This window comes from Thiorhodococcus mannitoliphagus (assembly GCF_010915725.1).
In the GTDB taxonomy this organism is placed as follows: Bacteria; Pseudomonadota; Gammaproteobacteria; order Chromatiales; family Chromatiaceae; genus Thiorhodococcus; species Thiorhodococcus mannitoliphagus.
In genome coordinates, this window is the sequence record NZ_JAAIJR010000012.1 from 1 (window position 1) to 57671 (window position 57671).

52 protein-coding genes, 1 tRNA gene, 1 pseudogene and 1 riboswitch are annotated in these 57671 nt (G+C 63.6%); of the genes and pseudogenes, 31 read left to right on the plus strand and 23 right to left on the minus strand.

The features are described from left to right. Both G3480_RS04480 and G3480_RS29210 read left to right on the plus strand, forming a co-directional pair. Positions 1–245: pseudogene (locus G3480_RS04480) on the plus strand (IS256 family transposase); the annotation flags it as partial. Positions 246–416: 171 nt separating this feature from the next. Then, positions 417–1316 carry a tyrosine-type recombinase/integrase gene (locus G3480_RS29210; protein ID WP_206171492.1) on the plus strand — a complete coding sequence of 300 codons (900 nt, stop codon included), beginning with the start codon at positions 417–419 and terminating at the stop codon, positions 1314–1316. Positions 1317–1442: 126 nt separating this feature from the next. Here the strand turns inward: G3480_RS29210 and G3480_RS04490 are convergent. The 8 genes from G3480_RS04490 to ybgC all read right to left on the minus strand — a co-directional run bounded on the left by G3480_RS04490 (position 1443) and on the right by ybgC (position 7286). Continuing rightward, a tRNA-Lys gene (locus G3480_RS04490) sits at positions 1443–1518 on the minus strand. 89 nt (positions 1519–1607) lie between these two features. Next, entirely contained in the window at positions 1608–2510 is a 903-nt protein-coding gene (ybgF, locus tag G3480_RS04495; RefSeq protein WP_164652477.1) for a tol-pal system protein YbgF, read from the minus strand. A gap of 13 nt (positions 2511–2523) precedes the next feature. Beyond that, entirely contained in the window at positions 2524–3057 is a 534-nt protein-coding gene (gene pal / locus G3480_RS04500) for a peptidoglycan-associated lipoprotein Pal (protein ID WP_164652478.1), read from the minus strand. 13 nt (positions 3058–3070) lie between these two features. Further along, a complete protein-coding gene (gene tolB, locus G3480_RS04505; protein ID WP_164652479.1) occupies positions 3071–4381 on the minus strand; it encodes a Tol-Pal system beta propeller repeat protein TolB in 1311 nt (436 codons plus the stop codon). Between the two features lie 15 nt (positions 4382–4396). After that, positions 4397–5677, minus strand: coding sequence for a cell envelope integrity protein TolA (gene tolA, locus G3480_RS04510; RefSeq protein WP_164652480.1), 1281 nt, complete (start codon positions 5675–5677; stop codon positions 4397–4399). 2 nt (positions 5678–5679) lie between these two features. Continuing rightward, positions 5680–6123: a protein TolR gene (gene tolR, locus G3480_RS04515; protein ID WP_164652481.1), complete on the minus strand. Its 444-nt coding sequence runs from the start codon at positions 6121–6123 to the stop codon at positions 5680–5682. A 20-nt stretch (positions 6124–6143) separates the two neighbouring features. Beyond that, the gene (gene tolQ, locus G3480_RS04520; RefSeq protein WP_164652482.1) at positions 6144–6818 is read right to left on the minus strand and encodes a protein TolQ; all 675 of its coding nucleotides are present in this window, start codon (positions 6816–6818) and stop codon (positions 6144–6146) included. 6 nt (positions 6819–6824) lie between these two features. Then, positions 6825–7286 (minus strand): tol-pal system-associated acyl-CoA thioesterase, encoded by a 462-nt coding sequence (ybgC, locus tag G3480_RS04525; RefSeq protein ID WP_164652483.1) that lies wholly within the window; start codon positions 7284–7286, stop codon positions 6825–6827. A gap of 350 nt (positions 7287–7636) precedes the next feature. Here ybgC and G3480_RS04530 point away from each other — a divergent pair, with 350 nt between their 5' ends. The 3 genes from G3480_RS04530 (at position 7637) to G3480_RS04540 (ending at position 10276) form a co-directional block, all read left to right on the plus strand. Then, on the plus strand, positions 7637–8128 hold the full coding sequence (locus G3480_RS04530) for a methyltransferase family protein (protein WP_164652484.1): 492 nt from the start codon (positions 7637–7639) through the stop codon (positions 8126–8128). Positions 8129–8309: 181 nt separating this feature from the next. Next, positions 8310–9506, plus strand: coding sequence for a class I SAM-dependent rRNA methyltransferase (locus G3480_RS04535; RefSeq protein WP_164652485.1), 1197 nt, complete (start codon positions 8310–8312; stop codon positions 9504–9506). A 170-nt stretch (positions 9507–9676) separates the two neighbouring features. Then, positions 9677–10276, plus strand: a complete 600-nt coding sequence (locus G3480_RS04540) for a L,D-transpeptidase family protein (RefSeq protein ID WP_240905582.1) — start codon at positions 9677–9679, stop codon at positions 10274–10276. A gap of 166 nt (positions 10277–10442) precedes the next feature. Here the strand turns inward: G3480_RS04540 and G3480_RS04545 are convergent, their stop codons facing one another. Beyond that, positions 10443–11396: an acetyltransferase gene (locus G3480_RS04545; protein WP_164652486.1), complete on the minus strand. Its 954-nt coding sequence runs from the start codon at positions 11394–11396 to the stop codon at positions 10443–10445. Between the two features lie 212 nt (positions 11397–11608). Here G3480_RS04545 and G3480_RS04550 point away from each other — a divergent pair, with 212 nt between their 5' ends. The 11 genes from G3480_RS04550 (at position 11609) to G3480_RS04600 (ending at position 22087) form a co-directional block, all read left to right on the plus strand. Continuing rightward, positions 11609–12103, plus strand: coding sequence for a TlpA family protein disulfide reductase (locus G3480_RS04550; protein ID WP_164652487.1), 495 nt, complete (start codon positions 11609–11611; stop codon positions 12101–12103). A 469-nt stretch (positions 12104–12572) separates the two neighbouring features. Then, positions 12573–13001: a nucleoside-diphosphate kinase gene (ndk, locus tag G3480_RS04555; RefSeq protein ID WP_164652488.1), complete on the plus strand. Its 429-nt coding sequence runs from the start codon at positions 12573–12575 to the stop codon at positions 12999–13001. Between the two features lie 16 nt (positions 13002–13017). Further along, complete coding sequence (gene rlmN, locus G3480_RS04560; RefSeq protein ID WP_164652489.1) at positions 13018–14112, plus strand: dual-specificity RNA methyltransferase RlmN; 1095 nt, start codon at positions 13018–13020, stop codon at positions 14110–14112. Then, the gene (pilW, locus tag G3480_RS04565; protein WP_164652490.1) at positions 14109–14912 is read left to right on the plus strand and encodes a type IV pilus biogenesis/stability protein PilW; all 804 of its coding nucleotides are present in this window, start codon (positions 14109–14111) and stop codon (positions 14910–14912) included. The genes rlmN and pilW overlap by 4 nt, the downstream gene beginning before the upstream one ends. A gap of 6 nt (positions 14913–14918) precedes the next feature. Continuing rightward, positions 14919–15923, plus strand: a complete 1005-nt coding sequence (locus tag G3480_RS04570) for a RodZ domain-containing protein (RefSeq protein WP_164652491.1) — start codon at positions 14919–14921, stop codon at positions 15921–15923. Positions 15924–15969: 46 nt separating this feature from the next. Next, positions 15970–17235: a histidine--tRNA ligase gene (hisS, locus tag G3480_RS04575; protein WP_164652492.1), complete on the plus strand. Its 1266-nt coding sequence runs from the start codon at positions 15970–15972 to the stop codon at positions 17233–17235. Positions 17236–17398: 163 nt separating this feature from the next. Then, entirely contained in the window at positions 17399–18031 is a 633-nt protein-coding gene (locus G3480_RS04580) for a tetratricopeptide repeat protein (protein WP_164652493.1), read from the plus strand. Between the two features lie 21 nt (positions 18032–18052). Then, complete coding sequence (gene bamB, locus G3480_RS04585; RefSeq protein WP_164652494.1) at positions 18053–19324, plus strand: outer membrane protein assembly factor BamB; 1272 nt, start codon at positions 18053–18055, stop codon at positions 19322–19324. A 5-nt stretch (positions 19325–19329) separates the two neighbouring features. After that, complete coding sequence (gene der / locus G3480_RS04590) at positions 19330–20724, plus strand: ribosome biogenesis GTPase Der (RefSeq protein WP_164652495.1); 1395 nt, start codon at positions 19330–19332, stop codon at positions 20722–20724. Between the two features lie 430 nt (positions 20725–21154). Then, positions 21155–21619: an SRPBCC family protein gene (locus G3480_RS04595; protein WP_164652496.1), complete on the plus strand. Its 465-nt coding sequence runs from the start codon at positions 21155–21157 to the stop codon at positions 21617–21619. An 18-nt stretch (positions 21620–21637) separates the two neighbouring features. Beyond that, on the plus strand, positions 21638–22087 hold the full coding sequence (locus tag G3480_RS04600; RefSeq protein WP_164652497.1) for a PAS domain-containing protein: 450 nt from the start codon (positions 21638–21640) through the stop codon (positions 22085–22087). A gap of 26 nt (positions 22088–22113) precedes the next feature. Here the strand turns inward: G3480_RS04600 and G3480_RS04605 are convergent, their stop codons facing one another. After that, positions 22114–23607: a DUF2867 domain-containing protein gene (locus tag G3480_RS04605; RefSeq protein ID WP_164652498.1), complete on the minus strand. Its 1494-nt coding sequence runs from the start codon at positions 23605–23607 to the stop codon at positions 22114–22116. A 508-nt stretch (positions 23608–24115) separates the two neighbouring features. Between G3480_RS04605 and G3480_RS04610 the strand changes: the two genes are divergently transcribed. Further along, positions 24116–24709, plus strand: a complete 594-nt coding sequence (locus G3480_RS04610; protein WP_164652499.1) for an SOUL family heme-binding protein — start codon at positions 24116–24118, stop codon at positions 24707–24709. A gap of 102 nt (positions 24710–24811) precedes the next feature. Here G3480_RS04610 and yjgA read toward each other — a convergent pair whose 3' ends face one another. Both yjgA and recJ read right to left on the minus strand, forming a co-directional pair. After that, on the minus strand, positions 24812–25339 hold the full coding sequence (yjgA, locus tag G3480_RS04615; RefSeq protein ID WP_164652500.1) for a ribosome biogenesis factor YjgA: 528 nt from the start codon (positions 25337–25339) through the stop codon (positions 24812–24814). Between the two features lie 19 nt (positions 25340–25358). Then, complete coding sequence (gene recJ / locus G3480_RS04620; RefSeq protein WP_164652501.1) at positions 25359–27080, minus strand: single-stranded-DNA-specific exonuclease RecJ; 1722 nt, start codon at positions 27078–27080, stop codon at positions 25359–25361. 358 nt (positions 27081–27438) lie between these two features. Continuing rightward, positions 27439–27662: riboswitch (cobalamin riboswitch) on the plus strand. A 211-nt stretch (positions 27663–27873) separates the two neighbouring features. On the opposite strand from recJ, the gene btuB reads away from it, so the two are divergent. The 4 genes from btuB (at position 27874) to G3480_RS04640 (ending at position 32508) form a co-directional block, all read left to right on the plus strand. Further along, positions 27874–29751, plus strand: a complete 1878-nt coding sequence (gene btuB / locus G3480_RS04625; protein WP_164652502.1) for a TonB-dependent vitamin B12 receptor — start codon at positions 27874–27876, stop codon at positions 29749–29751. Between the two features lie 361 nt (positions 29752–30112). Then, positions 30113–31168 carry a nicotinate-nucleotide--dimethylbenzimidazole phosphoribosyltransferase gene (cobT, locus tag G3480_RS04630; RefSeq protein WP_164652503.1) on the plus strand — a complete coding sequence of 352 codons (1056 nt, stop codon included), beginning with the start codon at positions 30113–30115 and terminating at the stop codon, positions 31166–31168. After that, on the plus strand, positions 31152–31754 hold the full coding sequence (locus G3480_RS04635; RefSeq protein WP_338114060.1) for a histidine phosphatase family protein: 603 nt from the start codon (positions 31152–31154) through the stop codon (positions 31752–31754). Before cobT ends, G3480_RS04635 begins: the two co-directional genes overlap by 17 nt. 13 nt (positions 31755–31767) lie before the next feature. After that, entirely contained in the window at positions 31768–32508 is a 741-nt protein-coding gene (locus G3480_RS04640) for an adenosylcobinamide-GDP ribazoletransferase (RefSeq protein ID WP_338114061.1), read from the plus strand. Here G3480_RS04640 and G3480_RS04645 read toward each other — a convergent pair. Then, positions 32476–34827: a DNA internalization-related competence protein ComEC/Rec2 gene (locus G3480_RS04645; protein ID WP_164652505.1), complete on the minus strand. Its 2352-nt coding sequence runs from the start codon at positions 34825–34827 to the stop codon at positions 32476–32478. The genes G3480_RS04640 and G3480_RS04645 overlap by 33 nt on opposite strands. A 376-nt stretch (positions 34828–35203) precedes the next feature. Between G3480_RS04645 and G3480_RS04650 the strand changes: the two genes are divergently transcribed. Beyond that, positions 35204–35758 (plus strand): DUF2062 domain-containing protein, encoded by a 555-nt coding sequence (locus G3480_RS04650; protein ID WP_164652506.1) that lies wholly within the window; start codon positions 35204–35206, stop codon positions 35756–35758. Here the strand turns inward: G3480_RS04650 and lolD are convergent. Further along, positions 35701–36402 (minus strand): lipoprotein-releasing ABC transporter ATP-binding protein LolD, encoded by a 702-nt coding sequence (lolD, locus tag G3480_RS04655; RefSeq protein ID WP_164652507.1) that lies wholly within the window; start codon positions 36400–36402, stop codon positions 35701–35703. The genes G3480_RS04650 and lolD overlap by 58 nt on opposite strands. Further along, on the minus strand, positions 36395–37642 hold the full coding sequence (locus G3480_RS04660) for a lipoprotein-releasing ABC transporter permease subunit (protein WP_164652508.1): 1248 nt from the start codon (positions 37640–37642) through the stop codon (positions 36395–36397). The genes lolD and G3480_RS04660 overlap by 8 nt, the downstream gene beginning before the upstream one ends. 192 nt (positions 37643–37834) lie before the next feature. Here G3480_RS04660 and G3480_RS04665 point away from each other — a divergent pair, with 192 nt between their 5' ends. From G3480_RS04665 to G3480_RS04685, 5 genes are all read left to right on the plus strand, one after another. Next, positions 37835–38878, plus strand: a complete 1044-nt coding sequence (locus G3480_RS04665) for an agmatine deiminase family protein (protein WP_164652509.1) — start codon at positions 37835–37837, stop codon at positions 38876–38878. A gap of 34 nt (positions 38879–38912) precedes the next feature. Continuing rightward, complete coding sequence (gene budA, locus G3480_RS04670; protein ID WP_164652510.1) at positions 38913–39704, plus strand: acetolactate decarboxylase; 792 nt, start codon at positions 38913–38915, stop codon at positions 39702–39704. Positions 39705–40323: 619 nt separating this feature from the next. Then, the gene (locus tag G3480_RS04675; protein WP_164652511.1) at positions 40324–41685 is read left to right on the plus strand and encodes a TrpB-like pyridoxal phosphate-dependent enzyme; all 1362 of its coding nucleotides are present in this window, start codon (positions 40324–40326) and stop codon (positions 41683–41685) included. Between the two features lie 40 nt (positions 41686–41725). Next, positions 41726–42550 (plus strand): LysM peptidoglycan-binding domain-containing protein, encoded by an 825-nt coding sequence (locus G3480_RS04680; protein WP_164652512.1) that lies wholly within the window; start codon positions 41726–41728, stop codon positions 42548–42550. 215 nt (positions 42551–42765) lie between these two features. Then, positions 42766–43224: a DUF29 domain-containing protein gene (locus G3480_RS04685; RefSeq protein WP_164652513.1), complete on the plus strand. Its 459-nt coding sequence runs from the start codon at positions 42766–42768 to the stop codon at positions 43222–43224. Between the two features lie 228 nt (positions 43225–43452). Here G3480_RS04685 and G3480_RS04690 read toward each other — a convergent pair whose 3' ends face one another. The 7 genes from G3480_RS04690 to G3480_RS04715 all read right to left on the minus strand — a co-directional run bounded on the left by G3480_RS04690 (position 43453) and on the right by G3480_RS04715 (position 49639). Next, the gene (locus G3480_RS04690; RefSeq protein ID WP_164652514.1) at positions 43453–43644 is read right to left on the minus strand and encodes an AAA family ATPase; all 192 of its coding nucleotides are present in this window, start codon (positions 43642–43644) and stop codon (positions 43453–43455) included. A gap of 171 nt (positions 43645–43815) precedes the next feature. Next, positions 43816–46191 (minus strand): nitric oxide reductase activation protein NorD, encoded by a 2376-nt coding sequence (locus G3480_RS04695; protein WP_164652515.1) that lies wholly within the window; start codon positions 46189–46191, stop codon positions 43816–43818. Positions 46192–46231: 40 nt separating this feature from the next. Beyond that, positions 46232–46390 carry a GxxExxY protein gene (locus tag G3480_RS29215; RefSeq protein ID WP_338114063.1) on the minus strand — a complete coding sequence of 53 codons (159 nt, stop codon included), beginning with the start codon at positions 46388–46390 and terminating at the stop codon, positions 46232–46234. Between the two features lie 49 nt (positions 46391–46439). Beyond that, positions 46440–46631 carry a GxxExxY protein gene (locus G3480_RS29220; RefSeq protein WP_338114064.1) on the minus strand — a complete coding sequence of 64 codons (192 nt, stop codon included), beginning with the start codon at positions 46629–46631 and terminating at the stop codon, positions 46440–46442. 40 nt (positions 46632–46671) lie between these two features. Continuing rightward, positions 46672–47478, minus strand: a complete 807-nt coding sequence (locus G3480_RS04705) for a CbbQ/NirQ/NorQ/GpvN family protein (protein WP_164652516.1) — start codon at positions 47476–47478, stop codon at positions 46672–46674. Between the two features lie 252 nt (positions 47479–47730). Further along, complete coding sequence (locus G3480_RS04710) at positions 47731–48087, minus strand: ribulose bisphosphate carboxylase small subunit (RefSeq protein ID WP_164652517.1); 357 nt, start codon at positions 48085–48087, stop codon at positions 47731–47733. A gap of 133 nt (positions 48088–48220) precedes the next feature. Then, complete coding sequence (locus G3480_RS04715; protein ID WP_164652518.1) at positions 48221–49639, minus strand: form I ribulose bisphosphate carboxylase large subunit; 1419 nt, start codon at positions 49637–49639, stop codon at positions 48221–48223. 260 nt (positions 49640–49899) lie between these two features. Here G3480_RS04715 and G3480_RS04720 point away from each other — a divergent pair, with 260 nt between their 5' ends. The 4 genes from G3480_RS04720 to G3480_RS28900 all read left to right on the plus strand — a co-directional run bounded on the left by G3480_RS04720 (position 49900) and on the right by G3480_RS28900 (position 54501). Continuing rightward, positions 49900–50814 carry a LysR family transcriptional regulator gene (locus tag G3480_RS04720; protein ID WP_164652519.1) on the plus strand — a complete coding sequence of 305 codons (915 nt, stop codon included), beginning with the start codon at positions 49900–49902 and terminating at the stop codon, positions 50812–50814. Between the two features lie 147 nt (positions 50815–50961). After that, positions 50962–52911 (plus strand): 1-deoxy-D-xylulose-5-phosphate synthase, encoded by a 1950-nt coding sequence (dxs, locus tag G3480_RS04725; RefSeq protein ID WP_164652520.1) that lies wholly within the window; start codon positions 50962–50964, stop codon positions 52909–52911. An 89-nt stretch (positions 52912–53000) separates the two neighbouring features. Continuing rightward, positions 53001–53777 carry a hydroxyacylglutathione hydrolase gene (gloB, locus tag G3480_RS04730; RefSeq protein ID WP_164652538.1) on the plus strand — a complete coding sequence of 259 codons (777 nt, stop codon included), beginning with the start codon at positions 53001–53003 and terminating at the stop codon, positions 53775–53777. A 169-nt stretch (positions 53778–53946) separates the two neighbouring features. Continuing rightward, complete coding sequence (locus tag G3480_RS28900) at positions 53947–54501, plus strand: methylated-DNA--[protein]-cysteine S-methyltransferase (RefSeq protein WP_164652521.1); 555 nt, start codon at positions 53947–53949, stop codon at positions 54499–54501. Positions 54502–55410: 909 nt separating this feature from the next. Here G3480_RS28900 and G3480_RS04740 read toward each other — a convergent pair. Then, a complete protein-coding gene (locus tag G3480_RS04740) occupies positions 55411–57321 on the minus strand; it encodes a methyl-accepting chemotaxis protein (RefSeq protein WP_164652522.1) in 1911 nt (636 codons plus the stop codon). Positions 57322–57671: the final 350 nt, after the last annotated feature.

The following is a 57671-nucleotide window of genomic DNA, read 5'->3' on the forward strand; positions in this document are numbered from 1 at the left end:
TGCGCACCACCAACCCGATCGAATCCAGTTTTGCGACCGTGCGCCATCGCACGCACCAGACCAAGAATTGCGTCACCCGCAAGACCTTCCTGGGACTCGCCTTCAAGCTCGCCGAGGAGGCCGCCAAGTCCTGGCGACGCATCCGTGCCCCGGAGAAGCTCAAGGATCTGCTGGCGGGAACACGCTACGAAGATGGAATGCCGGTAACGGACGACCCACCGGAGGAGCAACGGGACGCCGCCTGATCCAAGGCACCCTCAGCTGGCATACACCAGATTTGACAATAGCTCCTGTACGCCAGTCTACTGGCACACGAAGACAAGAAGGCCGCCGAAGAGTACGAAGCAAAGCGGAAGCAGGAGCGATGGCGAGAAGAGCGTCTCGGACAGCGGCCACATCACACATGGCAAGAGGCCGTGGTCCGCTGGATTGAGGAGACAGCACATAAGGCGAGCCATGAGGACGATCTCTGTCACCTGCGATGGCTGGACACGCATCTGGCCGGCCTGTCGCTGGATGACATTGACCGTGATCGGCTGGATCAGGTGGCGAAATCAAAGCGTCAGAAGGGCGCTAGCAATGCGACGACCAACCGGATGCTGGCTCTCGTGCGCGCCATCCTGCGCCGCGCGGAGCGCGAATGGGGATGGCTCGAGCGCGCCCCTTCCGTCCGACTCCTACCCGAGTCAAAGCAACGGATTCGATGGCTAACTCATGCGGAAGCAGACCGGCTCATCGGGCAGCTTCCTGAGCATCTCGCCGACATGGTCCGATTCAGCCTGTCCACCGGACTACGGGAGGCGAATGTGACCGGACTCGAATGGAGTCAAGTCGATCTGGAGCGACGTGTCGCCTGGATCCATCCAGACCAAGCCAAGGCACGCCGCGCGATCGGCGTGCCTCTCAATACCGACGCCGTGCTAGTCCTCAGGCGTTGGGAGGGACGTCATCCACAACGGGTCTTCGTCTATCAACGAAACAATACCCAGGGCGAAACGGAGTGGACGCCGATCACGAAAGCGGGGACAGCCGCCTGGAAAAAGGCCCTGAAAAGGGCTGCCATCGAGGACTTCCGCTGGCATGACCTACGTCATACGTGGGCTTCATGGCACGTGCAGTCGGGCACACCCCTCCACGTGCTCCAAGAGTTGGGCGGCTGGACCAGTTTCGAGATGGTTCGCAAGTACGCCCATCTCGCACCAGAGCACTTGGCGGAGCACGCCGCACGTATCGAGACGGGCATGCGAACTCTGGACTCCGGCACATCACGCGCAAGCGAGACCTGTCAGGAGCGCTTCCAGCACTCAGCTTGCTGATCTCAAGGACAGTGGCGAAGAGAGAGGGCGAGGGGAGACCGCACATTTTCCGGCACACCCAAGCCCCATAACAACAAAAAGGGGACGCTCAAAATGAGACATCCCCTTGATGTTACAGCTTTTATTTGGTGCGCCCTGTGCGACTCGAACGCACGACCACCTGATTAAAAGTCAGATGCTCTACCAGCTGAGCTAAGGGCGCGAAGGACTGTCAATTATAGTCGAACGCCGTGGTTTTTCAAGTATGAGTCGCGCGGCGTCACGCCGCCCAGGTCGGCAGACGGCATTCGCTCAGGGGCGTTGAGCTGCGGCGGCCCCCGCGTTGCCGATGCGCTCCAAGCGGCTGCGGGCGAGTCGGGCCTCGGTGCTGTTGGGGTAGTTGCGAACGACCTGCTCGAGGGTGCTTTTGGCCTGATCGTAGTCCTTTTGCTCGTATTGGATGAAGCCGACTTTGAGCATGGCCCCAGGCACTTTGGGGCTGCTCGGGTTGAGCTGGACCAGGCGATCGTACTCCGCCAGTGCCGCGGGATAGTCGCGCATCACATAGTAGGTCTCGCCCAGCCAATAGCGGGCATTGTCCGTGAACTCGCCCTGGGGATAGCGGCGCAGCAGTTCGTTGAAGGCCACCTTGGATTCTTCATACTTGCGGTCCTTGAGCAGCTCGAATCCGTGGCTGTAGAGGTCTCGCTCGCTCCCGCCGATGGTCTCCGGCGAGGGCAGCGCGGGGATCCCCGTGGGATTTGGACTCAGCGGTGACTGAGGCGCTTCAGGTGCCTGCGGTTGACTCACGGTGCCCGCCGCGCCGAAGCCCCCAGCGCTGGCATCGACCATGCCCGGCGGGAGGGTCGGTTTGGCCTCGCCGATGGCGGCGGAACCGCCCAGCCGCGCGGGTTGCCCGCCGGTCGCGGAGCCGCTCAGTCGCGAGTCGAGATCGATGAACTGATCGCGCTGCTGACGCTGAAGCTTCTCGACGTCGAAGCGCTGCTGCTCGACCATGCCACGCAGCTCTTGCATCTCGGTTTGCAGGCGTTGGACCTGCAGCAAGAGTTCAGATCCGGTTTGATTCTCCAGGATTCGCTCGAGCCGCCCGATGCGCCCTTCCAGCGCTGGGTCTGCCGCCGAAGCGACCTCGAGCCACAACGCGGTCGTCAATCCAGTGACGATCAGTGCAACCTGCGGCGCGAAAAACTTCATAAGACAGCTTCCTTCAATACTGAATGATCACGCGGCGATTGCGCCGCCAGGATTGCTCATTGTGCCCAAGCTCGACGGGGCGCTCCTCGCCATAGCTCAGGGTCGCCATTTGATCCGGCAGCACGCCCTCTGCAAGCATGAAGCGCCGCACGGACTCGCCGCGCTGATCCGCCAACGCCAGATTGTACTCGCGTGTGCCGCGCTCGTCGGTGTGCCCCTCGAGGGTGACGCGGGTGTCGGTATGGCTGCCCAGATAGCGGGCATGAGTGCGCATCAGCGTGACATACTCGGGCTTGATCTCCGCGCTGTCATAGTCGAAGTAGATGGTCCGTTCGTACAGCGGATTCGAGGGATCTTCCCAAGGTCCGGCGTAGGTCGGTCGAGTGGTTTCGACCGGCGCCGTGCTGACTTCGGGAACCGTCCGAGTCGGGAGAGGCGCAGTATTCTCGGCCATCGGCTCGGGCAGAGGCGGCGGCGGTGCAGTGGCGCATCCGCCGAGGCCGATCAAGGCCAGGCAAAGTAAAAGGAATCGGGAAGAACCATGCATGACGCTGGGCTCCTTAGCGCATGAAGTGGGACCAGGCGGGTTCGCGAACCTGGCCCGAGTCCTGTGAAAGCCGTTGGCCGCCACCGCCTTCGACCGAGGCTGCGGCCAGGACGCCGCGACTCCCGCTCGTGGTGGCGTAAATTACCATGCTGCCGTTGGGCGCGAAACTTGGTGACTCGTCCAGATCGCCTTTACTCAGCAGCCGCGTGATCCCGCGCTGGGTATCGAGCACCGCGATGCGGAAGGAGCCATTGACACGAGTGACCATGACGATGGAGCGCCCATCCGGCGAGTAGGAGGCACGCGCGTTGTAGTCACCGTCGATGCTGACACGCTCCGTCGGCCCGCCCGAGGCTGGCATGCGGTAGATTTGCGGACTGCCGCCGCGGTCCGAGGTGAAGATGATGGAGCGGCCGTCCGGGGACCAGGCCGGCTCGGTGTCGATCGCGTAGTGATCGGTCAAGCGCACCAGCTCACGGCTCAACATATTCAGGGTGTAGATGTCCGGGTTGCCGTCCTTTGACAGCGTCATGGCGAGACGCGTGCCATCTGGCGAGAACGCCGGTGAGCCGTTGATGCCTGGATAGCTGGCGACCAGCTCGCGGCGGCCGGAATTCAGCTCTTGCACATAGATCGCGGGGCGTTTGTTCTCGAAGGAGACATAGGCGAGCCGCCTGCCGTCCGGCGACCAGGCCGGCGACATGATGGGCTCGCTAGAGGAGACGATCGTTTGCGGATTGTAGCCGTCGGCGTCCGCGACGCGCAGCGTGACCTTCAGGCTGTCGCCGCTTCCGGTGGAGGTGATGTAGGCGATGCGCGTCGAGGCGACGCCCTTCTGGCCGGTGAGCTTCTCGTAGATGAGGTCGGCGATGCGGTGCGCCGTGGCGCGCATGCCGTTCTTGGTGCTGACGAGCGTCTCGCTGGTGATTTCGTTGCCGCGAAAGACGTCATAGAGGGCGACGCTAACGCGAAAGCCAGCGCTGTCCGCCTCGACGCGGCCAATCACCAGATTGTTCACCCCCAGCAGGCTCCAATCCCGCAGATCGACCTCCTCATGGCGCGAGGGCATATCCAGCATGTCGCGCGTCGGCATGGGCCTGAATTTACCGGTCCGCGCAAGATCGGCGCTCACGATGGAGGCAATGTCGACCGGCGGAATCAGTCCCTCGGAGACCCCGAAGGGCACGACGGCGATCGGCTGGGCGGCCTCGACCCCGCCGGTGATCTGGATGTTGAGTCGCGGCGCGGCCACCGCGAGACCGATCCCGGAAAGGCTCAAGACGGCGACAAGCAGGAGGCGCAGCAACTGCGGCGTTCGACTCATGATGCGTGGTCCTAGCTAAGGCGTGAAGGTGAAGGAGAACTCGCGGAAGCGCTCGAAGGGCGGTCCCGAGGGGACAGGCAAGGGTGAGGCATTGTACACGGCGGCAATGGCCGATTGGTCGAAGGCCGTGTTGCCACTGCCGCGCTCGATGCGGACACTGTTGGGAATGACATCGCCACCCGGAATCAGGCGCACCGAGACCACGGCGCTGAGACTGGCATCAGCCGCCGGCGGCCGCACCCAATATTGCCGCACACGGTCCTTGATGACCGGGATGTAGCGCTCGGCCTCGCGGGAGACTTGCTCGGCCATGAGTTGAGAGAGCAGGTCCTGCTCACGCGCACGCCGAGCCTCTTCGGCCGCCAGTTGACGTTGCTCCTCGTCTGCACGTTCGCGCGCCTGCTGCTCGCGGCGTTGCCGCTCGACCTCCTCGGCAAGCCGGCGTTCCTCTTCCGCAGCCAGTCGCTCCGCCTCTTCCGCGAGCTGGCGTTGGCGCTCGGCCTCGCGCCTGGCCTGCTCCTCGGCAGCGCGCTGCTCGGCCTCCTGGCGCAGCCGCTCGCGCTCCGAGGCCATCTGGCGCGCGGCCTCCTCGGCTTGGCGACGCTCGGCCTCGGCACGGGCGCGTGCCTCTTCGGCTTGGCGTTGCTCCTCCGCCTGACGACGTGCCAGGGCTTCGGCCTGTCGACGAGCCTCTTCCTCGGCGCGGAGCCGCTCGGCCTCGGCGCGCTGCCGTGCCGCTCGCGCCTGCCGTTCTTGCTCCGCTTGGCGACGCGCTTGCTCTGCCGCTTGGCGCTTCGCCTCGGCCTCCGCCTCCGCCTTGACCCGGGCTGCTTCAGCTGCCTCGCGACGTGCCGCTTCCTCGCGGCGGCGCGCGGCCTCGTCGGCCTGACGCTGCGCCTCAAGTTCAGCCTGCCGTCTGGCTTCCTCCTCGGCCTGACGCTGCGCGGCTAGCGCCGCCTCACGCTTGGCGGCCTCCGCCTCGCGCTGGGCCGCAAGCTCGGCCTGACGCTTGGCCTCCTCGGCCGCCTGTCGCTGTGCTTCAAGTTCGGCCGCGTCAGGTTCTGGCGTCAGCTCCTGATCGGCCGGACGCGGCGCGGTCTCTGAGCGAATCTCCTCGATCAGGGCATCGAGCGCGCGATCCGAGACGATACTGGCTTTCACCACACGGGCCTTCGCGCCCGCGTCCACCGGAGGTGGGGTCAGATCCACACCGACGAAGAACAGCAGGGCGAAGAGGACATGTAGCCCAAGCGACCAAAAAAAGGCCCGCCGATTGCGGCGCAGGATCTCCCACATGGTTAGGGCTCGGCGCGCTCCGGCGGCACGGTGATGAGCCCAACCTCAGGCGCGCCCGCAGCCTGAGCGATCACCATGGCGCGCACGACCCGACCATAGTCGACCCGATTGTCCGCCCGAACCAGGATGGGCGTCTCCGGTCGATACTCGAGCACCGTGCGCACGCGCTCGAAAAGGATCTGCTCGCTCGCCGGCTGATTCTTCTCCTTGCCGACATCGATGTAGTAATCGCCGAACTGATCGACGGTGATGACGACCGACTCCGTGGTCGGGCTAGCGATGCCGCCGGCCTTCTCCTGCGGCAGATTCACCTTGATGCCCGTGGTGATGAGCGGCGCCGTGACCATGAAGATGACGAGCAGCACCAGCATCACGTCGATGTAAGGCACCACATTGATCTCCGCCATCAAGCGACGGCGGTTGCGGCTGCGCATATGCTTGACCATGGGGGAAGGCTCCGGATCGCTCAGCTACGGCCTTGGCGCTGGAGCAGGGTCGAGAACTCTTCGACGAACTCCTCGTACCTGTTGTTCAGGCGCTCGACCTGGTTCGAATAGCGGTTGTAGGCGATCACCGCCGGGATGGCGGCGAAAAGGCCGATGGCGGTGGCGATCAACGCCTCCGAGATACCGGGCGCCACCAGCGCGAGCGTCGCCTGCTCGACGTTTCCGAGCGCCTGAAAGGCCTGCATGATGCCCCAAACGGTCCCAAAGAGCCCGACGTAAGGACTGGTCGAGCCAACGGTCGCGAGGAAGGCCAGGTTGGTCTCCAGCCGATCCACCTCGCGACTCATGGCAACCCGCATGGAACGCTCGGAGCCTTGCAGGACCGCCATCATGTCGTTCCCCTCCGTCTTGCGCAGCCGCACGAATTCCTTGAAGCCCGCCCGGAAGATCGACGCGAGGCCGCGCGTCCCCTTGCCCTCTTCGCCCAGCTCCTTGTAAAGGGCGCTCAGGTCACCGCCAGACCAGAAACGCTCCTCGAACCTGTTGGCCGTCTTGCGGGCCTGACCCAGGACGCGCCCGCGGTCGAGTATCATGGTCCATGAGATGACGGATGCCAGTAGCAGGACAACCAACACCAGCTGGACGACGACGCTGGCGTTGAGCACCAGACTCAGCAACGACAGATCGGTACTCATTGCACGTTACTCCGTGGGCGCGTGTGCTTGACGCGCGAGACCTGAGAGAATTCCGGAAAGCAGATGAGGCGGCATGCGCCGCGGGCGCATGGTGGCAGCATCCAGACTCGCCACTTTCACACGCCCGCGGCAGCAGCAGGTCTGGTCCGCGTCGCGGATGATGCTCTGCTCGAACTCCAGACTGGCGCCGCCATGATGCGGAACCGCAGACTTCACGGTCAGCAGATCATTGAACCGGGCCGAGGCCAAGTAGTCGAGGCTGACACTGCGCACCACAAAGAGGATACCCTCGCGCTCGCGCAGCACGTCTTGCTCGTAGCCAAGGGCACGCAGCCATTCGGTGCGACCACGCTCCATGAAGCGCAGATAATTGGCGTAGTAGACGACGCCAGCGGCATCCGTGTCCTCGTAATAGACACGCACGGGCCAGTCGAAGGTTGTATTGGGCGAATCCGCTGAAGATGACATGCTTGCAAACTGACTGGGGGGCAGCTGCCCAAAAAGGCAGGAGTGTATCGAAAATGCCTCTCGCCGACACCTTGCGGAATTCAAAGACATCCCCGAGGTCTGACCCATGCCGACGCCATTGAGGAGCCCAGTCCCGCGCACCTTCGCAAGCCGGCCGCCCGAGATCGACGCGCCCGATGCGGATCCCGAGCGCTTTCTATGGGTCGCGCAAGCGATGACAGGCATCCGCAGAATGGCCGCTGGGCGTCAATCAAACCCTTGTTTTCCTTCGTGTCCTTCACGCCTTTGCGGTTCAAAGTCACGAACCTGTGATCAAGATAATCCAAACGACCTCGCTCAAGGAGCAACCCATGCCATCCCTTCATTTCCTTCGCGGCCATCGCGGCGAATACCTCGTCGTACTGCAATTCGTCCTCTTCTTCGCCTTCATCCTTGCCCCGCGCTGGAATCCCCTGGCGACCCAGGGCCTGCTGGACGCCCTCGAGCCGGCGCGCTGGGGGGCCCTAGCCCTGTTCGGCACCGTTTCGCTGATCATGGGCGGTCTCGGGTCCGTCCACATCCGCGAGTATCTGACCCCACTGCCCTACCCGGTCGATCACAACCAGCTGGTGCAGCATGGCGTCTACGCCTGGGTGAGGCACCCGCTGTACAGCAGCCAACTATTCATCGCGCTCGGCTGGACAGCCTTCACCCTGAGCTTGACGCACCTCGCGATCCTGATCCTTGGCTTTCTCTTCTTCGATTATAAATCCGGCAAGGAAGAGGCTTGGCTGACCGAGCGACATCCGGAGTACGCGGACTACGCTCAGCGGGTCAAGAAGTTCGTCCCCTGGATCTACTAGGAGCCTGTCCGGCTTGGGGGGGCGAAGCGAGGATCGCACCAGAACCATCAGACCCGCTCTCCTTTCTACAGCGCACTCAAGCGGTGCGCCATCTGATAGTCTTGGTGCTTACTCTTTCCAGTGAACAAGTGGATCCACTCGCCGCCTGTCGCGAGACAACAGCCCGAACGCAAAGGTCATCATGACGACTCAGCCACTCATCCTGCGCAAAGACCAGGAGCGCCGCCTGCTCGCCGGCCATTGCTGGATCTACAGCAACGAGGTCGATACGCAAGCGACCCCACTGAAAACCCTGGAACCAGGCCAGCCGGTCGAGATACTGAGTCGCCAGGAGCGCTGGATCGGGCATGGTTACGCCAACCCGCGCGCCCTGCTCTGCGCGCGCATCGTCAGCCGCGATCCGGATCAGCCGCTCAGCCCGGCCCTCTGGCTCAAGCGCATCCACGATGCGCTCAGCCTGCGCGAACGGCTCTATGACAAACCCTTCTACAGACTGGTGTTCGGCGAGAGCGACGGTCTGCCGGGGCTCATCGTCGATCGCTATGGTGACCTGCTCGCCGTTCAGATCACGACCGCCGGGATGGAGCGCGAGCGCGGCGAGATTTTGGCCGCCTTGGAGCAGATCATCCGGCCCAAGACGATGGTGCTGCGCAACGACACCGCCGTGCGCGAACTCGAAGGCTTGGCTCAGGGCGTCGAAAGCATCCTCGGCGAGCCCGAGGATGCGGTGCCGATCGTCGAGCACGGACTCGAACTGGTCGTCTCGCCGCTGACGGGGCAGAAGACAGGCTGGTTCTTCGACCAAGCCGAAAATCGCGGTCGGCTCGCGCGCTACGGCGTCGGCGAGCGTGTGCTCGATGTCTGCAGCTACATCGGCGCCTGGGGGCTGCGGGCCGCTGCCCTGGGGGCGAAAGCAGTGACCTGCGTCGACGTCTCGCAGAGCGCCCTCGAACGCGTCGCGGACAATGCGGCGCTCAACAAGCTGGACGGTCGAGTGCAGGGCCTTCATGGCGATGCCTTCGAGGTCCTGCGCGCCCTGCGTGACGAAGGCCGCCGCTTCGACACGGTCATTCTCGACCCGCCCGCCTTCATCAAGCGCCGCAAGGACGAAAAGGACGGCACACAGGCCTACCAACGACTCAACCGACTCGGCATGGAAGTCCTCGAGCCAGGCGGACTGCTGATCACCTCGTCCTGCTCCTTCCACATGGGGCGCGACACATTCCTCCGCACCGTCCAGCAGGCCGCGCGCCGCGCCGGCCGCAGCCTGCAGCTGTTGGAGGCCGGTCAGCAAGGCCCCGACCACCCCGTGCATCCCGCCATCCCAGAGACCGCCTATCTCAAGACCTTCTTCCTGAGAGTGATCCCGGGGTTCTGAGTATCAGGGGAAACGGCGCCCCCTGGCGGCCCGAGCAAGGTCACGGGGCCGTCGGCGAGCAGGCATGCTTGCCCAAATAAGATGGATTTTCTTCAGAGGCTTACATACACTTCCTAGTGTCAATCTCGAAACGTTTTGAGCGTATGAGACCCTGATTCAGGATGAGACCCATGAGACCGCAGAAGACAGGCATCCTAGCCTTCAAAAACAGCCTCCTCGATCCTTGCTCCGCGCCATCTACCGGGCGCAACGCCCTGCTCGCACTCGTTGCGATCGCGCTTGCCGGCATCATGGGGATGACCGGCTGCGCCACGGCGCCAGAGCCGCCACAGTACACCGGCCCCGTCGAGCGCGTGGTGGTCCAGAAATCGCAGCGCAAGCTGCAATTGATCGGCGGTGGACAGGTGATGCGGGAATATCGCGTGGCGCTCGGTGGCTCGCCGGTGGGGCATAAGTATCGCGAGGGCGATCAGCGCACGCCCGAGGGGAGCTATGTACTGAACTGGCGAAATCCGCGCAGCAACTTTTACAAGGCGATCCACATCTCCTATCCCAACGAGCGCGACCGTCACGTGAGCCGGCAGCTCGGCTACCGCCCGGGGGGCATGATCATGATCCATGGCTTGCCCAACTACATCCAATCTGAAAGCATGCGCCGCCAGTACCTCGGCCGCGATTGGACGCAGGGCTGCATCGCCGTGCAGAATCACGAGATCGACGAGATCTGGCGCATGGTGCAGGACGGCACCCCGATTGAGATCACCCCCTAGCCTTCGCTGGCTGAACTCGGCGGGCGACCCCATGGCAACCCGCCGCTATCACCCTACTCTACCCGTCATTCTGGACTTGAAGGCCACGCAGCCGCCGGAGCGCACTGCGTCACTGAAACCGAGGTCGCCTCAGGCCCGACCGGCAAGCTGACTGCGGGCGACAGGCTCAGAAAGCGGCCCGAAAGGCCGCGGCGAAGGCATCGTAGCCGTCCTCCGGCAGATCATTGATACCGGCAGCGGCCTTGCGACCGCCTCCGGTCGCGAACTGACGACACAAGGCATCGGCACCTTCCGGTCGGGCGATGGGTGCACGCACGCTGACCACGAATCCGCCGGCCGCAAGGCGCGTCAGGATGGCATGCGCCTTGTCCGGCTCCGCCTGCGCCAGCTCGTTTGCGAGCACCCCGCTCGCGCGGCGCGCCCAGGGCTCGGCCGGCAGGACAAAGAGCCGGTGACCCGCATCATCCGCCTCAGGGGCGATGGCGCGTGATCGCTCCATGTCCTCGGCATATCCATCGCGGAGGGCCGCAAAGGCTGGATCCTCGGCAATGAAGGCGAGCGGGTCGGCGTAGGGATGCAGGCGCTGGTAGAGGTCCTGAGGCGCGAAGTGAAGATCCTCGACCGCAGGCCCGTAGCCGTTGTAGTTGATATAGATGCCCAGCTCGCGCAGCTGGGCGATGTCGGACTCCGGCAGCCCCAGTGACTCGGCGGCACGGCGCGCGGACTGGTCGAAATTATCGCCAAAGGTGCCGACCACGGCCCAGGCCCGTTGGCTTCCCCGCAGATAGTCGTCGACGAGCAGACTGGTGCCCTTGTCCGGGAGTGTTTCGATGTGGGCATCGAACGTCGGACTGCTCGGGATGTCTCCCGCGTAGTGATGATCGAAGTAGCGAACGCGCGCGCCCGCCGCGAGCAGCCGCTCTAAGTCCTTGCGGTTCTTGTCCAGCGAGATGTCGAGCACGGTGATCGAGGCGTCAGCCTCGTCCGGCACGCGACGCAGCAGGTCGATCTCGCGCTTCACCCCGGTGACCAAGACAGCATCGAGCGGCTCGGCGAGCCGCAGTTGCTGGAGCGCACAGATCCCGTCCGCGTCACCGTTGAACACGTCGTAATGGCTCATCGAATCTCCTGATTTGGCGGTTGAGCTTGCGGCACCGCGAGACCCTTGGCTGCAGGAGTCTCGCAACGTTGTGATTCTTCGATAGAGTTGTGATTCTTAGATAGAATGGCGACTCGAGTGCATCGGCCGCCATGCGCTCATTGAAGACGCCTGGGTAACGGCCGGCTGCCGACGCATCCGTCCAGCCTCATTAGCAAGCTGAGGGACATCCCATGAGACTCAAGCACTGGCTCCCACTTCTGATCGCGCTTATCTGGAGTAACGTCCAGGCGGCAGGCGTTGGCTCGCCAGCGCCTGGCTGCGCGATCCCCATGCTCGAAGGCAATCGCCAGGTCGACCCCGCAGCACTGCCCGGCAAGGTCGTCTACCTCGATTTCTGGGCGTCCTGGTGCGGCCCTTGCGTCGAATCCTTCCCCTTCATCGAGCAAATGCATCGCGACCTGAAGGGACAGGGCCTTGAGGTCGTCGCCATCAATCTGGACGAGGAGCGCCAGGACGCCGAGGACTTCCTGTCCAAGCACCCCGTCAGCTTCACCATCGGCTCCGACCCCATGGGCAAGTGCCCACGGCTCTACAAGGTCAATGGTATGCCGACATCTTACCTGATCGACCGCAAGGGCCGGATACAGGACATTCACGAAGGTTTCGAATCGGGCGATGCGCCAAAGATCCGCGCTCAAATCGAGTCCTTGCTCTCACAGCCCTAGGAGCCTGTCCGACTTAGGATGAATCGGCTGCGGAATCGGGAGAACGGTCCCTTTCGCCCCGCTTTTTCGTTACATAGAACCACTATGCGCCTCAAAACCGGAACGAAATGGCCTCGCTCTCCCACTTCCTCGCTTCGATCCCCCCAAGTCGGACAGGCTCCTAGTGGGACTCGGCCTATCACCCCTGGATCAACGCGAACGACAGGCGTGGCGGCCAAGGCAGCTTGGCTGGACTGCTGAGCACCACACCCCAAGCCTCCCCGAATGCGAACCACAGCGATGCTTGAGCGACTGCAAGAATGGCACGGATATCATTGCTCCTCCGACACACTCCCTTTACACTTGAGGGTTAGCCTATTAGGCAGTCGACGATCCCCGCCGGCACGCGCCATCAGCGCCAGCGGATCTCCTCCCGACGCCCGTTTCCCGAACCCCTTGTCTATTCTCACCGCCCTATTTAGGAGCCCGCATGGCTATTGAGCGCACCCTTTCCATCATCAAGCCCAACGCCGTCGCCAAAGACGCAATCGGCGCCATCTTGAGCCGCTTCGAGGCCGCCGGCCTTCGCATCGTCGCCGCTCGCATGCTGCACATGAGCAAGGAGCAGGCGTCCGCCTTCTATGCCGTGCACCAAGGCAGGCCCTTCTTCGATGAACTGGTCGACTTCATGAGTTCCGGCCCCGTCATGGTCCAGGCCCTAGAGGGCGAAGACGCCGTCGCCAAGAACCGCGAAATCATGGGCGCGACCAATCCGGCCGAAGCGGCGCCAGGCACCATCCGGGCGGACTTCGCCGACTCCTTCACCGAGAATGCGGCACACGGCTCCGACTCGCCCGAGAACGCGGCGGTGGAAATCCACTTCTTCTTCCCTGAAGGCGTTTGCGAGCGTACGCGCTAACCTTGAAGAGGCGTCCATGAGCACGATCGATCCCAAGCCCAACCTGCTCGACTTGGACCTCGCCGGCTGCGAGGCACTGGTCGCCGAGCTTGGCTTCAAGACCTTTCATGGACGCAATCTCTTCAAATGGATGCACAAGCATGGCGTCGTCGACTTCGACGCCATGACCGACGTCCCCAAGACACTCAGGGCGGCACTGAGCGAACGTACGCGAATCCGCCTACCCCGAATCATCCAAGATCATCCCTCGGCGGACGGAACGACGAAATGGGTGATGGAACTCGAGGACGGTCAGCGGATCGAGACCGTCTACATCCCCGAAGGCAAGCGCAGCACCATCTGTGTCTCCTCTCAGGTGGGCTGTGCGCTCAATTGCGCCTTCTGCGCGACCGCACAGCAGGGGTTCAATCGCAACCTGAGTGTGGCGGAGATCATCGGTCAGGTCTGGCACGCCGCCCGCCAACTGGGCACACCGCCGACCAATGTCGTCATGATGGGCATGGGCGAGCCGCTCGCGAACTTCGATGCCGCAGTGATGGCCATGGATGTCATGCAAGACGACCTTGCCTATATGCTGGCCAAGCAGCGCGTCACCCTGAGCACCTCCGGAATCGTGCCCAACATCTATCGGCTGCGCGAGGTCAGCGATGTGTCTCTCGCGGTCTCGCTGCACGCACCCACGGATGACCTGCGCGATGAGCTGGTGCCCATCAACCGCAAGTATCCGCTCGCCGAGCTGATGCCGGCCTGCAAGGCCTATGTCGCCGGCGATAAGCGCCGCAAGATCACCTGGGAGTACATCATGCTGGACGGCGTCAATGACAGCCTCAAGCATGCCAAACAGTTGATCCGATTGCTCGAGGGCGTGCCATCCAAGGTCAACTTGATCCCCTTCAATCCCTTTACCGGGAGCGACTTCGGCACCTCGCCCCCCGAGCGCATCGAAGCATTCCGCCAGCGCCTGACGCGCTCTGGTATCTTCTCCATGACCCGCAAGACCCGCGGCGACGAGATCTCCGCCGCTTGCGGGCAATTGGTTGGCCGCGTCCAAGACCGCACGTGCAGGCTCGGACGGGTCGTGGTCGAGGACGGTAGAATGGTGGCCTCATGACCAGCACAGTCGCGCATCGACTCATCGGCGTCTTGGGCCTCTGCCTGATGCTCGCTGGCTGTGCGAGCGACAAAGCCTATGACAAGGCCGACCAGGAACTCGGACTCGAGCCCGAGGACAGCCCCGCCGAACTCTATGTCAAGATCGCCGAGGAGTACTACAAACGCGGCCAGATTGACGTCGCCTTCAGGCGTGCCCAACAAGCGGTCGAGGCCGATAGCAAATACCCACGCGCCCAAATCTGGATCGCCTTTTTGCTCGACGAGCTGCGACAGCCCGAAGAGGCCGCGAAGCATTACCAGCGCGCGATCAAGCTGGCGCCGAACAATTCAGACATTCTCAACGCCTATGCCTCCTTCCTCTGCAACCGGGGCAGCTATGACGAGGCCGACACCTACTTCAAGAAGGCGATCGAAAATCCGGTCTACAATACGCCCTGGGTCGCCATGTGGAATGCGGGCACCTGCGCCGCCAAAGGCGGCAATACCAGCAAGGCGGAGACCTACTACCGATCCGCCATTCAGGAGAGTCCCGCCTTTGGCGCGCCCCTGGTCGGCATGGCCGAGCTGGCCATGAAGCGAGGCGATGCGAAGGCCGCAAAGGGCTACATCGACCGTTACTTCCAGCCAGAAACCTGGCGTACCGCGCCCGCTGTTTCTTATCAGGCTTTTCAGATTGGCGCCCAAGCCGAGAGCAGACTCGGCAACCGCAAGCGCGCTGCCTTCTACGAAGCCAAGCTGAAAGCCAATTTCCGACAAGCCCCACAAGCCCCACAAGCCCCGACATCTAGGGATTCTTAATTCGTCATGACTCAGCCCACAAGCACGCAATCCGACGATCAGAGCCAGATTGACCAAACCGGAAGCCCCGGTCGGCAACTGCGGGCGCTCCGCGAAGGGCGCAAGATGGAGGTCGAGCGCATCGCGGCGCAGCTGCATTTGAGTCGGAGCGTGATCGAGGCCCTAGAGCGAGATCAATTCGAGGACCTGCCGAGCCCGGTCTTCATCACCGGCTATCTGCGCAACTACGCCCGGCTGCTCGGCGCGGACCCCAAGCCCATTGTCGATGCCTACAACGCGCTGCGTCCCGACAGCGACCCCCATCTCCGGAGCGCAACACGCGTCCAGCGTCAGCCGCAAGGAAACAGCGGCGGCGCCTGGGGCTGGATCATCGGGCTGCTGCTCGTCGTGGTCGCTGCGGGGCTCGCCGGCTTCTGGTGGCAGAGCCGCGGCGCCCCAGAAAGCGAGATGGCCGCCTTATCGCCGGAGTCAGGCAGCTCGGAGACGGACAGCCAAGGCCTCCTACCAAACGAGGATGGAGACGACGCCGCGCCGAGCGCGCAGGAGCAGTCAGCGCCCGTCGATTCCTTTGGTTCAAGCGTCTCAGTCCCCCCCGACGCCATCCCACTGCGTCGTGAGGCGACGTCCCTGCGCCAGCCCCCTTCCGCGCCGACCGAGACGGAGGCGGAGACCACGGCAGAAACCACCGAGACCATCCCGGCCGCCAGCCTGCCCACTGAACCGTCGCCCGAGCCCGAGCCCGTCGCCGAAGAAGCGCCAAATCGCGAGGTGGTGCTGGAATTCAGCGGCACGTCCTGGGTCGACGTGCGCGATGCCGCCGGAGAAGTGGTGCTCAACGGCGAGATGCGCGAGGGAGATCGTCGCGTCATAACCGGCGAGCCTCCTTACAAGCTGGTGATCGGCAACGCTGCCGCCACACGACTCAGCGTCGGCGACAAGCCCTTCGACCTGGACCGTCGCGCCCAAGGCAATGTCGCCCGCTTCTCTCTCGACCCCGACGCAACCGAATGATCACTTGGGTCCTGGCGTCTTCCGCCGCCACCCCAGAGCCCCACGCATGAGCAAGAACATCCAAGCCATCCGGGGGATGCACGACATCCTCCCCGATCGAATCGCCATTTGGCACCGTATCGAGGACACGGCCAGACAGGTGCTCGCAAGCTACGGCTATGCCGAGATCCGCACCCCCCTGGTCGAGGTGACCGAACTCTTCAAGCGCTCCATCGGCGAGGTCACAGACATCGTCGAAAAGGAGATGTACAGCTTCGAGGATCGCAACGGAGACAGCCTCAGCCTGCGCCCCGAGGGCACGGCAAGCTGCGTCCGCGCGGCCATCGAGCACGGCCTGCTGATGCAGCCGCAGCGTCTCTGGTACCGCGGCCCCATGTTCCGCTACGAGCGCCCGCAGCGCGGCCGCTATCGCCAGTTCCACCAGATCGGCGTCGAGGCATTCGGACTCACCGGCCCGGACATCGACCTGGAGATCATCCTGCTGACGGCACGCCTCTGGCGCGAACTCGGCTTCAAGCGTTTCCGCCTGGAACTCAATACCCTCGGTGATCAGGCCGAGCGCCAGGTCTATCGCGAGCAACTCGTGGGCTATCTCTCGGGCCACCTGGACCAGCTCGACGCCGACAGCCAGCGGCGGCTGGAGACCAATCCGCTGCGCATCCTGGATTCCAAGAATCCGCAGACACAGCAGATCGTCGCGGACGCGCCAACGCTGATGGACTGCCTCGGCGCCGAGACGCGCACGCATTTCGAGCAGATCTGCAAGCGTCTCGACGAAGCCGGCATCGGCTATCAGATCAACCCGCGGCTGGTGCGCGGTCTCGACTACTACAACCGCACCGTCTTCGAATGGATTACCGAGGAACTCGGCGCCCAGGGGACGGTTTGCGCCGGCGGTCGTTACGACAGCCTGGTCGAGCAGCTCGGCGGGCGCCCGACACCTGCAGTGGGCTTCGCCATGGGTCTGGAGCGACTCGTCGAGCTGATGCAACTCGAGGGACAGCTTGCCGAAAGCCCGATCGATGCCTATTTTGTTGCCGTCGGCGACAAGGCGCAGGCGGCTGCGCCGAGGCTGACCGAGCAGCTGCGCGACGCCCTACCCGGCCTGCGTCTGCTCACCCATTGCGGCGGCGGCAGCTTCAAGAGCCAGTTCAAGAAGGCCGACAAGAGCGGCGCTCGCTTCGCGCTCATCCTTGGGGAGGACGAGCTGGCACGCCAGGTCATCGGGGTCAAGCACCTGCGCGAAGACCAGGAGCAGCGCGAACTCGCGATTGATGATCTCGCCGCCTATCTGAGTTCGGCCCGCCTTTGATCGCCCGCCCGGCCGAGTCGGCCAACAGCGCGATGCGGCCCACCAAGCGCTGCATCACGCCCAGTAGGGCTAAATTGAACATTCGGAGCTTGCGCCAGGCTTCCCGTACCTTCGGGCCGGACGCCATCAAGCAGCTCCCGCAACCTTTTCGATGGAGACCGCAGTGACCTACGAGACCGACGAGGAAAAAGTCGAGGCCCTCAAGAAGTGGTGGAAGGAGAACGGACTGTCCGTGGTTGGCGGCGTGGTGCTTGGCCTCGGCGCGATCTACGGCTGGCGTCTCTGGACCGGGCATCAGGAATCGGTCGCCGCACAGGCCTCGAGCGCATTCGAGCAGCTCGCAACCAATGCCTCCGCCGGCAGCCCTCAACCGGATGCCATCGCGAAGCAGCTGCAACTGCTCGAGAGCGAGTTCGGATCCACCCCCTATCCGGGACTTGGCGCCCTCATGGCGGCCAAGGCGATGTACCAGGCAGGCAAGACCAGCGAGGCGACCGCCGCGCTCCAGAAGGCGATCAGCGACGCCCCTGACCCTGCCTTGGCACGCATTGCCGCGCTGCGCCTCGCACGCATTCAGCTTGCCGAGGGGGAGCTGGACGCCGCCGAGAAGACTGTACGCGAACATGACATCAGTGCCGCCTTCGCCGGGGAATTCGCCGCCGTGCGGGGAGACATCGCCGCCAAGCGCGGTGACCTATCCGCCGCCCGCGCAGCCTACGAAGAGGCGATCGAGAAGGGCAGCGCCCTCTCCCAGCTTCTGCGCCTCAAGATCGACAACCTGCCCGCCGCCGGCTAGGCAGCTGACGGAGCCAGTCTTATGGGACCGCATTTCAGAGCGCTGTCCAACTCTCTCGGCATCATCCTGCTGACCATGCTGCTGGCAGGCTGCGACTCCATCCCTTGGTTTGGCGGCGAGAAAGACCCGACGCCGCCCACGGAACTCACTGAGATCACGCAGCAGGTTGGCCTCTCCGAACTCTGGTCCGAGCGGGCGACTCGCGGGACCGATGGGCGGCGTCTCTATCTGGTCCCGGCGCTGGCTGCCGGCAAGCTCTATCTCGCCGACACCCGCGGGCGCGTCATGGCCATGGCGGCCGACTCCGGCCGCGAGATCTGGCAGCGCGACACCAAGTACCCCTTCAGTGGCGGACCGGACGTTGCGGGGAATGAGCTGGTCCTGGGCACCACCCAAGGCGACCTGATCGCGCTCTCCACCAAGGATGGCAGCGAGCTGTGGCGCGCCAACCTAGGAAGCGAGGTGCTTTCCGTTCCCCGGCTGACCAGCGACGGCAAGGTCATCGTGCATACCTTGAACGACTCCATCTACGCCTTCGAGTCCCGCACCGGGAAGGAGCTGTGGCGCATCAACTACCCGGCCCCTGTCCTGACGCTGCGCGGCAGCAGCACACCCCTCATCATGCCCAATGCGACCATCGTCGGACTCTCGGGTGGAAAATTGGTCAAGATCGATACCAACGAAGGCATTCCGCTGTGGGAAACCATCATCACCCGACCGCGCGGGCGCTCGGAGCTTGCACGCATCTCGGATCTCGACGCCGATCCTATCCTGATGGGCAACACGCTCTACGTCGGCACCTACAACGGTGATCTCGCGGCCGTGGATGCCACCACGGGCGACGTGCTCTGGCGCCGCGAACTCTCGGCCCACGCCGGGCTGGCGGCCGACGCGACTGGCCTCTACGTGACCGACTCCAAGGACCAGGTCTGGAGCGCCGACATCACGGACGGTTCCGGGCGCTGGAAGCAAGAGAGCCTGCGCTATCGTCGGGTCACGGCGCCGGCACTCATCGGCAATGACATCGCGGTCGGCGATTTCGATGGCTACCTACACTTGCTGAACAAGACTGACGGTCGCTTGGTCGGCCGCACCCGGATCGCCAAAAAGGCCGGCATCACCGCAAGACCACTGGTGCAAGGCAATCGCATCTATGTCTACGCGGAAGACGGCACCATCAGCGCACTGACGCTCGGGGCGCAGGCAGCCGCCAAATCCACACTCGGCTTCGGCAGCAAACAGCAGCCAGCCCCCAAATCGCCCCAAGGGACGGCGACGGAGTCAGTCCGCTGAGCGCCATGCTGCCCGTCATCACCCTGATCGGTCGCCCCAACGTCGGGAAATCGACCCTCTTCAACCGCCTGACCCGGACACGAGACGCCTTGGTCGCGGACTTTCCCGGCCTGACCCGAGACCGTCAGTACGGCGTCGGGCGCATTGGCCCCGGCCCCTACGTCGTCGTGGACACAGGCGGAATCGGCACCGCAGCGGAAGGCGTCGAGGCCCTGATGGAGCGCCAGGTGCAGCTCGCCATCGATGAGGCCGACCATCTACTGTTCTTGGTCGACACCAAGGACGGCTGTACGCCAGAGGACATGGAGATCGCGCAACGCCTGCGGCGGCTCGGCAAGCCGATCAGCCTGGTGGTGAACAAGAGCGACACCATGGATCCCCTGCTCGCGGTGGCGGACTTCCATCAACTGGGGCTCGACGAGCCCAATGCCGTGTCGGCGACGCAAGGCTTGGGCGTCCGCGACCTGATCGAGCATGTTTTCTCACGGCTACCCGACTCAGCCAGCCCAGACACAGAGCAGGAGCTTTCGGGCATCAAGGTTGCCGTGGTCGGCCGTCCCAACGCAGGGAAGTCCACCCTCATCAATCGCCTGCTCGGGGAAGAGCGGCTGGTGACCTTCGACAGCCCAGGGACGACGCGCGACAGCATCTTCATCCCCTTCGAGCGACTCGAAAGCCGCTACACCCTGATCGACACCGCCGGTCTGCGACGGCGCGCCCGAGTCCAGGACGTGATCGAGAAGTTCAGCGTCATCAAGACCCTTCAGGCGATCGAGGCAGCGAACGTCGTCATCCTGGTAATCGACGCACACGCAGGTATCGGCGAGCAGGACGCCACCCTTGCCGGCCACATCATCGAGAGTGGCCGCGCCCTGGTCGTCGCCATCAACAAGTGGGATGGAATGGATCCCGAGCAGCGCAATCAGGTGCGCGCGCAATTCTCGCGCAAGCTCGCCTTCCTGGACTTCGCCAAGCTGCACCTGGTCTCGGCCCTGCATGGCAGCGGAGTCGGCCTGCTGCTCGACGAAGTCGACGGCGCCTATGCAAACGCCACCCGGAATCTCGCCACCCCTGAGCTGACTAGGCTCTTGGAGGCCGCGGTCATGGAGCACCAGCCACCTTTGGTCAAAGGCCGCCGCATCAAGCTCCGCTACGCCCACCAGGGCGGGCGCAACCCGCCAGTCATTGTCATCCACGGCAACCAAACCGATGCCGTCCCCGAGACCTACCGCCGCTACCTCATCAACCGCTTCCGCAAGGAGCTGAATCTCTCCGGAACCCCACTGCGCCTCGAATTCAAGAGCGGCGCCAACCCCTTCGAAGGCAAGCGCAACCAGCTCTCCGCCCGCCAGATCGCGAAGAAGCAGCGACTGAAGCGCTTTACCCAACGCAAACACTGAGTCCGGCCGCGGTCGAGCGCGGCTCCAGCGCCGCAGCAAGCCGCCGCCAAACCACCCCGAACCGCGCCAAACGACGGCGTGAGCCTGCTGCCCAACATCCGCGCGGCCGTTGCAAAACAGGGCTGACCCACCATAAGACTAGGCATGGCCGCTCGGCATCAATTGCCGGATTGCGGTTGAGACCAATCGTGCTCGTAGCGATGAGAGGGTATCCAGAATCCTTGAGGGCGCAAAATGCTTGCAGATGAGTCAAATTTCGATGCAGCGTCCGACCATCCAAGGCCTTCGGTATCGGTATCGGTATCGGTATCGGTATCGAACCGACAATAGCGATCCCGATTCCGATAGCGATCCCGATGGCATGACTCGTCGGTCTGAGGCGAAGCCTCGCTAGAATATTGCAGACTCAGAGGAACGGAGGTGAATCAGCGTGGTTCGCGGGGAAGCTAGCATCCTGATCGACACCGAGGCTTCAAGGGTGTTCGACTTCGTGGCGACAGACTTCGTCAACAACTACAAGCGCTGGTCCCCGGAGGTCCAGCGCCTGGATCTACTCACACCTGGCCCGCTGCGCGTTGGCAGCAGGGCGCGGCAAATCCGTGTCGACCAGGGCCGCAAGAGCGACACGACCTTTAAGATCATCGCCTTGGAGACTCCGAGTAGGGTCGGCTTCGTCGAGCAAAACGGACAGTATCGAACGGAGTACCATGTCGAGCCGGCGGGCGAAGGCTCCCGGCTGCGCTTTTACTTTGAACTCAAGCGACTCGATCTCTACATGCGCCCCTTCGAGAAACTCATTCGCGTGGCGATCCAGGATGGCGCGGAGCGGGTCGTACGCAACATCAAGGGCCTGATCGAGACTGAGACGCCTCGATCATCCACAGGTCCGAGCTGAAACCATTTCGGAGACCCCATGGATTTCATCGTCGAGAAAGACATCGGCACCATCCCTTTCGTGCTGTCGCAGATCCTAGATACCTGTGTGAACGGCGTCACGCTCTCGGACCCGGATCAAGACGACAACCCCATCATCTACGCCAACGAGGCCTTCGAACTCATCACCGGCTACGATCGTGAAGAGATCTTGGGCCGCAACTGCCGCTTCTTGCAGGGTGACGATCACAATCAGCCCGAGCTGGAGCGCATTCGAGAATCGCTCAAGACGCTCACGCCCGTGACGGTGACGCTGCGGAACTACCGCAAGGACGGCACCCTGTTCTACAACCAGTTCACCATCCGCCCCCTGTACGATCCTCAGGGCAAGCTCATCTACTTCCTCGGCATTCAATACGACGTGACCGAGCAAATCAGGGCCGAGAAAGAGCTGAAGCGACTGAACGCGCTCTTGGCGGCGCAAGCCTGACGGCAAGCAGGCCGCTCGACCGCGCCCTATGCCTGGCGCGGGCTCGCAGCGGCCTCGGCGCGCCGGCAGATCTCGCGCGGCAGACCCTTGAGCAGCAGGATGTGGGCGGGCTCGAGTGAGAACCAATAGAGCAGACCCCAAACCCCGGCGGGATGCCAGTAGACGGTGGAGGTCAGACGCGTGCCTCCGCTTGCAAGCGGCTCCAGCTGGAATTCCAGCACACCGGCCCCCGGGGCACGCATACCGAATGCCAGTGTCAGGCGACGCTCCGCCTCCACCCCGATGACCTTCCAATAATCGATCTGATCCCCGACCCTGACCTCTTGCGGATGTCGGCGCCCGCGTCTCAAGCCGGGGCCGCCCACGGCCCAGTCCATCCACTCTCGAAGCGACCAGAGCGGATTGAGATAGTAATAACCGTTATTGCCTCCGATTGCGGAAACAACGCGCCAAACAGCCGCCGGACTCGCTGATGTCTCGGCATGACCTGCCGCCTTCTTGGCGTAGTAGGAATAGTCAATCTGACGCTCGCGCACCGCAAAGGCCCCTTCAGTCCAACGCGTCACCATGCCCCCGCTGCGCTCAATCGCAAAGGACGCCTCGACGGACTCGCGAAATCCGAGCAGCCGCTGCGGCACCAGACGCCGTAGCTCCGCATCCTCGGCGTAGAAGTCGTGCCGCAGTCCTTCGATCAAGGCCCGCGCGATATTGGTCGGCACGGAGGTAACCAATCGCAGCCAATAAGAAGACAGCCGGGGTGTCAAAATCGGCACCGGGATGATCCAAGGCGGACGGTGTCCGGCAGCCTCGGCCAGAATGCGCATCATCTCGCCGTAAGTCAGGGTCTCTGGGCCGGCAGCATCATAGCAGCGCGCGGCCGTCTCCCCGATCCAGGGGACCTGAGCGAGATAAGTCAGCAGGTTGTCGAGCGCAATGGGTGGTGATCTTGCCTGGACCCAGCGCGGTGTCACCATAACGGGCAGATGCAAGACCAGGTCGCGCATCACCTCGAAGGCCGCAGATCCGGGCCCGACGATGATCCCGGCGCGCAGCTCGGTCACGGGAACCTTGCCGCGCCGCAGCTCCTCACCCGTATCCCGCCGCGAGACGATGTGCTCGCTCACCGCGTCATCCGGGATCAGGCCGCCGAGATAGACGATGCGCCGCACGCCGGCATCAGCGGCAGCGGCGGCGAAGTTGCGCGCGGCCTCGAGGTCCAATTTCCCGAAATCGCGTCCAGCGGCCATGGAGTGGACGAGATAGTAGGCGACCTCGACACCCGCGAGCGCGGGCTTGAGCGTCTCAGGCACAAGGACATCCGCAGCGACAATCTCGGCACCCTGCCACCCCCGCGCCTCCAGAAACTCAGCATGACGCGAGGAGGCACGCACCGCGCGGCCTTCGGCGAGCAAATGCGCGACCAGATGACTGCCGATGTAGCCGCTTGCGCCAAAGACCAGGCATAAGCCGCTGCCGCCGGTTTCGTCGCAGGCCTGATCGTCGTCTGTGGTCGCAGTCATCTCGATACCCTACCTCTGGCTTTCCTGCACCCCAGCATCTCACCCGCGAGCGAACGAATCGCCAAGTACGAGCCCCAGCCCAGATGCACATCGGACGACAGAGAAACCGCCGTCCCTGAACTCAGTCCAATGCTGGGTCCAGCCTCTCCGGATTCCAATGTATCAATGTATCAATGCGTCAATGTGCTCTGGCCGCCAAGATCGAACGCAGGGACTCAAGGGCATCGCGCCAGGAGACGGCGCGTTTCTTTTGTCGCCATGGCCCCCAGATCATTGCCTTAGAAAGTGTCCATCAATCATTTCCCGATGCGAGCGATGCCGCCCGAAATCCCCCTAGCCCCCCTTTGCGAAAGGGGGGAAGTTGCTGATGGACGCTCTCTAAGACACTAGCCCATGCCCATGAATCGACTCAAGCGTTAGGCAGCACATCCAATGGCAAGAGGATTTCAACTCGAAAAGTTCAGCCGACGCTTGATGCTCGGCATCCTGATACTTCTGGCGGGAGGCAATGCGATGGCCATCGAAAGAACCCAGCTTTGAGGTCGTTCATACCTATCCGATGTTCGAGCTGCGGCGCTATGAGGCCTATCTCGTCGCCACAACGGAGGTGACGGGCGACTTCGACAAAGTGGGCAATGAGGCCTTTCGTGTTCTCGCCGACTACATCTTCGGCAACAACCAGTCAAAGACGAAGATGGCCATGACAGCACCGGTGAATCAGCAGCCAGCCGAGGGCGAAAAGATCGAGATGACGGCACCCGTGACGCAAAGACCGAGCGGACCTCATGAGGACCGCTACCTCCTGAGCTTCGTCATGCCATCCGGCTATCGTCTCGACACCCTGCCGACCCCGAATAATCCGCGCGTCACACTGCACGAAGAGCCCGCCAGGCTCATGGCTGTGAGGCGCTACTCGGGACGCTGGACCTACAGCAACTACGAGGACAATCGCCGCATCCTGCTGATGGCCGTCGAAGAGGCGAAGCTAAAGGCCATTGGCGACCCAGTCTACGCGCGCTACAACCCGCCATTCACACCCTGGTTCCTCAGACGAAACGAGGTCATGGTCGAAATCGCGCCAGCAGGCGATGCGGCGGACTAGATCCAAAGGCTGCCGCCTAGGGCGATTTCTCGAATTCAGCCCAACCCGCGCATCCTTCCTTCAGAGTCTCGGAGCGTGGAAGCGCGATCGGATCATGCTGATCTAGGCGCCGTCGTCCATCGCCTCGCGCAGGAAGCGGAAGAGCTTGCGCGGGGCATCCGGCTTGCCGCGCTCGGTATCCTTCTTGGCCTGACGGACCAAGGTGCGGAGCTGCTGGCGGTCAACCTTAGGGCATGCGTCGACGAATTCGGTCACGGCGGCATCGCCCTCGGCGATCAGACGCTCGCGCCAACGCTCCAGGGCGTGATGGCGGGCGGCGTCCTCGCGCTCGCGTGCATCGGCTTGGTCGACCAAGACATGCACCGCGTGCATGTCCTCGCGCTCGAGCAGGTTGGCGATCCGTTTCCAGTGGCGCTTGCGCGCGCGCAGGTCCTTGATGCGCGGCGTCTCGTCGATGGCGACCCAGGTCGCCTCGCTGAGATTCAGACGCTCCAGCTCATGCCTGGGCATGCCGACCATACGCTCGGCGAGTGCCTGTAGGGCGTGCCGATCGCGCTTGATCTGGCTCTTACTTGGCCCCTCCGGCAGGTCTTCCATCGTATCGTCGAGGTCGTCGTCATCTTCTGTCATGGCATGGGTCCGATAGCGATCAAGTGAGCACCTGAAGGTGATCCAGCAGGAGCTGCGGCGCGCGGACGCCGCGATACTCGTTGACGTCCAGCCGATAGGCGAGACGGACCCTGCCGCGCGCATTCGCCAGGTGCTCACCCAGGTTGAAGCCGATGGCGTCGATCTGCATCCCTGGCTCGGGGGCGACGCGCAACTTGAGGTGACGCTCGCCGACCAAGCGGGCGCTGAGCACCTCGAAACTGCCATCGAAGCGCGGCTCGGGGAAGCCCTTGCCCCAGGGGCCGGCCAGACGCAAAAGCTCGGCGGTCTCCAGGCTCATGAGACCGGGTGACAGCGCGCCGTCAGAGAGGATTTCGGGCTGCGGCGGGACGTCACCCAGCTGCGCGCGCACCGCCTCGACGAAGGCCTCGCGAAAGGGATCCAGGCACTCGGACCTCAAGGTCAGGCCCGCGGCCATGGCGTGTCCGCCGAAGCGCTCGACGAGGCCCGGGCAGGTCCGGTTGACTCGGTCGATGGCATCGCGCATATGCAGGCCCTCGATCGAGCGGGCCGAGCCCCGCAGTCGACCGTCTCCACCATCGGCAAAGGCGATCACCGGACGGTGATAGCGTTCGCGAATGCGTGCGGCCACGATCCCCGAGACGCCTTGGTGCCAGTCTTCGCCGAACAAACAGAGGGCCGGAGGCAAGGTCGCACCATCCAGCGAGAGAGTCTCCAGCAGAAGCTCGGCCTCGTCCTTCATGTCGTCCTCGATCTCACGGCGTCGCTTGTTGAGTTCATGGAGATGCTGTGCAATCTCCGCGGCGCGGGCCGGATCGTCGGTGAGCAGACAATCGACGCCCAGGGACATCTCCTCCAGCCGTCCCGCCGCATTCAGACGTGGCGCGACAAAGAAGCCAAGATCCGTCGCCGTGACCCGGCTCGGATCGCGCCCCGCCACCTCGAGCAGCGCAGTCACGCCAGCACAGCAACGGCCCGCGCGGATCCGCCGCAGCCCCTGCTCGACCAGGATGCGGTTGTTGCGATCCAGGGTGACGACATCGGCGACCGTCCCTAGCGCGACGAGATCCAACAGCTCAGCCAGATTGGGCTCGCGGCGGCCGCCACCCAGCCAGCCCGTCTCGCGGAGGTGGATGCGCAGGGCGACCAGCAGGTAGAAGACCACCCCGACCCCGGCCAGATGCTTGCTCGGAAACCCGCAGCCGTCCTGATTCGGATTGACGATGGCGGCCGCCGCCGGGATGCGCTCTCCGGGGAGGTGATGATCCGTGACCAGCACCGGAATGCCGAGCGCTCCAGCCCGCTCAACTGCGGACAGGCTGGAGATGCCGTTGTCGACCGTCATAATGAGGTCCGGTACCAGCGCGGCAGCCGCATCCACAACTGCTGGACTCAGACCGTAACCATTGTGGAAACGGCTCGGCACCAAAAAAGACACCTTGGCCGCACCCAAGGCCTTCAAGCCGCGCACGGCCACGGCGCTCCCGGTCGCACCGTCCGCATCATAATCGCCGACGACGAGAATATGCCCGCCGCTGCGAATCGACTCAGCGAGCAGTGCAACCGCGGCGTTCAGCCCTCGCAGCTGGGAGACGGGCTCCAGCTCGGCGAGACCAGGCGCGGGCTGATCGGAATCCGTGAGTCCGCGATTGGCATAGATAGCCTTCAGCAGCTCCGAGGGAGAAGCGGCATGGCGGCAAGCATCGTCTGAGGCGCGTCGGCGGATGTGGATAGGGGTCACTGCGTGGCTTCGAGGTTGCGGGGCTGAGGGGATGCGCTTTGCTCGCGGGTTTACAACAGCGGATGCGAGATCGGCGGAAGTCTATCCCGCATCGGCAGCCGGGACCAGTTCGAGCAGCGAATGACAATGCCGACAAGCCGCAAGGACGCAATCAAGAGATCCAGTGGGAGCGGCGCCCTCGCCGCGACGGGCGCCTGATCGCGGCGGGGCCCCGCTCCCAGGCCGCACGGCCTGCCGATGGCGTCGATTCGGAGTTCGTTCCTCGCCCCAACCGAGCGGTATTGGCTGTGACGCATTGCTCTTGATCGCACCCGGTTGGCGAATCCGATTTGACCCACCGGCAATAAGCACACTCTAATAGTGGGCTTGGTCTTCCGGTGCCCAGTCGAGCGATTTGCGCGATTGGGTTAAACGGGAAGTCCGGTGCCCGACCGCTTGGGTCGGAAGGCCGGCGCTGCCCCCGCAACGGTAGGCGAGTTAAGACGCGACAAGATGCCACTGTGATCCGTCATGGGAAGGCGTCGCGCTGGGGTACTGACCCCGCTCGTGAGCCCGGATACCGGCCGTGAGACCCGAGGCCCTTCGTCGAGCACGGCAGGGCAGGCTAACGCCCAGACGGTGCGCAGCCTGCAGGTGCGCGAGGAAGCGGCCTCTTAGCCGGGGTCGCGAGGGGCGATCTACCGCGACGCCAGCGGAGCCTCTTGCTTCGATCCTTGTGCTCGCCTGTCTCCCTCGCCGCCCCTCGTGATGCAGAACCGTGCGGGTGCGCGCGGATCACAGTTGGAGCACCTCAATGAACTATCCCCTGATGCTGGCGGCCTGCTCGCTGCCGCTGGCAGGCGCGGCCTTTGCCGAAGCGCCCGTGACGTCGCTCGAGCCCGTAGTGGTCACGGCCACGCGAACACCGCAAGCCGATTCATTGGCGTCCGTCACCGTCATCGATCGCGCCGAGATCGACCGCAGCCAGGCGCGCTCCCTGCCTGGTCTACTGCAAGGACTGCCCGGAATCACCGTTTCCCGCAACGGCGGCGCCGGTCAGAGCGCATCCATCTTTCTGCGCGGGACCAACTCGGACCACGTCTTGGTCCTGGTCGACGGCATCAAGATCGGGTCCTCGACGGCCGGGCAAACGCCCTTCGAGGATCTGCCGCTCGAAGAGATCGAGCGCATCGAGATCGTTCGCGGACCGCGCTCCAGTCTCTACGGCTCGGAGGCGATCGGCGGTGTCATCCAGATCTTCACGCGGCGCGGCGGCGGCGCCCTCAGGCCGCGGCTGCGCGTCGGCGCGGGCAGTCACGGGAGCGCGGAAGTCGCGGCAGGCATGAGCGGGGGCGGCGAACAAGCCTGGTGGAGCGCGGGCGCCAGCCTCTCCCACACGGACGGCATCAATGCCTGCGATGGACGCGCCTCACCTTTCGCCGGGTGCGGCGTCGTGCAGCCCGACCGCGATGCCTACCGCAACGTCGGAATCAGCCTGCGCGGCGGTTATGCCTTCAGCGATGCGGCCAAGCTGGATGTCCACCTGCTACGCTCGGAGAACCGGACCGATTTCGACGGCTCGGAGTACGCCGGCAACCTCTCCCGCGCCGAGCAGCAGGTGCTCGGCACCACGGCCGTCTTGCAGCCGCTGGCGCCCTGGACCCTGACGTTGACGGCCGGTCGCAGCTGGGACAAGTATCGCTCCTACTTCGAAGATCCCGACACCGGGATGGAGGCGCGCTTCGTCGACAGCTTCAACACCGAGCGCGATACCCTATCGCTGCAGAACGATCTGACCATCGGCGTGCCGCACCTGCTCACGCTCGGGCTCGACTATCAGGAAGACCGCGTCGGCGGCACCCTGGAATATACTGAGGATTCGCGCGACAACCTGGGCGTCTTCGGTCAGTATCAGGGCTACCTCGGCGCAACGGACCTCGAACTCAGCCTGCGCCAAGACGACAATCAGCAGTTCGGCGGCCACACCACGGGAAGCGCCGCCATCGGCTATCTTATCGGTCAAGAGACACGCGTCTCGCTGTCCTACGGCACGGCCTTCAAGGCACCGACCTTCAACGACCTCTATTACCCAAACTATGGCAGCCTGGACCTGGATCCTGAGCAATCCGAGAGTCTGGAACTCGGCCTCACCGGCATCCTGCCGCTAGGACAGCACGCCAGCGGCGACTGGGACGTCCACCTCTATGAAACCCGGATCAACGACCTCATCGCCTATGACGCAGCGGCAAGCGCAGTCGCCAATGTCCAAAAGGCGCTGATTCGAGGGCTGGAGGCTTCGAGCACGATCCGTTACGCCGCCTGGGTTATCCAAGCCAATGCGACCCTCTTGGATCCGGAGAACCGCTCCAAGGGTCCCAACGAAGGCAATCTCTTGCCACGCCGTCCGCAGCAGAGCGTGCGGCTGGATGTCGACCGGCAGCTCGCGCGCTGGGCCGCTGGGGCAACCCTCTACGTCGCCGGGCGCAGCTTTGACGATCTTGCCAATCGCGACCGGCTCGACGGCTATGCCTTGGTCGATTTACGTGCCGAGTACGAACTCACCGATGCCCTCAAGCTCCAAGCGCGTGTCGAAAACCTGCTCGACCAAGACTACGAGACCGCCTACCTCTACAACAGACCGGGCAGGTCTTTCTATCTGACCCTGAGCTATCAGCCAGGGAGCGGCTATTGATGGCATCATATAGGGCTCGATTATCGTTTTGTCCAAGGCTTAAGTTGAGCCTTGGTCGTCAGTTAGACCGGGTGGACGAGCGAGAGCGAAGTCCACCGAATCCCGCGCCCTTGTTGGTGGACTGCGCTGCGCCCCTCGACTCCGCTCGGGGCAAGCTTGTCCACCCGACAGAAGACGACAGGCCGTAACGATGATCGACGCCCATCATGTGTAGCGCTTCGGCAGACATCTAAGCCAGCCACCGCCGAGGTGGCCACAGACAGAGATCACCACAGAGCATGATCAGACAACGAAGAGAGCCCCCTGCCCTAGCGGCCCCAATCATGGCTGCGCTGGCCTGCCCGGACGACAGAGGCGCATCATGAGTAAAGACGTCAGCTGGGTCCACGCACCCTGCCGCGCAATCGACACCCAGGCCGCAAAAGCGGCCCGCCAACGCCAGGATCAACTGACCAAGCCACAGGGGTCGCTCGGCCGGCTGGAGGAGATGGCCATTCGCCTCGCAGGGATGCAGGGCACGGCATCCCCATCGGTCGACCCCGTGCAGATTCTGCAGTTCGTCTCCGATCACGGGGTCGCCGCCGAGGGCGTCTCCTGCTTCCCGCAGGAAGTCACCATCCAGATGCTCCACAACATCGCGCGTGGCGGCGCGGCTGTCTCGGTCATGGCAGAGGCCATCGGGGCGCGCATGGAGATCTTCGACGTCGGGATCGCCACCGATCCGGGCCCGGTCGAAGGCGTCATCTCCGCACGGCTCGGCGCGGGCAGCGGCAACATCGCACATGAAGCGGCGATGACAGAAGACCAGCTCGCCACCGCCCTCGACCTCGGACGCACGGCGGTGGAGCGGGCGCTCGACAAGGGCGCGCGCCTCATCGTCTGCGGCGAGATGGGCATCGGCAACACGACGCCCGCGACCGCCCTGTCCTGCGCCCTGCTCGGACTCAAACCGCAGGAACTGACCGGCCCCGGCACTGGGCTGAATCCAGAAGGCGTTGCGCACAAGACCCAGGTCGTCGCCAGGGCGCTGGCGCTGCACGCTGCCGCGGAGCAGTCACCCTTGGAACTGCTGCGCCGACTCGGCGGCTTCGACACCGCCGCTTCCACCGGCGCCTTCATCGCAGCGGCACAGCACGGACTGCCCATCCTGGTCGACGGCTTCATCATCAGCTCCGCAGCCCTGGCCGCGGTGCTCATCAGCCCGGACGTGCGTCACTGGATGCTCTTCTCGCACAGGTCCGCCGAGCCCGGCCATCGACGCATGATGGAGGCGCTTGACGGCGACCCTTACCTTGACCTGGGATTACGTCTCGGCGAGGCCACAGGAGCGGCTGCCGTCGTCCCCCTGCTCCGTCTCGCCTGCACCATCCATCAGAAAATGGCCACCTTCGGAGAAGCAGGTGTCAGCGAAGCTTGAACAGGTGACAGACCGCTATCTGGATCTCTTGCGCCATGGCGAGGTGGCAGGCGGCGCCTGCTTTCGCGGTCGCTCGGACGATCCCCTGAGCAACCTCGGCTGGGCACAGATGTCACAGGCCGTGGCGGATGCCCCGACCTGGACGGGCATCGTCAGCTCGCCATTGACGCGCTGCGCCGCCTTCGGCCAGTGCTTTGCAGACACCCATGGCATGCCGCTGGAGCAGATGGATGCGCTGCGCGAGCGCGACTTCGGGGCCTGGGAAGGCGTCCCCGCCCATGAGATCGCGACCGAGGATCTGACCCGCTTCTGGGAAGACCCGGCCGGTTTCACGCCGCCAGAGGCAGAGCCCTTCGACGCCTTCCGCGCGCGCGTGCTCGACGGCTGGCGGCAAATCCTCGAACGAACGGACCCGCACAGCCTCGTCATTACACACGGCGGCGTCATTCGCGTGATCCTCGCGGAGCTGCTACAGATGCCGACGTCGTCGCTGCTGCTGATCGAGGTGCCGCATGCCTGTCGCACCCGCATCCGCATCCCCGCGCCATCCGGACGTCCGAGTCTCGTCTTTCATCGCCGCAACTGAGCGACGCCGACCCGTGAGCCTTCGCCCCCTCTGGATCGCCGGACGCTTCCTCAGCCGGCTGCCATTCCCGAATCCCGGCGCGACGACCGCGCAGGACATCGGCCGCTCCGTCCCCTGGTATCCCTTCGTCGGACTTATCATGGGTGCCCTGGCGGCCCTGACCGCCATGGGCACGGGTGCGGTCGCCCCGGAGCTTGCGGCCACGCTGACGCTCATCATCTGGGTCTGGTCCACCGGGGCACTGCATCTGGATGGCCTGGCCGACAGCGCCGACGCCTGGATCGGCGGACTGGGCAGTCGCGAGCGCACGCTGGAGATCATGAAGGATCCACGCAGCGGCCCTGCAGCCGTCACCCTGATCGGGCTGGTGCTGATCGCCAAGTGGTCTGGTCTCGAGGTGCTGATCACGGCGGGCTCACCTTGGCTGCTGCTCTGGCTCCCCATGCTGGCGCGGGTGCAGCTCCTGCTGGTGCTGCTCTTCATCCCCTACGCGCGCGAGCAGGGCATGGCGGCCGCCCAAGCGCGCCAGCTGCCCCGGCAAGCGACCTGGATCGCCCTTCTGCTTGCCTTTGGCGCCTGCGTCCTCGCCACCGGATGGACCGGGCTGCTGCTGCTCACCGCAACCCTCGCCTGCTTCGCGCTCGCGCGGCGCAGCATGATGGCGCGGCTCGGCGGCTTCACGGGAGACACCGCTGGCGCCCTGGTCGAGCTGACAGAGGCCCTATTGCTCCTCATCTGTGCCGCCCTGCTTTAGCTGCCAGCTCGGCGCGGGGCGATGCGTCCAGAGCCGTCTGTGCTCCTCGCGGTCGCCGATCGGCGGCGTCATGAGACCAGACGGCCCCATCGCGAATCGAATGGCACCCATGGATGCCGTATCCAGCACACGCGCGCCCGAGGCCCGCAAGCGGCGCACGACCTCCTGCGTGGGAAAGCCGAAGGCGTTGGCATAGCCCGAGGAGACGAGCGCCCACTGCGGCGATACGGCCTGCACCAGCTCGGCCGAGGTCGATGTGCGGCTGCCGTGATGTCCGACGATGAGGACATCTGCGTCAAGCGCGTTATCCAGGCGTGCCACGAGTTCCAGCTCGACCGACCGCTCCACATCCCCCATCACCAGCAAGGCCGTGCCGGCCGTGCGAATCATCAGCACGCAGGAGGCATCGTTCCCGGTTTCTCCGTGCCCCGGCGGATGCAGGTAGCGGAAGGAAACGCCGGACCACTCCCAAGACTCACCCGCACGACAGGCCTCGGCACCAGGGATATCGAGTTCAGTCGGCTCGCCGCTTTGCGTCCGCCCAACCTCGACCGCATCCATGAGGCCCGCAGCGCCACCGGCATGATCACGGTCCGCATGGCTGAGGACTAGCCGGTCCAGGTGATGGATCCCCTGCGCACGCAGGAAGGGCGCGACGACGGTCGATCCCGTCTCGAAGCCACTCGGATAGGCCGGACCCGTGTCGTACACCAGCGTACCCGCAGCGGTCTGCACCACCAGAGACAGCCCCTGACCGACGTCGAGCAGGGTCACCCAGGCCTCGCCGGGGAGCGGATGCGCCGGGCGGACCCACAGCAGGGGGAGCAGCAAAATCCCTCCCAGCCACCGGCCGGGCAAGCCCCGTGGCGCCAGCAGAAGGATCACACCCGCACCGGCCAAGCCCCAGACCCACAGGTGGCGACTCGAAAGCGGCACCGCAGCCCAGGGTTGATGCGCCAGCCAGCCCAGACCGCGCACCGCCAGATCCAGCAGGTCGGCGGTCAGTCGGAGTGGCCATTCGAGCCCGGGGATCAGGCTCAAGAGGGTGCTGAGCAAGACCAAGGGCAGAAGCAGCAGACTGAAGAGCGGCACCGCCACCAGATTCGCCAGCGGCGCGATGACCGATGCCTTGGCGAAGAAGAGCAAGAGCAATGGCATCAAACCGAGACCAATCGCCCACTGCGCACGGCCCCAGCGGGTCCAGAGGTCCCGGCTCGGCAGGCGCTGACCGAGATTGAAGATGAGCAAGGCCACGGCACCGAAGGAAAGCCAGAAACCGTAAGACAGCACCGCTTGCGGATCCCAGAGCAAGACGCCGGCGAGCGCAACGACCAGCGCATGATAGGGCCTGAGGGTCCGGCGCCACAGGACCGCGCCCAAGACCACTGCCAGCATGATGAGCGCACGCTGTGTCGAGATGGCGAAGCCGGCCAGTCCGGCATAGAAGAGCGCGGCCAGTCCCGCCGCGATCGCAGCCGCCCGAGGCGCGGCAAGCAAGGACAGCGCCCCCGCGGAAAGCCCCCAGCCCAGGCGCGCCATAAAGAAGACGGCGGCCGCGATCAGGCCGACATGGAGCCCGGAGATCGCCATCAAGTGATTGGTGCCGGTGCGGGTGAACACCTCCCAAGTCGTGCTGTCGACACCCGAGCGCTCACCGACCGTCAAGGCTTGCACCAAACCAAGCTGTGACGACTCACCGAGGACAGCGGCAAGATGCTCGGCCAACGCCTGGCGCCAGCGCGTCAGCCAGAAACGTCCAGGTCCGGCATCCAATCGCTGCTGCTCTGGACCGCTTCTGGTGTAGCCGGTTGCGAGAATCCCAGCCTCGAAGAGCCAGCGCTCGTAGTCGAAGCCCCCCGGATTCGCAAAGCCGTGCCTCGGCTTGAGGCGCACGGGTAATCGCCACCGCGCACCGGCCTTGAGTTCGGGGCAATCTCGGTAGCAGGAGAGGCGCACCAGACCGCGAAACGGCAGCACCTCGCCGTCCAGCGTCGTCTGCTCGATCTCGAACCGGAAGCGCGTGCTGTGCGACCTTTGGACGGGAAGCGAGGCGATGCGGCCCTCGACAACGAGCGGCGCGCGCGCCAAGACATCAGGGAAGGGCTCGCAAAGTGTGAGGCAGGCATGCCACTGGGCCCAGCAGCCGCCCAACAGGATGAGAACAAGCGGACGCAGCCAGACGGCGCGCCAGGCCAGCAGCCCAAAGACGACGACCAAGCCACCACCCAACCAGGGCGGCGGCATCTCCGGCATGAGGTGGAAGCCAGCCGCACCCAGGGCAAAGGCGAGGCCCAACGTGAGAGGCTGTCTGGAAATCATCGTAGAGGCCCCTAGGATCCTTGAGGGCGCAAAATGCTCGCAGATGAGTCAAATTTCGATGAAGCGTCCGACCATCCAAGGCCGTCGGGATCGCTATCGGGATCGGAATCGCTATCGTCGGTTCGATCCCGATCCCGATCCCGATCCCGATGGCATGACTCGTCGGTCTGAGGCGAAGCCTCCCTAGGAGTTTCCAGACAGCTTCTGAGCAGAGTCACCCGATCTCTGTCAGGATCGCGTTCAGGCTGTCCCGCTCGCCAGGAGCGCCCTTTACGTCCTTTCTGAATGTCGTCCATGACAAAAATCCACGGTCAGGCCCTCGTCTGCCCTATACTCGCGCCTTCTAATTGAGCCTTAGAGCGAGCGAGCTTGTCGCGTGAAGAATTGGCTTAAAAGGGTCATACCATCCCCTAAAGCAATCCACGAGAGCCGTTACCTCGGCATCTTCGGCAAGCTTCTGCACGACCCTAACCTTTGGCACCTCAATCGGCACTCGGTTGCCGGTGCCTTCGCGGTCGGGCTCTTCGTCATGTATCTCCCACCGGTTGGGCATGTCTTCATCGCCAGCGCTCTGGCGATCTACCTGCGCGTCAACCTGCCGATTGCGGTCGCGCTGATATGGATCTCCAATCCGGTGACCATCCCGCCGATGTTCTATTTCGCCTATCTGGTGGGCAGCTGGGTGCTCGGCATCCCGTCGGTCGGGTTCAAGGTCCATTTCTGGCTAGACTGGCACAACTGGTTCGCGGTCCTGGGACCCCTGCTCCTCGGCTGCATCATCTGCGGCGCGGTCTGCTCCCTGCTCGGCTACGTGACTATCCAGATCCTCTGGCGCTGGAAGCTGATGCGCCGGATCCAAAAGCGCAAGGAGCGCTATCGGGAGCTGTCGGAATCCCGGCTGAGGACACCGTCCTCCAATCGCCAGACGTGACGCATGCGAGCGGCCAAGTCGCGATCATGGGTCACGATCACCAGACCAGTGCCGATCTCGCGATTGAGTTCCAACATCAGCTCATAGACGTCGGCGGCCGTACCGCTGTCCAGATTGCCCGTGGGCTCGTCGGCCAAGAGACAGGCTGGCCGCGTCACCAGGGCCCGAGCGACTGCCGCGCGCTGGCGCTCCCCGCCGGAGAGTTCTCCCGGCTTGTGCGTGCTGCGGTGCTCAAGTCCAACGCGCTCCAGAAGCGCCGCCGCCTCGGCCTTGGCCTTGGCCGGCGAGGTGCCGCCGATCAAGAGCGGCATGGCGACATTCTCGAGCGCGGTGAATTCCGGTAACAAATGATGGAATTGATAGACGAAGCCTAGATGGCGGTTGCGCAGCAACCCCAGCTTCGCCTCGGACAGACGGCCGATCTCCTGCCCCATCCAGCTGACCTGCCCCGCCGAAGGCCGATCGAGACCGCCGACGCAATGCAATAGCGTGCTCTTGCCCGAGCCAGAGGCCCCGACGATGGCGATGCGCGAGCCGGGGCTAACGCTAAAGCTGACCTCCTTCAGCACCTCGACGACTTGAGGCCCCTGCCGAAAGGTCTTAGCCAGACCTTGGACCTCGATGACAGGCTCCGGCTTACTCATAGCGCAAGGCCTCCGCCGGCTGCGTCTTAGCGGCGCGCCATGCTGGATAGAGGGTGGCCAGCACCGACATCACAAAGGCCCCGCCGCCGATCGCGAGGACATCCGAGAGGTGCACGTCAGAGGGCAGCGCACTGATGTAATAGATGTTCGGATCGAGGAAATGAATGCCGAAGACCTGCTCAATGGCCCCGACCACGGGTTCGACATTAAATGCCAGTAACACGCCCACGATCATGCCGAGGAGGGTTCCGATCAGGCCGATCGCGGTCCCTTGAACCATGAAGATGCCCATGACGCGCGCCGGCGAGACGCCCAGGGTGCGCATCACCGCGATATCCGATTGCTTGTCCGTGACGACCATCACCAGGGTCGAGACGATATTGAAGGCCGCAACGGCGACGATGAGGAAGAGGATGATGCCCATCATCCGCTTCTCCATGGCCAGGGCGCTGAAGAAATTGGCGTGAACCTGGGTCCAGTCCACCAGCCGGTAGACACCGCCGAGGTCATAGGCAATCTCGCGCGCGAGTCGCGGCGCCTCCCACATGTCGTCCAGCTTGAGCCGCACCCCGGAGACCGCGTCGCCCAGGCTCAGCAGCTTGGCGGCATCATGCATCTCGATGAAGGCGGCGTTGCGGTCGTAATCCGCCATGCCGACCGCAAAGATGCCGCTCACCGTGAAGCGCTTGAGCCGCGGCATGATACCCACGGGCGTCGCACTCACCCGAGGCGTCACCACCGTAACCTTGTCGCCCTGCCCCACCCCAAGGAAAGCAGCCAGATCACGGCCCAGGATGATATTGAAGGCACCCTCGACCAGGTCGTCGACCGAGCCGCGAACCATCTCCTGGCGCAGCTCGGCCACATCGTCCTCCTCCTTGGGGACGATGCCCCGAATCAGCGCGCCGCTGACCTGGGAGCCATTGACCAGCATCCCCTGCACCTCAACGAAAGGCGCGGCACCCACGACGTCCTCGTGCGCACGGACCTGCTCCAAGACCTCGGGCCAGTTCGCCATTCCGCCATAGGGGTCGGTCAGCGTAGCGTGTGAGGCCATGCTGAGGATGCGTTGCTGGATCTCCTTGTGAAAGCCGTTCATGACCGAGAGCACCACGATCAGGGCGACGATGCCCAGGGTGATCCCGACCATGGAGGTTCCGGAAATGAAGGAGATGAAGTGGTTTCGGCGCTTCGCTCGCGTGTAGCGCAGGCCGATATAGAGAGGGAGGGGATGATACATAGGCGCGGCATTTAATCACAAAGTAAGAGGACTTGCGCAACCGGCGCGTGAACGTCCGAATGAGATCGCGCAAGGCCATGCGCGACGGCTGTTCGGGCTGAGACAACGGCATCGCCGAAAAGGCTCCTGCCACCGCAGATCACAGAGCGGCTAGAATCCAGGCATTCGCCCGCAGCCATCGAGAACCGACCTATGCACCGCCTTCCCGCCGAGTGGGAGCCCCAGAGCGGGGTCATGCTGACCTGGCCACACGCAGAGACGGATTGGGCCGATCAGCTCGATCGCGTCGAGGCGCTCTATGCCGATCTCGCCGCCATGATCATGGGCTACGAAACCCTGCTCATCGTCTGTCGCGACAGCGCACAGGCCGAACAGGTGCGAGCATGCGTGCTCGCGCAGCGCACGGAGCCAGCCAGATTGCGCATCGCCATCGCGGCCAATAATGACACCTGGGCCCGCGACCATGGCCCCATCACGGTGCTCGGCCGGGACGGCGCACCGACGCTGCTCGACTTCCATTTCAATGGCTGGGGTGGCAAGTTCGCCGCCGAACTCGACACCCAGATCACAGCACAGCTCCATCAGTCGGGCCTCTTCGGCCAGATCGCCCGCGAGGCGATCGACCTGGTGCTGGAAGGCGGAGCCATTGAGACCGACGGCCAAGGCACCCTGCTGGCAGTGAAGCGCACCCTGGTCGATCCGCTGCGCAACCCTGGCCTATCGCGCCTTGAGATCGAGCAGAAGCTGGCGGCGCGACTGGGCATCCGCCACTTCCTATGGCTCGAGCACGGAGCCATCAGCGGCGACGACACGGATGGCCACATCGATACCCTGGCGCGTTTCTGCGACGCCAACACCATCTGCCACGCCCGATGCGAGGATCCAAGCGACGCGGACTATGCCGAACTCAAGGCCATGGAGGAAGAGCTTCAGGCGCTGCGTGACATCCAAGGTCGACCCTATCGACTGGTCGCGCTGCCAACGCCGAAACCGCTCTTGGGTGCGGACGGCGAGCGCCTGCCCGCCGGCTACGCCAACTTTCTCATCATCAACGGGGCTGTCATCCTGCCCATCTATGGCGATCCGGCAGACGCGCAGGCCAAAGCCATCCTCGCCGACCTCTTTGCCGACCGTGAGATCCTGACCCTCGACTGCACACCCCTGGTTCGCCAGGGCGGAAGCCTACACTGCATCACCATGCAACTTCCCCAGGGCACGCTGAGCGCCCCGCACTGAAGCGGCGCGTGCCAACCATCCGGAGAAACGGCCCATGACCAAGCACTGCCGAAGCCTCTTGCTGCTCCTCACCCTGCCCCTCTCAATCTGCGCGCAAGCGGATGAGGATGCCGACACCCTCTATCAAGTCTCCACCATCGATGCCTTGCTCGCCGGGGTCTACCAAGGCGTCGCCGAGATCGCGGATGTCCTGCCCCACGGAGACTTCGGGCTCGGCACCTTCGAGGCGCTCGACGGCGAGCTGATCCTGCTCGACGGCATCATCTACCAAGCGGCGGCCAGCGGTGAGGTCAAGGAGATGCCACCCGCGACCCGCACGCCCTTCATCAGCGTCACCCACTTCGCGGCCGACCAGCGCCTGAGTCCACCGCCGGATCAGAACTACGAGACCTTCAAGACCTGGCTCGAGACACGGCTCCCCAGCCGCAATATCGCCTACGCCATTCGCGTAGACGGCGACTTCAAGAGCGTGACCTACCGCAGCGTGCCGCGGCAAGAACAACCCTACCCGCCCCTGCTCGAGGCATCGAAGCAACAACGCGTCTTCCAGCAAGCGCAGATCACGGGGACCTTGATCGGCTTCTGGTGTCCTGCTTTCACCAAGGGCGTGAATGTGCCCGGGTTCCACCTGCACTTTCTCTCCGACGACCGCAGGCACGCCGGCCATGTGCTAGATTTCGATCTGACCAAGGGCGAGCTTGAGATCGACCTGACCAACGGCTGGGAGATCATGCTGCCCATGAGCCCGCCCTTCCTCGAGACCGACCTAGGCGAGGACCGCAGCGCCGCCCTCCACAGTGTCGAGCAGCATAAGTCAACCCCTTAGAAAGCGTCCATCAACAACTTCCCTCCTTTCGCAAAGGGGGGCTGGGGGGGGGGGATTTGGGGCGGCATCGCTCGCATCGGGAAACAATTGATGGACACTTTCTTAGGTCAGCGATGCCCACAACGGATGCCTGGCGATGCTCGCACCCGTTTGGGCCACGCGGCCCAGCTGATCCCGACCTCGGTCAACTCTGAATCACAATGGGATACAAGCTACCCTGCAAACCTGGCAAACTTGGCGCGCAAGCCGGAACGGGGAAGCGCTGATGCTTCGCATTTCCCGTCCGGGCCATGGAGGGTGCAGCATTTTCGAGCATCAAGAACTCTTGAAAATGGAGCGACTCGGAAACCGCGTTTCCGAGTCGCGTGCTGAGTTGAATGCCAGGAAGGCATCCAGTCAGCGTCTCGACAGACCAGCGGTGACCTCATGGAGAACTGCGACGGCCCTGGGCTCGGCGCCGTCGCAGGGGACCCAGTGCTGCGGCACTCGGCATCCCTAAGCCTCGGCAGCCTGATGGCATCGAGGCCTAAACACATGCATGTGTCGTGAGAAGCGCCGCGCTTAAGCCAGCGCTCCGTCCGCCGCCGGCCGCTCCACCACTACTGAGGCCAATGTCCGCATGAGCGACCCAGTCAAGTACTTGCTCGACGAGCAGCAACTCCCCCGTTTCTGGTACAACATCAACGCCGACCTGCCGAAGCCGCTGGACCCCTTCCTGCACCCCGGCACGCAGCAGCCCATCACCCCGGACGAGCTTAGCGTCATCTTTCCCCGCGCTGTCATCGAGCAAGAGGTCAGCACCGAGCGCGAGATCGAGATCCCACAGCCGGTGCGCGAGGTGCTGCGTCAATGGCGCCCCTCGCCGCTTTACCGCGCCCGACGGCTCGAACAAGCGCTCAAGACCCCGGCCAAGATCTTTTACAAATACGAAGGCGTCAGCCCAGCCGGCAGCCACAAGGCCAATACCGCCATCGCCCAGGCCTTCTACAACAAGGCGGAAGGCGTCAAACGCATCACCACCGAGACCGGCGCGGGCCAGTGGGGATCCTCTCTCGCCATGGCCGGCTCCATGTTCGGGCTCGAGATCCTGGTCTACATGGTCAAGGTCAGCTACAACCAGAAGCCCTACCGCCGGGCCTTCATGGAGACCTTCGGCGCCCAATGCATCGCGAGCCCAAGCGACACCACCGAGTCGGGCCGCGCCATCCTTGCCGAGCACCCCGACAGCAGCGGCAGCCTGGGCATCGCCATCAGTGAAGCAGTCGAGCTGGCCGCCCAGCGCGATGACACCAAGTACGCCCTCGGCAGCGTGCTCAATCACGTCCTGCTCCACCAGACGGTGATTGGTCTGGAGGCGCAGAAGCAATTGGAGATGGCGGATGCCTATCCAGACATGGTGATCGGCTGCACCGGCGGCGGCAGCAATTTCGGAGGCATTGCCTTTCCCTTCCTCGGCGAGCAGCTACGCGGCGGACGCGAGGTGGAATGCATCGCCGTCGAGCCCACCGCCTGTCCGACGCTGACCAAGGGGCTCTTTGCCTACGACTTCGGCGATACCGCGCATCTCACGCCCCTGTGCAAGATGCACACGCTGGGCTCGACCTTCGTCCCGCCGGGCTTCCATGCCGGCGGTCTGCGCTATCACGGCATGGCGCCGCAGGTTAGTCACCTGGCCAAGCTCGGCTTCATCAAGCCGCGCTCCTACAACCAGCTCGAGTGCTTCGCGGCCGGCGTTCAGTTTGCCAAAGCCGAGGGCATCATCCCCGCACCCGAGGCCAACCACGCGGTGCGCGCGGTGATCCACGAGGCCGAGAAGTGCCGCGAGTCGGGTCAGAGCAAGAGCATCCTCTTCAACCTCAGCGGTCACGGGAACTTCGACATGCAGGCCTACACCGACTATTTCGGCGACAAGCTCAAGGATCTCGAATACGCCGAGAACGAGGTCGCCATGGCGCTCTCCGGTCTGCCGTCCATCGGCTAAGCCGATTCCCGTCAACAAGCGCGCGGCAAGGAGGTTTCGGATGCGACACACCAGGCTCGCAAGAACGCAGGGACGCGTTGCGCTTGTCGTCGTCCCTTGGTTGGCCGCCTTCTGGCTCCCGCTGGCGGCACTCTCAGAGGACAGCCCGCGGGAGCGCGAAGAAGCCGTCGACGCCGAGCCAGCGCCACCGCCGCAAACCCCAGATCAGCTCCACGAGAAGATCGAGATGCTCCAGTCCCGCGTCCAGGGAATGGAAGGCAAGCTCAGGGATTCCGCCCTGGCGCGCAAGACCGCCGACCAGGCCCGCATGGAGGCCGAGCGACGCCTAGCCGAAGGCAGCCAGGCGCTCGAGCAGATGCGCGACGAACTCACGGCCACGCATGACCGTCAAGCCGAACTCGAGCAAGCGCTATCCGACCAGCGGGGATTGGTAGAGCGACTTGCGGCGGAACTCGAGCACGAGCGTAAGCAGAATGCCGCCCTCACGGCGCGGGTCGAGACCTTGGCCGCTCAACTTCCACACACGGACGGCGGCAACTTGACCGAAGAAGCGGCAAAGGAAGCCTCAGCCGAGGCCTTCCTCGCGCTGAAACGGCAGATCGACCGTCCTGGCGCCGACGCCGAGCCCACCGGGGTCAAGAGCCGCGCCGAAGCCGAAGACCTGCTGCGCAAACGCCAGCTCAAGCTCGCCCGCGTGACCGACGCACTCAGCGTCTACCGGGTCAGAGAGCGCGACAACCTCGGCCTCATCAGCAACCGCTTCTACGGCAACAGCAATCAATGGCGCCGGCTGTTCCAAGCCAACCGCCATCTACTCGACAACCCGGACCAGCTCACGCCTGGGATGACGATCGTCATTCCCTAGAAAGCGTCCATCAACAACTCCCCCCTTTCGTAAAGGGGGGCGGGGAGATTGCGGGCGGCATGGCTCGCATCGGGCAACAATTGATGGGCACTTTCTTAGTGGGCTTGACGATGGGCAAGAGGGCCAAGAAGAGGACAGCTGCACTGACCGGCCGATGAAATCCACACCACCTTGTCCGCTGCGAAAACACTCAATACGACGAGCGAGGCGCCGACATGAGTACCGCCTACGACCAGGACTTCTTTACCTGGACCCAGGAGCAAGCCGCCTATCTCAAGCAAGGCCGCCTTGATTTGCTGGACCTGGAACATCTGGCCGAGGAGGTCGCCGACATGGGGAAATCCGAACAGCGCCACCTGGCCCAGCGGCTCGCCGTCCTCATCGGGCATCTGCTCAAGCTCCAGATTCAGGTCGATCGCACCCGCACCAATGAAAAAAGCTGGCGCAACACCATCACGACCCAGCGCAGATCGCTAGCGCGTCATTTGGCGCAAAACCCTGGACTCAAAAACCCGGCTCAGATGGCGAAAGCCTTGGAAAGCGGATGGGATGACGGTCGCGATCTAGCCATCCGCGAGACCGGCCTCGATCCCGATCTGTTTCCCGAGGACAACCCCTATCACCTGGAACAACTGCTCGACCCCGAATGCTGGCCACTGGCAGCCCCTGAATAAGAAAGGGGACATAAGAAACTCGATTTTGGCCATTTTTCCTGGCCGGTAACGAATTTAAGATCAGTGGCTTACAAGGTGTTGAAAAATTAGGGAGGGGTCAAGTTCCGGCGTTCGGGCTTCCCGACCCTCTCTAATTTTCCGGTCCCATGATATTTCAGGCAGGTAGCGCCACTGAATCCAGGTGCCGGCAAAGAGTTCATCGAAGCGCTCCGCCCAGTGCGCGTCGTATTAGCACTCCATCACCGACTGCAATAGACTCTTGCCGAAGCGGCGCGGGCGAATCAGAAATAAGAAGCGTCCGGCCTGCTCCAGTAACGGCAGATAACGGGTTTTGTCGACATAGTATTCATGCCCCTCGCGCAGCTTGATGAAATCCGCCACACCATAGGGGATGCGCCAGGGTTGGTCGATTGCGCTCATGCTCGCCGTGCTCCGTATCGCCCCATCGGTTCAAGACAGGATATCAATGCGCGTGGCTCGACGGCGGCTTTTCGGCCCTGATCATGGATTGGTCCAACCGCGCGATCGCGGCGGGGCGCCGCTCCCGCGTCGAAGCGCATTAGCTCGGGACGGCTCGCGGTGCTGGCTGCTTTATCCCGTCAAGGCGGCGAAGACCGCCGGCAAGCGCTCGGGTAGCCGCTCGACCTGATCGACGATGGAATAGCCGTTCTCGCCGAAGATGCGCGCGACGTAGCGGTCGGCATCCGGGTCTAGGGTCAGGCAGTAGGTGTGGATGCCGCGCATGCGCAGGTCCTCGACCGCCTTCTTGGCATCGTGCCGGAGGTATTGCGGGTCGCGCTCGTCGATGTCGGCGGGCTCGCCGTCGGTGACGAGCAGGACCAGGCGCTTTTGGGCGGGCTGCTGGGTCAGGTGCCAACCGGCATGGCGGAGCGCGGCGCCCATGCGGGTGGAGAGTCCGCCTTTCATGCCGGCCATGCGTGACTTGGCGTCGTCGTCGTAGGGCTGATTGAAGTCCTTGAAACGGTAGTATTGGACGTCGTGCCGGCCGTCGGAGGCGAAGCCGTGGACGGCGAAGTTGTCGCCGATGGAGTCGATGGCCCAGGCGAGCAGGCCGGTGGACTCGCGCGTGAGATCCAGAATGCTCGGGGCTTCTTCGTAACCCGGCTCGCCTTCCTTGAAACCGATCTTCTCGTTGGTCGACTGCGACAGGTCCATGAGCACGACGATGGAGAGATCACGGACATGGCGTGTGATGCGAATGTTGATGCGCGGGTCGGGCATCACGCCGCGACGGATGTCGATCATGGCGCGCACGGCGGCGTTGAGGTCGAGCTCTTCGCCTTCCTCGTAGCCGCGGCGACGGACGATCCCCTGGGGCTGGAGTGCGTCGATCAGGTGGCGGATGCGGCTCGCAACCGGCTTGTGCTTGGTGAGGATCTCATCCATTGCCTCCGGATCACCGCGGCCCTGGCGCCGCTCGAGGATGGTCGCCCAATCGGGGCGATAGAGCTGCACGTGATAGTCCCATTCCTGATAATGGTAGGGCTCTGAGACCGGCTCTTTGCCTTCCAGCTCATTGATGGTGCAGGCTTCCTGGTCGAGCCAGAACTCGGTCGAGAGGGTCCAGATCTCCTGAGCGTCGTCGCCGGCCAGCTCGCAGTCCAGCTCGTTGACCATCTCCATGACGCTGACATTGCGCCGCACCTGCTGCTGGGAGGCCGGCAGGTAGTCCATGCCGCGCGTGACGAAGAGGTTTTCGTCGAAGTACCAAATGTAGTCGTTGTCGTCGCGATAGGGGATTGGCGAGTCTTCGAGGACGCGCATGCTGGGAATGGCGGCAATCTGGACGGCGCGGTTGTAGAAGTCGACACCGGCGTTCCAGCTGATCTGATTGTCATCTCCCCGCTCCGCCAGCGCTGCGCGAAAGGCGGTGGCCGACTCATCGATGAGCGCTTCGCTGTCTTGGTAATCCTCGTCGAGCAGGGCGCGGGCGAGCCGCAGCATCAGATCGACCAGCGGGTGGAGCTGGACCGTCTCGCCGGCATCAGGCGGAGCGGTGAAGAACTGGAGCCAAAGCTTCTTCATGCCCGGGAACTCGCGGATGGCGAGCGCCTCGACGCGGGCATCTTCGAACAGCTCGACGAAGATGCGCTGGACCGGGTTGAGCTGCTCGGCGCTGAGGGGCTGCGTCGTGTAGACCATGTGCGCGGCACAGTGGGCCGCAGCGGCGCGATAGAGTTCCATGCCCGAGATGCCGCGCCAGGCGTCGAAGGCATCCGGCAGGTGGATCTGGAAGTCTTCGATGAAGGGCTTGAGCCCAGTGCGCGACTCGTAGTCACCTGAGGTCGGTCGCATGAAGAAGGCGCGCCCCCAGAGCGCGCGCAGATAGAAGTTGAGCTTGCGCTGGTTGTCGACGAAGAGGGTGCCGCGCCGCTCCTTCTGGAGCACTGCACGCGAGGATTCGGTCTTGAGGCCAAAGTAGGCCAGCTGCCCATCAAGGTCTCGGGCATGTGCCTGCGCACCCCAGAGCGCCCAGCGGCGCAGACCGCCGAGGGTGAGCTTGGAGAGCAGCTCGTCCATGTTCTCCATCATGGGGCGCAGTCCGCGCGGGGCTTTGCCGGCGAGCTGATGGAGCAGGTTCAGGTAGCCGCGCATCACCTCGAAATCGCCGAGCCGGCTCGCGGCGAGCGGCATATTGGCCATCATCAGGGTGATGACAGTACCCGAGGTATGGGAGGAGAGCTTCATCAGGGCGCTGACGATATCCGGGATGATGTCCTCGCCGACCTCCTTGACCACGCCCGGCATCTCTTGGACATAGGTCATCACCAGATCCGCCCCCTTGTTGAGGGTGCACATGGCCTTGATGCCGGTCAGGTAGTGGTCGAGCCCCTGAGGGGACATGACACGGGCGGCCTCTTGGTAGCTCGACTCCAGCGCCTGAGCGTGCGCGTGCTCTGGGTCGGCTTTGAGGCAAGAGAGAAATTCGCTGAAGTCGATGCTCATGATTGCTTGAACCGCAAAGGCGCAAAGGGCGCAAAGATTTTCACTGGGAGAGGATCACGCGCTGGATACCCTGTCGAAGTGCCTGGACCTTGAAATTGATCAAGAGACCAAGCGGACGTTTGAGTGTCTTGAGATACGAGAGCAACTGAGCCTTATGGACCGGCAGCAGCGTATCGACTGCCTTCAGTTCAACAACCAAGACGCCGCCCACCAACAAATCCAGCCTACCCTCGCCAACGTGAACACCCTTAGTATTCGACCGCCACTTCAACCTGGCGCCGATACTCGATCCCACGACCTTGAAGCTCGACCGCCAAGGCTGCCTCATAGACGCTCTCGAGAAATCCAGGCCCAAGATACCGATGCACCTCGATCGCAGCACCGATGGTCGCATGCGCCAATTCTTCGATCTCCCGATTCGGCTCCTTCCTAGACCTCAATTCCCTTTGCGTCCTTAGCGCCTTTGCGGTTCAAAACTCCTCAGAAATAGGTATTCACCGCCGCGTCCAGGGTATCGCGCATATCCGGATCGTCCGTGAGCGGGCCGACCAGGGCCATCTGCGCGGCGGATTGCGGGTCGACGCCCTTGGAGATGAGCTGGGCGGCGTAGACGAGCAAGCGGGTCGACATGCCTTCGTCCAGGCCATGACCCTTGAGGTTGCGGCTGCGGTGGGCGATCTGCACCAGCTTCTCGGCGACCGACTTATCCACCCCACCCTCATGGGCGATGATCTCGGACTCGATCTCGGCCGTCGGGTAGTCGAAGTCCAGGGCGCCGAAGCGCTGCTTGGTGGACTGCTTCAGATCCTTCATGAGGCTCTGATAGCCAGGGTTGTAGGAGATGACGATCTGGAAATCGGGATGCGCCTCGACCAGCTCGCCTTTCTTCTCCAGCGGCAGCGTGCGGCGGTGGTCGGTCAGCGGATGGATGACGACCGTGGTGTCTTGGCGGGCCTCGACGACCTCATCGAGATAACAGATGGCACCGACGCGGGCGGCGACGGTGAGCGGACCGTCTTGCCATTTGGTGCCGTTGATGTCGAGCAGGAAGCGGCCGACCAGGTCGGAGGCGGTCATATCCTCGTTACAAGCGACGGTGATCAGCGGCTTGCGCAGCTTCCAGGCCATGTACTCGACGAAGCGGGTCTTACCGCACCCGGTCGGTCCCTTGAGCATGACCGGCATGCGCGCGTCATAGGCCGCCTCGTACATGGCGACTTCGTTTTGAACAGGGCAGTAGTAGGGCTCTTGCTGGACCAGATATTGGTCGCGATCGATGTCTGACATGAGTGCGGTCCTTTCTCAAGACGCGGCATGTGCGCTGATTGGGTAATGGCCTCGGTCGCCAGGCCGCTCGCTTTCATGCTGCGCGGTCGCAGGGTTGACAAGCTTGCCCCGAGCGGAGTCGAGGGATGCGGTGGACTTGGCTGTTGCGCGTCCACCCTAGTGGCTGTGAATTCTGCGCTCCGGGCAAAACAAAGCCCCTGCCCCCTCATTCAGGAAGCAGGGGCTCTGAATTCCCAGGTCCTAGGGCCAGTCTTAGACCGGCTTGCCGCGGAAGACCACCATGGCCGCGCCCTGTGACTGGGCGTAGTTGTCATAGCCGATCAAGCGCACGTGGTTGTTGGGATGCGCCTTGTGGCAGGCCTCGGCCTCGGCGAGGATGGTCTCGACGTCGGTCTCGCCGAACATCGGCAGCTTCCACATATACCAGTAGTGGTCGAAAGCATTCTCCGGCTCGGTGTGCTCGATCGCCGGGTTCCAGCCCTTGTTGACGATGTACTCGACCTGCTTGCGGATCCGCGCGTCTTCCATCGCCGGCAGGTAGGAGAAGGTCTCGAACTTACGGCTGTTCACGTCCTCGAGACTGGATTGATAGTCCTGCATGTCACTCATTTGATCTGTACTCCGGTTGTTCTGGGCTCGCTCGCCAGCCAAGCGGCTGGCGGCTGAAGGCTAGAAGCTGGCGGCTTGGGGGCGCGCCATGTCGAGCCTATCGACGGTGTCGTTTGAATCCGCGCTCACACCATCACTTGTGAGCGACATCCAACTTGTCCACCGTATCGAACTCGAACTTGATCTCTTTCCAGGTCTCCATGGCAGCCTTGAGTTCTGGGCTGGAGGCTGCGGCCTTAGTGAGGACGTCTTTGCCTTCCTTCTCAATGGCAACACCCTGGTTGCGTGCCTCGACGCAGGCCTCGAGTGCGACGCGGTTGGCTGCGGCGCCCGCCGCGTTGCCCCAAGGATGACCCAGGGTACCGCCGCCGAACTGCAGCACGGCGTCGTCGCCGAAGATGGTCACCAGCGCCGGCATGTGCCAGACGTGGATACCGCCGGAGGCGACCGCGAAGGCGCCGGGCATGGAGCCCCAATCCTGATCGAAGAAGATGCCGCGGCTGCGGTCTTCCTTGACGTAGGACTCACGCAGCAGGTCGATCCAGCCCAGGGTCGCCTCGCGGTCGCCTTCCAGCTTGCCGACCACGGTGCCGGTGTGCAGATGGTCGCCGCCCGACAGACGCAGGATCTTGGTCAAGACACGGAAGTGGATACCGTGGTGCGGGTTGCGGTCGAGCACGGCGTGCATGGCGCGGTGGATGTGCAGCAGCACACCGTTGTCACGGCACCACTGCGCCAGCCCGGTGTTCGCGGTGAAGCCGCCGGTGATGTAGTCGTGCATGATGATGGGTGCGCCGATCTCTTTGGCGTACTCGGCACGCTTGTACATCTCCTCGGGCGTCGGCGCGGTGACGTTCAGGTAGTGACCCTTGCGCTCGCCAGTCTCGCGCTCGGCCTTGTCGATGGCGTCCATGACGAAGTCGAAGCGTTGACGCCAGCGCATGAAGGGCTGCGAGTTGATGTTCTCGTCGTCCTTGGTGAAGTCGAGACCGCCGCGCAGACACTCGTAGACCGCGCGACCGTAGTTCTTCGCCGAGAGGCCGAGCTTCGGCTTGATGGTGCAGCCGAGCATCGGACGGCCGTACTTGTTCATGATGTCGCGCTCGACCTGGATGCCGTGCGGCGGGCCATTGCAGGTCATGACATAGGCGATGGGGAAGCGAACGTCTTCCAGACGCAGGGCGCGCACGGCCTTGAAGCCGAAGACGTTGCCGACCAGCGAGGTGAAGACGTTGACCACCGAGCCCTCTTCGAAGAGGTCGATCGGGTAGGCGATGAAGGCGTAGTAACAGCTGTCGTCACCAGGAACGTCCTCGATGGCGTAGGCGCGGCCCTTATAGTAGTCGAGGTCGGTCAGAAGGTCGGTCCAGACCGTGGTCCAGGTACCGGTGGAGGATTCGGCAGCGACAGCGGCCGCAGCTTCTTCACGCGGCACACCAGGCTGGGGAGTAATCTTGAAGCACGCCAGAATGTCGGTGTCCTTGGGCGTGTAGTTAGGCATCCAGTAGGTCTCGCGGTACTCTTTTACGCCCGCGCTGTAAGTCTTCGCCATTCTGAATCCTCCGAGAAGATTGAGTTCTGTGGTGATTGTTGGCTTGAGCTGCCGATCCGCTCGCGCCTGTCATCTGTAGCTTCGGCTGCCCCGCGTGCGGCCTGAAACCTGGGGCGAGATTATTAGCGAGAAACCACATAAATTCTACTAAATATTGCTTATGAGAAATATAACTCATAGCTTATGATAAATGCGTCCCATCGCCTGGCGGCCGGCGTCGGGATGTCATCAACCTGGGCCGCGAGATTCCAAGAAGCGTCATGCATATTTCATTGCGCCAGCTGCGGGTGTTCGAGGCGGTCGCCCAAAACCATAGCTATACGCGTGCGGCAGAGGAGCTTCATCTCAGTCAGCCCGCCGTTTCGATGCAGGTGAAGCAGTTGGAGGACGAGGTCGGCCTCCCCCTCTTCGAGCGCCTTGGCAAAAAGGTCGTGCCCACCGAGGCTGGTCGTGAGCTGTACCACTACAGCCGCGCCATCAACCGCTCACTGGCTGAGCTGGAAGATGTCATGGAGTCGCTCAAGGGCATCAACCGCGGCAGTCTGCGCCTCGCGGTCGCCAGCACGGTCAACTATTTCGCCCCGCGCCTCTTGGCCGTCTTCCAGCAGCGCCACCCAGGCATCGGACTGCGCCTCGACGTGACCAATCGCGAGATGCTGGTGCAGATGCTCGACAGCAACTCGGTGGACCTGGTGCTCATGGGTGTCCCGCCGAAGAACGTCGACGTCGAAGCCGAGGCCTTCATGGACAATCCGCTCGTCGTGGTCGCCCCGCCCGATCACCCCCTTGCGAATGAGCGCAATATCCTCACCAAGCGGTTGTCGGACGAGGTCTTCGTGATGCGCGAGGAAGGCTCCGGAACCCGCAAGGCGATGGAGCGTTTCTTCGCCGAGCGCGGCGTCGAGATCCGCCACGGCATGCAGATGACCCGCAACGAGGCGGTAAAACAGGCGGTGCGTTCGGGCCTCGGACTCAGCGTGGTGTCCCTGCACACCATCGAACTCGAACTCGAAACCCGGCGCCTGGTGATCCTGGACGTCGAGGGCTTCCCGGACCGCCGCCAGTGGTACCTCGTCTACAGACGCGGCAAGCGCCTATCCCCTGCTGCGAGCGCCTTCCGCGACTTCGTGCGGGCGGAGGCGGCCAGAATCGCCGCCCCGATCGCCGTGGGCTAGGCCCGCGCTGCCTTGGCTCGATCTTGACCCCGCGCCGGGATGCCCCCATCAGCCAACAACCGGCCAGGATCGACTCGATTGCTCCGGACAGCAAAGGCCCGTTTCGACTAAACTACACCGCTTGTCACGATATCCGCGTTCTCGACCATGCCACACCGCACCCCAAGCGATTCCGGTGCCCTCTTGCACCGCCGTCCACTCATCGACTCCATTAACGACCCGGCCGACCTACGCGCCCTGTCTCAGAGTCAGCTACCGGAGGTCGCCAGTGAGCTGCGGAGCTTCCTTATAGAATGTGTTTCGCAGACTGGCGGACACCTGGCCGCCGGTTTAGGTGTCGTTGAGCTAACCATCGGTCTGCACTACATCTTCGACACCCCTTACGACCGCATCGTCTGGGACGTCGGTCATCAGGCCTATCCGCACAAGATCCTCACCGGACGGCGCGATCGCATGTGCACGCTGCGCCAGAAAGGCGGCGTATCCGGCTTTCCGAAGCGCAGCGAGAGCGAATACGACACCTTCGGCGTTGGGCATTCCAGCACCTCCATCGGCGCCGCGCTGGGCATGGCGCTCGCCGCAGAGCAGCGCGGCGAGCGGCGCACGGCCATCGCCGTCATCGGCGACGGTGCACTGAGCGCTGGGATGGCCTTCGAGGCGCTGAATCACGCCGGCTCCATGGACATCGACCTGGTCGTCATCCTCAATGACAACGAGATGTCCATCTCCCCGCCGGTGGGTGCCATCAGCAACCACCTGGCCCGCCTACTCTCCGGCAAGATCTACACGACCATGCGCGAGGGCAGCAAGACGGCCCTGCGCGGCATGCCCAACCTGCGCCATCTGGTGGGACGCTGGGAAGAGCACATGAAGGGCATGGTGATGCCCAGCACCCTGTTCGAGGAGCTTGGCTTCAACTACATCGGCCCGGTCGACGGCCACGACATCGACGGACTCTTGCGCACGCTCCGCAACATCAAAGACATGCCAGGACAGCGTCTGCTGCACGTCGTCACCCAGAAGGGACGCGGCTTCGAGCCCGCCGAGGGCCAGCCGGTCACCTATCATGGTGTGACACCCTTCGACCGCCACACCGGCGAGTTGCGCAAGGGCAAGAGCAGGGGACCAAGCTACACCCAAGTCTTCGGCGGATGGCTCTGCGACGCCGCCGCTCAAGACGACCGCTTGGTTGGCATCACACCGGCCATGTGCGAAGGCTCCGGGCTCACCGCCTTCTCCAAGCGCTTTCCGGACCGCTACTTCGATGTCGGCATCGCCGAGCAGCACGCCATTACACTGGCCGCAGGTGTGGCCTGCGAGGGCTTGAAGCCGGTGGTCGCCATCTATTCCAGCTTCCTCCAGCGCGCCTACGACCAACTCATTCATGACGTCGCCTTGCAGAACCTCGATGTGACCCTCGCCGTGGATCGCGGCGGGCTCGTCGGCCCAGACGGCGCGACCCACGCCGGCAGCTTCGACCTCAGCTTCTGCCGCCCCATCCCCAACCTCCTGATCTTGGCGCCATCGAACGAGAACGAATGCCGGCAGATGCTCAAGACGGCCTATGAGTACGAAGGCCCGGCGATGGTGCGCTACCCGCGCGGCACGGGACCAGGCGTCCAGATCGATCCTCAAGCGCCCGCGCTGCCAATCGGCAAGGGCGAGGTGCTGCGTCAAGGCCGCCGCGTTGCCCTGCTGGCCTTCGGCAGTATGGTCCCGCCCGCGCTGGAAGCTGCGGAAGCGCTGGACGCAACCGTCGCCAACATGCGCTTCGTCAAGCCGCTGGACGAGGCCCTGATCAAGGAGCTGGCCTTGACCCATGAGGTCTTGGTGACCATCGAGGAGAACGCCATCGCGGGCGGTGCCGGCAGTGGTGTCGCGGAGACACTTGCGGCGCAAGGCATCCTGATGCGCTGCCTTCACCTCGGCCTGCCCGACCGCTATATCGATCACGCCGAGCATGGCGAGCAGTTGGCCAGCGTCGGTCTCGACGCCGCCGGCATCTTGGCGAGCGTGCGTGCCGAGATCGATCGCTTGGGAGATGCCGGCACCGCGCAAGACGAGCGGCAGACCCGACGGCAAGGCCTCGGCGCCTGAGGCTAAGGCACCAACAATTCCGCGACCCATAGATGATCTGCCTTGCCAGTCTTGCCCCCGGCGAGGCCGGCACCGGAGGTTTCGAAGCCGTGCTGGACATTCACCCCATCCCAGCGTTCTCGGACAACTACATCTGGTTGTTGACCGAAGGCACCAAGAACGCCGTTGTCGTCGACCCTGGCGATGCGGATCCAGTGCTCGAGCATCTTCGCTGCACTGGCCTGAGGCTGACGGCAGTGCTCATCACCCACCATCACTACGACCACACCGGCGGCCTGGATGAGCTTGCCGCGGCCTATCCGGAGCTGCGCGTCTATGGCCCCAGGGACAGCCGTATTCCGGGTCTGACCGACCAGGTCGGCGAGGGCGACTCGATTCAGCCCTCCGGTCTGACCACCCGCCTCGACGTCATGGAAGTCCCAGGCCACACATCGAGCCATATCGCCTTCGTCGGCGACGGCAAGCTCTTCTGCGGCGACACCCTCTTTGCCGCCGGCTGCGGCCGTGTGTTCGACGGCACCTTCGAGCAGCTCTCACACTCACTCGAGCGCATTGCCGCCCTCCCAGCCGACACCCTCTGCTGCTGTGCGCACGAATACACCCTGGCCAACCTCGGCTTCGCCAAATGGGTCGAACCGCAAAGCAAGGCCCTGACCGAGCGCATCGACACCGATACCCAGTTGCGTCAGGCCAGCAAGCCGACGGTGCCCTCCAGCCTGGCGCTGGAACTGAGCACCAACCCCTTCCTGCGCACCCAAGATCCGGGCGTCATTGCCGCTGCGGAGAACTTCGCCGGAAAGAGGCTCTCAACCCCCAGCGAGGTCTTCACGGCCTTGCGGCGCTGGAAGGACGAGAAGTACGACTGAGTCTGACGCGGCAGCGCAGTCTGCCCAGAGTCCAGCTCCCGTTAACACCCTAAGAAAGTGTCCATCAATTGTTTCCCGATGCGAGCGATGCCGCCCGAAATCCCCCCTAGCCCCCCTTTGCGAAAGGGGGGAAGTTGTTGATGGACAGTTCCTAAGGGAGACGCCCGGCATGAGAGTACACCGCCCGATCAAGGCACAGAGCGCGGATGGGATTCGTTTCGCCGTTGGTGACTGCGCGCTAGGCGCCATTCTGGTCGGCAAGCGCGCGCGCGGAATCTGCGCCATTTTTCTCGGCGACGACCAGGATAGCCTCGAACTACAGCTCCGCGGCAGCTTCCCGGACGCTCAGCTCACCCCCGACCAAGGCACCTGTGCTCGCATCCTTCAGCAGACGCGTCATCTGATCGAACAGCAGGGCGCGGCAATCGACGCCCCGTTGGACATCCAAGGCACGCCCTTTCAGCGCCGCGTCTGGTCCGCACTGCTGCAGATCCCGCTTGGCCAGACCCGCAGCTACGGCGAAGTGGCGACAAAGATTGGGGCACCTAAGGCGACGCGCGCCGTGGCTCAAGCCTGCGCGGCAAACACCTTGGCGATCGCCATCCCATGCCACCGTGTGATACGCAGCGACGGCGCCCTATCCGGCTACCGTTGGGGTGTCTGGCGCAAACGCGCCCTCTTAGCGCGGGAGGCCCAGGCCTCACCACCTATCGGTTTTATGTAGCCAGGGCTTCCAGCCCTGGCAAACCAGGCCAGGATGGCCTGGCTACGCAGGCTTGGAGCGGCTGTTCCGGTTGATTTCGGGAAACCGATAGGTGTTGAGGGCCCAGGCGATCATCGTTGACAAGGCCGGCTCAGGCGAGATTCAGCTTAACGCTCAAGGCCCGCTCGCTGACATCACAAGCACGACCCGGCAGCCAAGAAGAAGAGGCGAGCCCATAGGTTGGGCGATTTCCGGAAATTGACTTACCCGAATAGACCCGGATCGGAGCTGCGGGTCTGTTGTTTCTCGGAAATCGCCTTGAATCGGGGGGCGAAACCAGACAAGCGACCGGATGTCGGGCCTCCTGACTGACCTGAGCAAGGCCGCTCATCAAGCACTTTTCGCGCACGATTCTAATTGAGTATTTTCCCGCAGTGTCAAGCCCTTGACGACGCGCTAAATGGCCATGCCGACAGCCTGTGCAAATCCCCCTTCGACCACAGCGCGCCTCATCCCGGAATTGTCAAGCTGCAATCCCGGATGCGCTAGCCGGACAAGGGCGCAAAGTTCTTAAGCACCCAAGAAAAGCATAATATATTTTTTAAAAACAAGAACATAAACGCGAGAAGCACGAGCTTCATTGCTCACCAACCGAGGCATTGGTGGCGCCGCAGTGCACCAATCGCAGACTCACCTTATGCACATTTCCTGTGATTAATTCTGTGGATAAACCCTGAACGAAGGCCACGAAGTCACCCATTGCCTAGGGTGCTGTTAGATCGCGCAGGATTTGACCACCCGATGACGATTGAGCCATTTCGTGAACGGCAGCGAGCCGTCCTTCTCCCTTCTCGCCCAAGCCTGGATCAGAATCTTTCCAAGTCTCCAGGTGCGCGCCTCCCCGCGCACCCTGACAGGGCAATCCAGACCTCAGACCCGAAAGTGGCCAATCTGCATCTGAATATCCGCCGCCAACCGCGCCAGCTCCTCACTGGCCTGAGCAATGTGATCGGAGCCGAAAGAGGTTTGGCGCACCGCCTCAGTGATAGCGTGGACGTTTCGGTTGATCTCTTCAGACACGGCCGATTGCTCCTCGGCGGCGCTGGCGATCTGCGTGTTCATATCGCTGACCGCGGTCACCGAGCGACTGATGCTCTTGAATGACTCGCTGGCCCGTCGCGCATGCTCCACGCTATCGCTGGCACGCTCCTCACTCTTAGCAATCGCCTGGACGACCGTCGCCGAACCGGTCTGCACGCGCTCGATCTTGTTGCGGATATCCTCGGTCGATGCCTGGGTCCGACTTGCCAAGGTCCGCACTTCGTCCGCAACCACAGCGAATCCGCGCCCCTGTTCGCCCGCGCGTGCCGCCTCGATCGCCGCGTTGAGGGCCAGCAGATTGGTCTGCTCGGCAACACCGCGAATCACGTCCAGCACGGCGCCAATCTCTAGACTATCGTCGGAGAGCCGCGACACCACCTGCCGTGCCTGCTCGACCTCCCGCGCCAGCTCTTCGATGGCGTTGACCGTCTCCTGCGCGAGCACGTCACCCTTGCCCGCCTCTTCATTGGCCTCGTGCACAACATGCGCGGCCTCGGCCGCATGCCGGGCCACCTCTTCGACGGTCGCGGTCATCTCATTGATCGCCGTGGCAACCTGGTCCGTCTCATTCTGCTCGCTCTGGACCTGTTTCGCCGTCTCACCGCTCGCCACCGACAACTCCTCCGCCGCGGCCGAGAGCTGGGTCGCGGCGCCCGAGACCTGCCGGACGAGGCTTTGAATCTTGTCGACAAAGGCGTTGAAGGCGCGCGCAAGATCAGCCAGCTCATTGCGACCCTCGGCCGGCAGCCGCCGGGTCAGGTCACCGTCGCCTTCGGAGATCGAGATGAGGCTCTCCACCGTGCTCCGGATAGGACGTGCAATGGAGCGGGCCGTGAGCCAGGACAGAAGGAGACCACCCAGCAAGAGAGCAGCGCCGAGCCCAAGGATCGAGAAGAGTGCATTGCGGTAGGCCGCAACCGCCTCGGAGCGGTCGATTACCAGTTCCACCACGCCCACCGGACTGTCGGAGAAATCGCCGACCAGCCGGCCGTAGATCGCAACCGGCGTGCCGTTGTAATCGATGTGGCGGGTCAGAACCTCGCCGTCCATGACGCGCTGAAGCTCCTCCGGCGTTAGCAGAGAACCGCTCTCGATGGTCCCCGCAAAGGTCTTGAAACCCTCGTCCGCAGGAATCTGCAGGGCGGTGTCCACGCCCGACGTCTCCTTGAAGCGGTCGAAAAATGGCTGACCGAAGGACATGCCGAACTCGACCACGCCCAGGTGACGTCCCTCGTAGAACACGGGCTCGACACCACGCACACCGAGCCCGGCAACACCCCGTTCAAGCCCAAGGACGGGCTCTTGCGTGCGATTTGCCTGGACGATCGTCTTGCGGATCGCGGAGAGGTCGTCGCCATAGCGGTCGACCATATGGACGCGCAAGAAGGAGGTCGCAGGAGCCTTCAGGAACTGAAATTGTCTAACGGCTTGGTGCTCCGACAGGTGCTCGAAGACGGGCTGCGTCATCGCCTTCAAACGCTCCCGGTCATCTTGCGCAAACGCCTGCTGAATCTCTGGAATGTGAGCGACCAAGGCACTCAACGCCTGAGCCTGCTCCCCGGTGCTTGCGATCGCACTCGTCAGCGCATCGTAGTGATCTTCCAGCTCCCGCAGCTCGGCGCGATCCGAAATGGCCGTCAGCTGCGACAGTGCAACTGGCAAAATCGAACCGATGGTCAGCATGCTGACCAGTGCAGAGCCGATCAAGACACGACGCCCGATGCTCATATTGTTCAACACCTTGAACCACCTCCTTCCTGCACGCTTTTTCCCCACGCCAACACTGCTCCACATCGGAACAACGGGCAGACATGAGGTTGCCTAGCAACCCCCATAAGACCTGTCGGACGCATCAATTACCACTCTAACCCCATAGCAATCAAGGTCGTCCGTTGAGCCGATCTTCCCGACAAGGCGCCCTCAGTAGAGGCCAGCTCGACTCCGCCTGTCTGAGAACAGCCTCACACTCAAGGGTCTTCACTCAAGATGCATCAGCCTCGTCCGCCAGAAAGGGCTTCCAGCTGTCGGATTGAGAGGCGCTTGAGGCTGAATCTTGGGCTCAGACTCGGCTGTTGCGAAGCCGACACAAA

Coding starts and splice junctions, on each gene's coding strand:
- ybgF (WP_164652477.1), bottom strand. CDS start 2,510: ATGAAGTTTTTCGCGCCGCAGGTTGCACTGATCGTCACTGGATTGACG.
- pal (WP_164652478.1), bottom strand. CDS start 3,057: ATGCATGGTTCTTCCCGATTCCTTTTACTTTGCCTGGCCTTGATCGGC.
- tolB (WP_164652479.1), bottom strand. CDS start 4,381: ATGAGTCGAACGCCGCAGTTGCTGCGCCTCCTGCTTGTCGCCGTCTTG.
- tolA (WP_164652480.1), bottom strand. CDS start 5,677: ATGTGGGAGATCCTGCGCCGCAATCGGCGGGCCTTTTTTTGGTCGCTT.
- tolR (WP_164652481.1), bottom strand. CDS start 6,123: ATGGTCAAGCATATGCGCAGCCGCAACCGCCGTCGCTTGATGGCGGAG.
- tolQ (WP_164652482.1), bottom strand. CDS start 6,818: ATGAGTACCGATCTGTCGTTGCTGAGTCTGGTGCTCAACGCCAGCGTC.
- ybgC (WP_164652483.1), bottom strand. CDS start 7,286: ATGTCATCTTCAGCGGATTCGCCCAATACAACCTTCGACTGGCCCGTG.
- G3480_RS04530 (WP_164652484.1), top strand. CDS start 7,637: ATGCCATCCCTTCATTTCCTTCGCGGCCATCGCGGCGAATACCTCGTC.
- G3480_RS04535 (WP_164652485.1), top strand. CDS start 8,310: ATGACGACTCAGCCACTCATCCTGCGCAAAGACCAGGAGCGCCGCCTG.
- G3480_RS04540 (WP_240905582.1), top strand. CDS start 9,677: ATGAGACCGCAGAAGACAGGCATCCTAGCCTTCAAAAACAGCCTCCTC.
- G3480_RS04545 (WP_164652486.1), bottom strand. CDS start 11,396: ATGAGCCATTACGACGTGTTCAACGGTGACGCGGACGGGATCTGTGCG.
- G3480_RS04550 (WP_164652487.1), top strand. CDS start 11,609: ATGAGACTCAAGCACTGGCTCCCACTTCTGATCGCGCTTATCTGGAGT.
- ndk (WP_164652488.1), top strand. CDS start 12,573: ATGGCTATTGAGCGCACCCTTTCCATCATCAAGCCCAACGCCGTCGCC.
- rlmN (WP_164652489.1), top strand. CDS start 13,018: ATGAGCACGATCGATCCCAAGCCCAACCTGCTCGACTTGGACCTCGCC.
- pilW (WP_164652490.1), top strand. CDS start 14,109: ATGACCAGCACAGTCGCGCATCGACTCATCGGCGTCTTGGGCCTCTGC.
- G3480_RS04570 (WP_164652491.1), top strand. CDS start 14,919: ATGACTCAGCCCACAAGCACGCAATCCGACGATCAGAGCCAGATTGAC.
- hisS (WP_164652492.1), top strand. CDS start 15,970: ATGAGCAAGAACATCCAAGCCATCCGGGGGATGCACGACATCCTCCCC.
- bamB (WP_164652494.1), top strand. CDS start 18,053: ATGGGACCGCATTTCAGAGCGCTGTCCAACTCTCTCGGCATCATCCTG.
- der (WP_164652495.1), top strand. CDS start 19,330: ATGCTGCCCGTCATCACCCTGATCGGTCGCCCCAACGTCGGGAAATCG.
- G3480_RS04600 (WP_164652497.1), top strand. CDS start 21,638: ATGGATTTCATCGTCGAGAAAGACATCGGCACCATCCCTTTCGTGCTG.
- G3480_RS04605 (WP_164652498.1), bottom strand. CDS start 23,607: ATGACTGCGACCACAGACGACGATCAGGCCTGCGACGAAACCGGCGGC.
- G3480_RS04610 (WP_164652499.1), top strand. CDS start 24,116: ATGCGATGGCCATCGAAAGAACCCAGCTTTGAGGTCGTTCATACCTAT.
- yjgA (WP_164652500.1), bottom strand. CDS start 25,339: ATGACAGAAGATGACGACGACCTCGACGATACGATGGAAGACCTGCCG.
- btuB (WP_164652502.1), top strand. CDS start 27,874: ATGAACTATCCCCTGATGCTGGCGGCCTGCTCGCTGCCGCTGGCAGGC.
- cobT (WP_164652503.1), top strand. CDS start 30,113: ATGAGTAAAGACGTCAGCTGGGTCCACGCACCCTGCCGCGCAATCGAC.
- G3480_RS04645 (WP_164652505.1), bottom strand. CDS start 34,827: ATGATTTCCAGACAGCCTCTCACGTTGGGCCTCGCCTTTGCCCTGGGT.
- lolD (WP_164652507.1), bottom strand. CDS start 36,402: ATGAGTAAGCCGGAGCCTGTCATCGAGGTCCAAGGTCTGGCTAAGACC.
- G3480_RS04660 (WP_164652508.1), bottom strand. CDS start 37,642: ATGTATCATCCCCTCCCTCTCTATATCGGCCTGCGCTACACGCGAGCG.
- G3480_RS04665 (WP_164652509.1), top strand. CDS start 37,835: ATGCACCGCCTTCCCGCCGAGTGGGAGCCCCAGAGCGGGGTCATGCTG.
- budA (WP_164652510.1), top strand. CDS start 38,913: ATGACCAAGCACTGCCGAAGCCTCTTGCTGCTCCTCACCCTGCCCCTC.
- G3480_RS04675 (WP_164652511.1), top strand. CDS start 40,324: ATGAGCGACCCAGTCAAGTACTTGCTCGACGAGCAGCAACTCCCCCGT.
- G3480_RS04680 (WP_164652512.1), top strand. CDS start 41,726: ATGCGACACACCAGGCTCGCAAGAACGCAGGGACGCGTTGCGCTTGTC.
- G3480_RS04685 (WP_164652513.1), top strand. CDS start 42,766: ATGAGTACCGCCTACGACCAGGACTTCTTTACCTGGACCCAGGAGCAA.
- G3480_RS04690 (WP_164652514.1), bottom strand. CDS start 43,644: ATGAGCGCAATCGACCAACCCTGGCGCATCCCCTATGGTGTGGCGGAT.
- G3480_RS04695 (WP_164652515.1), bottom strand. CDS start 46,191: ATGAGCATCGACTTCAGCGAATTTCTCTCTTGCCTCAAAGCCGACCCA.
- G3480_RS04705 (WP_164652516.1), bottom strand. CDS start 47,478: ATGTCAGACATCGATCGCGACCAATATCTGGTCCAGCAAGAGCCCTAC.
- G3480_RS04710 (WP_164652517.1), bottom strand. CDS start 48,087: ATGAGTGACATGCAGGACTATCAATCCAGTCTCGAGGACGTGAACAGC.
- G3480_RS04715 (WP_164652518.1), bottom strand. CDS start 49,639: ATGGCGAAGACTTACAGCGCGGGCGTAAAAGAGTACCGCGAGACCTAC.
- G3480_RS04720 (WP_164652519.1), top strand. CDS start 49,900: ATGCATATTTCATTGCGCCAGCTGCGGGTGTTCGAGGCGGTCGCCCAA.
- dxs (WP_164652520.1), top strand. CDS start 50,962: ATGCCACACCGCACCCCAAGCGATTCCGGTGCCCTCTTGCACCGCCGT.
- G3480_RS28900 (WP_164652521.1), top strand. CDS start 53,947: ATGAGAGTACACCGCCCGATCAAGGCACAGAGCGCGGATGGGATTCGT.